The following is a 57671-nucleotide window of genomic DNA, read 5'->3' on the forward strand; positions in this document are numbered from 1 at the left end:
CCGAGTCCGTCCCCTACTCTCTGAGCGGAACCTCGCTGGATGTTGTAATCAGCGCACGCGGATCCTATAGCGAACGACAGGTCACACTCGACGTATCCGCCACGGGGACAATCGCGGTAACGGATGATGTTCTCACCACCGCCTCGCTAGAGCTCAAAACACTCAACTACCCCGCACTCAGCTTCACCCTCACCGAACCCTGCTACCTGAGCCGCGACAACAGCGTTGCATACGGCACGCTCAGCGTTGCCGGACACGCTCAGCCCGCAGAAATCACCATCAACGCTTCCTTCACAGAGGGCACCGGTATTGTCTCGGGAAGTCTTGAAGTCACACCCGACCTCTTTACCGGCATCCCGGTACTCAAAGATATTCCCCCGAGTACCCTTTCCTTTACACTGGATGCCACGGAAGTCACCGCTAACCCGCTAGGGCAAGGCTACCCTGCTCGATGAGGCACTGTGTAGCGCTGTCGAATTAGCTAAACCTGCCGCGCCGAGTGATGTCGTGAACCTCGCCCACAAGCTCCTCCACAACATCCTCAAGGAAAAGCACTCCGGTGGTTGAGCCCGCGGAGTTAAATACCCTCGCGAGGTGCGCGCCGTTCTGCTGCATCTTTGCGAGGGCGTCTTCGAGGTCTGCCCCCGCAAAAAGCGAGACCATTCGACGGATTCGCTTGGACGGGATAGGTTCATCATGCTCGTCTTCGTTGAGGTCGATCACGTCTTTAAGGTGAACATACCCCTGAGGTTCACCGGCATTATCCACCAGCACATAACGTGAGAAGCCGTGCTTGGTCACGGCGGCCTCAACGTCGGCTGGGGTAGCGGTCACTTCAGAAAGAGTGACAAGGTTTTCGAGAGGAACTGCCACGTCTTTCACCGTCTTGGTGGTGAACTCAAAGGCCGCGACAAGTGCCCCCGTGCTGTCTTCTAATACCCCCTCCCGGGTGGAGTGATCCACTATTGTGGCAACTTCCTCAAGCGTGAACGTGCTCGTGGCCTCGCTCTTGGGCTCAACCCGAAACCAGCGCAGCACACCGTTTGCAACTGCGTTGAGAAACACAATCACAGGCTTCACCAGATTTGCAACGAATACGAGCGGCGGAGCCAGCAGCAGCACCGCCCTGTCGGGCAGTGAGAATGACATGTTTTTGGGAATCATCTCACCGAAAACCACGTGCAGATAGGATACCGAGGCCAGGGCAATAATAAAGGCAATTGCCGAGACCACCTCGGGGGACCACCCGGTGAACTCCAGAGGTACAGCCAGGAGATGATGAATCGCGGGTTCCGAAACGTTCAGGATGAGCAGCGAACACACCGTAATGCCCAGCTGACAGGTGGCGAGCATAAGGGTCGCGTGCTCCATGGCAAAGAGCGCCGTCTTTGCCCGTTTTTTGCCCTGATCGGCAAGCGGCTCGATCTGTGAGCGGCGAGCAGAGATCACGGCAAACTCGGCGGCAACAAAAAATGCGTTGGCCGCCAGCAGCACAAAAAGCCATGCGATTCCGGCCCAATCATTCATGATCGCTTACCTCCTTCCCAGAGTCCGGGGTAAATTTGAGACGATCGATGCGACGTCCATCCATACGCTCAACCCTCAGAACTCCCTCAGGCAGTACGACAGTGTCGCCCACGGCCGGAATACGCCCCAGCTCGCTCACCACAAATCCGGCAACCGTTTCAAAGGGCCCCTCATCAGGAACCCGCACACCGGTTTGATCAAAAAGCTCATCGGGCCGGAGAGATGCGGGGAAGGTGAGGTAGCTTCCGTTCTGGACGATGCTCGCGCGGGCACGGTCGTGCTCGTCATCAACTTCGCCGATGAGCTCCTCCACCAGGTCCTCAAGTGTTGCAACCCCCGCCGTTCCACCGTACTCGTCAACAACAACCGCCATCTGATAGCCTCGCCCGCGCAGTTCTTCGAGCAGAACGTCGAGCTTCATGGTTTCGGGAACACGCAGCACGCTCCCCTGAAGCGCTCCCGTGGGAACCTCCGAGCGTTTTTCCCGTGGTAACGCAATAACCTGTTTCACGTGGACGATACCCACCACATCGTCATAATCGGCATCGATCACCGGAAAACGAGAGAATCCCGTTTTACGCGCGGCCTGCAGCACGCTCTCGGCGGGATCATCCCGCCGCACAACAATCAGACGCGGACGGGGGGTCATCACATCGGCTGCGGTGTGCTCACTGAATCTCAGGGTGCGGCTCAGCAACGTTGCGGTATCGTCCTCAAGCAGTCCGGCCATCGCGGAGCGTCGCACCAAAGATGAGAGCTCTTCGGCCGAGCGCGCGGCAGAGAGCTCCTCTTTCGGCTCAATCCCCAGCATCCGCAAAACGACATTGGCACTGTTATTCAGAAGCATAATGACGGGTTTAAAAACCACCGTAAAGGCGATCTGAAAAGAGACCACCTTTTTTGCCGCGCTTAAAGGCCTGGCCAGAGCAAAATTCTTGGGAATAAGCTCGCCCACAATCATCGAGAGAAGGGTGGCAAACAGGATTCCCACGGTCGCAGAAACCGGACGCAGGAAAGCCTCGGGAAGCCCCAGGGTGGTAAGGGGCTGCGCAAGGAGTCGACTGATGGCAGGTTCCATGGTGTATCCGGTGAGCAACGTGGTCAGGGTAATGCCCAATTGCGCACTCGACAGATGAGTTGAGGTGATCTTGAGGGCGGAAATGGTTTTTTCCAGCCCTTCCTCTCCTCGCCCCTGACGGGCTTCAAGTTCAGCTCGGTCAAGATTTACCAGCGCAAACTCGGAAGCAACAAAAAATCCGGTTCCGACGGTGAGCACCAAACCTATACCGAGCAGAAGTAAGTCAATTAGCACCGGTCACACCACTCTCTCGTGAAATTAGAGGAGGAGGCTGTGTAACCGGTCTATGAGAAGGAGGGTCGTCCATAAGTAGAACTAGTATACCGGGATGTTTCCTGAATGGAAGCCCTCGAAACCGTACCCAAAGATAATTCAATAAAACTCCATCAACTCCCGTAAGAAACAGACCAGCTCGCTCATCCCCTCTGCGGGGTTCATAGTTTCCCCCGTACATTCTGCGTCAGCACAGACGCCGTACGCGCCTCCCGAACGCTGGGCGGTACAAGAAACACAACCAACAAAACAAAAGGAGACTCTGTGCAGTCACACGGCAAACGCTGGGCGGTTCGTACCGCCACCGCGATGTTGACAGCGGGCGCAATGCTCACTCTCGGCATGACCGGTTTGGCCTCGGCGGCTGAACCATCAACCATTGACCCGACTAAATTCGGCTCTATAAATATCCACAAGTACGGGTTTGACGAGTACAATCAGCTACCACCCAACCTGAGCAACGGTACCGAACTTGCGCCCGGCGACCTCAACGGCCTGCTCCCAATGAGCGGCGTAACCTTCCAGGTGCAGCAGGTTCAGGGTGTTGACCTGACCACAAACGCGGGCTGGAATTCCCTTCCGGGACGTACCCCCACAAACCCGGGCGGCGCTCTGGGAGCACCAATCTCGCAAACAACCAACGCAACCGGTGACGCTGTTTTTAGTAACCTGCCGCTGGGCCTGTATCTGGTGACCGAAACAATGTATCCCGCAGGATACGTTCCTGCTGACCCCTTCCTGGTCACAATACCGATGACCCATCCCACCAACCTCAACGAGTGGATGTACAACGTTCACGTCTACCCCAAAAACTTCAATGCGGACGGGCCCGACAAAATCGTTGAAGATGGGGGCGCGACCAAGGTTGGTGACACCATCTCCTGGACTATCTCGGGTAAAATTCCCCCGAGTCAGACACTAGACGGTTATCGCATCGTTGATCCGCTTGACGAGCGCCTCGAATACGTGAGCACCGAGGTATCTTTCAAAAACAGTGCGACCCCCCTCATCGAGGGAGTGGACTACGAGCTGGTCACCGATAACAGCCAGGGGTTTGATGTCTTTGGTCCGGGTACCAACGTTGTTGTCACCTTTCTTCCCGCCGGACTCGCCAAGCTTGCCGCAAACAACCAAGATGAAATCCTAGTCACGATAAGCACCATTGTTCTTGAGGTCGGCGACATCGAGAACACCGCGATCATCTACCCCAACCTGCCCAGCTTTGATATCAAGCCGGGCACCCCCGGCTGGCCCGGAGACGAGGTTGACCCGGACAACCCTCCAGGGCCCGGTGGACCCGGTATCACCCCCAACCCTCCGGTGACCAAGTTCAACGGAATCACCATCAACAAGGTTGATGCATCCGACAACGGCCGACTGATTGCGGGAGCTGAGTTCCAGGTCTTCACCTCTGAGGCTGATGCGCGGGCTCTCACCAATCCAATCAGTATCAACGGTACCGATACCTGGATAACCGACAACAACGGCGTAGCCTCCATCTCGGGTCTTCGTGTCTCACGCTGGGCAAACGGAGGCCCTGTTGCCCCCGGAGAGACCGGGTACCGGCTCTACTGGCTTGCCGAGGTTAAGGCTCCCTCCGGTTACGAGCTGCTGGCAGCCCCCATCTCGTTTGAGGTTCTCTCAACTGCGGATACCCAGGTGCCGCTGATTGTCCAGAACTCACCCTCAAACGGTGGTTTCACACTGCCCTTTACCGGTTCGGTTATCAGCGCACTCCTGTTCTATGGTGCGGGGACCGTCATCCTTCTGGGTGTGGCGCTCATGGTGATCCGTTCACGTCGTAAGGCTGCGGCGGAGATCCTGTAGTCTCTGCACTTTCCCTATACAGCGCGGGGAACCGCCCAACGGTTCCCCGCGCTTCTCGTCTTTTAATCTCAGGAGGTGAGATGCTACCCCCACAGCCCACACTTTCACGACCCAAACACGGTCGCACCCATCGCCGCACCGTCGCCCCCTCCAGATTACAGAGCCGCAGTCCCCTGTGGCAGCGTATCTCTCTTCTTCTTGCAACTATTCTTGGCCTCTCTGTAACGCTCTACCCCACGGCCGCCACCTGGTTCACCGATACTGCGCAGGGAGGCACCCTCGACGCTTTTGCAAACCTCGCGGAGCATCTTCCGAATGATGAAAAACAGCGCATCCTTGACGCGGCTCACGACTACAACGAGTCTCTCCCCCAGGGAGAACTCCGTGATCCCTACAGTCTCCCAAACAATACTTCTTCCCCCTCCAGCGATGTAACAGACGACTACTTTAAACAGTTAAACCTGGAGGGCATCGATGTGATGGCCCGCGTTCGTATCCCCTCTATTAACGTGGACATACCCACCTACCACGGAACCAGCATGGAGACCCTCGACCGCGGTTCCGGGCATATTCTGGGTTCCTCGCTACCCGTTGGAGGAGAGGGCACCCACTCGGTCATTACCGCCCATGCGGGTCTCCCCCACGCCCGCATGTTCACAGATCTCCCCCGGGTTAAAAAGGGTGAGACCTTCAGCGTGACCGTTCTTGACGAGGTTCTCACCTATCGAGTTGACCAGATCACCGTTGTTGAACCCCACGACATTAGCAACCTGACCATTACGCCGGGCAAAGACTACCTCACCCTCATTACGTGCACACCGCTACACATTAATAGCCATCGCCTTCTTATTCGCGGCGAGCGCATCCCCACCCCCGTGGGTGATCCGCAGCTTGTTTCTGCTCAGTACCAGAGCGCTTTTCCCTGGTGGATTCTTATTTTTGTGGGACTCTCCGCCGGTGCCGCGGTTCTCCTCTTTACTCCCGCACGAAGCGCGAAGAAACCGGCAAAGCCAGCAGCACAGCAAAAACTCTCCGCAGGGAATCAGGCCTCGGTGGAAGAACTCCTGGGTCAGTTATGACACAGCTTTCCCCGAGTGGCTAGGGGAATCCATAGAATTTTTTCTAGAAGAGCCACCCCCACGCCGTTGCGGAAGCCGAGAGGCAATCTGCTGGGTCACGGTCAGCACCTCACCACAGCTCGGACATCCCAGGGTGTGCGCGCTAAATCGGGTACGGTCACGATGCCCCAGGCGATTGCGTTCGTACGCACCCATCCGGTCCATTGACCATCGACATTCTGATTGTGTCCTGGCTGTATATGCGCTCAGCCCCCAGACGTGTGCCTGGATCCAGGCTTCCCGGAGACCCTCGCGCGCCCGAAAAACCAATTGCGAAACAGCGTTAGCACTCATGCCCATTCTTATAGCAATCTCTGAAATCGTAAGCCCCTCAACCTCGCTGTAGAGTAAAATCTCCTGCCAGCGTTCAGTGAGTGATTGGTAAGACCATAACGCCCTCTCGTGCATGATTGAGTCGGATTGTGAGGGGGTTGCCGCCACCAACTCAACAACCCAGCGGTCATCCGCTTGCGTAAATTCTCGCCGAGAGCGCACCCACTCCGCTGCAAGATTACGAATCGTCACGAAGAGATACGATCGAAAGTCTCCCGTTGGCCCGCCGCCGGCTCTGATACGTTCAAAAACTCTCATGAAGGCTTCGGCAACCACGTCTTCTGCATCAGTTGCGGAGACAAAGGATCTTGCAGCCCTGGCGGCGAACTCAGAGTGCCGTATCCAGAGAAGAGAAAAAGAGCTATTGCCCCCCCCCCCCCCCCCGCTGGAATTGAGGTGGGACGAATCGGATTGAGCTGCACTAATAAGCTCATAATCGGATCGTTCATCACAACACATCGAATTATTGGCACACAAACTTGAATCTTGCCGCATAGATTCCCCTAACGCGTCGGCTATTCACCCGCACTTTACGGTTTGCCAGGTTTCTGCCGACGGTCTGTGCACACCAGCACAATAAAATCACCCAGAAAAACGGTGACGCGCTGGCCCCAATTTACGCAAATAACACAATCTGCAAAAGCTAATAGGCAGTTAATAATAACATTACTTTAAAATCTTTACCACTAGATTACCCAAGAGCCCTAAAGCAAGCATCTTTCCACCGAAACGAGATCATACATGCTAACTGCAAGCTTTCGCACAGCGACTACTTCTGAACCGTTTATCGACGCTACGGGATAAAAATTCAGCCCTACCAGCTCACTGGAACCGGTTTACCTTCCTCATAGCCAGACGCTGATTGCACACCCACAAGAGCCAGCTCGTGGAACTCCGCAAGCGTTTTGGCGCCGGCGTAGGTGAAGGAGCTGCGCACACCCGACGTGATCATATCGAGTAGATCCTCCACAGACGGGCGAGCCGGATCAATATAGATCGTGCTTCCGCTGATGCCCTCGGCAAAAAGTGTTTTGCGCGCCAGATCGAAGGGATCCAACCGACCAAAACGACCCTCCACGGCCTTGGTGGAGGCCATCCCCCAGCTTTCCTTGTAGTGGCGCCCGTTTGCATCCGTCATGATGCGTCCGGGAGCCTCAATCGTTCCCGCAAACCACGAGCCAATCATCACACTCGCCGCACCCGCCGCCAGGGCCAATGCCACGTCACGCGGGTAACGAACCCCGCCATCGGCCCACACATGAGCCCCCAGCTCGCGAGCACGGTCCGCGGTCTCAAGAACCGCCGAGAACTGCGGACGACCCACCGCCGTCATCATTCGTGTGGTGCACATGGCGCCTGGGCCAACACCCACCTTGAGGATGTCGGCTCCAGCGCTCACCAGGTCCTGCACCGCATCGGCGGTGACAATGTTTCCGGCAACAATGGGGACATCAAGATCGAGGCCACGCACGGTCTCGATCGCCCGCAGCATACCTCCCTGGTGGCCGTGGGCCGTATCAATCACCAGCACGTCAACACCAGCCTCCACCAGGGCCCGCGCCTTTGCCGTCACGTCACCGTTAATACCCACGGCCGCCGCAACAGCCAGACGTCCCTCGGCATCAAGGTGCGGCTCGTAGAGCGTGCCGCGTAGAGCAGATTTACGCGAGAGGGTACCCACAATACGTCCGTGATCAAGCACCGGAGCGAAGTGGGCATCAGCCGCAACAAGTGCATCAAACGCCTCACGATTGTCGCCGATTTCTTCGGCAGCCAGGGCGATCCACTCCGTGCGAAGCAAATCCTTCAACTGCGCGCCGGGACGAGCCGTGGCCAGTACCTCGGCGGGTACAATGCCCCGATACTCATCGTCCTGAATAACGATTCCGTGCTCAACACTCGGTGGAAGTAACTCGCGAGCCTCGGCCACGGTTGCCTTGGGCGACAGGATAATTGCCGTATCAAAGCGCGTGGGCTGCGCTTTCACCCAGCGAATAGCGTCGGCAAGCTCCTGCAGAGGCATATCCTGCGGGATGACACCAAGACCCCCGCGACGGGCAAGGGTCGCCGCAAGCCGAGGGCCCGTCACCGAGTTCATATTCGACGATACGAGCGGTAGGGTTGCCGCGGTTCCATCTGTTGCCTTGAGCGACACCGATAGTCGACTATCAATCTCGGATTTTCTGGGAATCAGGAAAACATCCGAATAGGTTAGATCGTGGGTTGCGCCCTCAGCATTAAATTCCATACCTTCTAAAATACCCTGGATAAATATGAGGTGTCTGTCCATTTTTTCCGACTAGGCTTGTAACATTGTTTTTGGCGCAACGATGCACGAAGCATCCAGCACAAATTTGATGAGAAAACACGAGAGAGTGGGCGATCGGCTTGAATGGCCAAACAACGGGAACAGACAACCCAGACAAATCATCAAACGACTTTGGCGCAAACGAATGGCTGGTGGAAGAGCTCTACAAACAGTTTGTAGAGAACAAAAACCAGGTAGATAAATCGTGGTGGCCGATCCTCGAAAATTATGCGTCCAAGGCTACCGTTTCGAGCGCGGATACCCCTCAGGCCACTCCCGCCCCGCAGCAGGCCGCTTTTGAGGCGACAGCACCCGTGGCCGGGACACTCACCGCAGGAACGTCCTCCCCTCCCACGGCCCCCATCGCTCGCACCACAAACACCGCACCCAAGCCACAACCCATTCCCGCCGACGCACCCGTAACCGGCTCCATCAATACCGTCGACGAAGACGAGCAGGATAGCGTCACCCCCTTGCGAGGCATGCCCAAGACGCTCGCGGCCAACATGGAGACCAGCCTCCAGGTGCCCACAGCCACTAGCGTGCGCACTATACCCGCCAAACTACTCATCGATAATCGCATTGTTATTAACAACCACATGCGGCGCTCCCGGGGCGGGAAGGTTTCCTTCACACACCTCATCGGCTGGGCCATCGTTCAGACCCTCAAAGAGTTTCCCAGCCAAAACGTCTATTACGACCAGGTCGATGGAAAGCCCTCGGTGGTGGCACCCGCTCACGTTAACCTCGGAATTGCCATTGACGTGCCTAAGGCAGACGGAACCCGTGCTCTTCTCGTGCCCAGTATCAAGCGAGCAGACACCCTCACGTTTGCGGAGTTTTTAACCGCCTATGAAGACGTCGTGAAGCGTGCACGCACCAATAAGCTCACGGCCAACGATTTTGCGGGCACCACCATCTCCCTCACCAACCCCGGAGGAATTGGAACGGTTCACTCCGTACCCCGCCTCATGAAGGGACAGGGGTGCATCATCGGCGCGGGTGCCCTCGAATACCCCGCCGAGTTTCAGGGAGCATCACAGAAAACGCTCAACTCTCTGGGTATCGGAAAAACGATAACCCTCACCAGCACCTACGACCACAGGGTTATTCAGGGGGCGGGTTCCGGCGAATTCCTCAAGCTCATTCATGAGCGCCTCATCGGGCACCACAGCTTTTACGATCAAATCTTTGCCGCGGTGCGCATTCCCTACCGTCCCATCCAGTGGGCCCACGACATCAGCGTGGACAACTACGATGCGGTCGATAAGGTCGCACGCGTGCAGGAACTCATCAACGCGTATCGCGTGCGCGGACACCTCATGGCGGATATCGACCCTCTGGAATACGTACAGCGCACCCACCCCGACCTTGAGATCGAGTCACACGGCCTCACCTTCTGGGATCTCGACCGCGAATTTCTCACGGGCAATCTGAGCGGCAAGCGCTCCATGCCTCTCCGCGACATCCTCGGCATTCTGCGCGACTCTTATTGCCGCAAAATCTCCGTGGAGTACATGCACATTCAGGATCCCGCACAGCGCCAGTGGATTCAAGAACGGGTCGAGGCCCCCTATGTTAAGCCGGCCAAGGAAGAGCAATTACGCATCCTGGGCAAGCTCAACGAGGCCGAAGCATTTGAAACCTTCCTGCAGACAAAATACGTTGGCCAAAAACGCTTCAGCCTGGAGGGCGGCGAATCCACTATCGCTCTTCTCGACGAGGTGCTTCAGGGGGCCGCAGAGGACAACCTCGACGGCGTAGCGATCGGCATGGCTCACCGTGGCCGTCTCAACGTGCTCACCAACATTGCGGGCAAAACCTACGGGCAAATCTTCCGCGAGTTCGAGGGAGCCCAACCCACCCGCAAGTCGGGCGGATCCGGTGATGTCAAGTATCACCTGGGGACGGAGGGCACTTTCAAAGACATTCGGGGCCGCGAGGTGCCCGTTTACCTCGCTGCCAATCCCTCACACCTCGAAGCCGTTAACGGTGTTCTTGAGGGAATAGTCCGCGCCAAACAAGACCGCAAACCCATCGGCACGTTCTCAACCCTTCCCGTGCTTGTACACGGTGACGCTGCAATGGCGGGGCAGGGCGTCGTCTTTGAAACCATGCAAATGTCGCAGCTTCGCGGATACCGCACGGGCGGAACCATCCACGTCATCGTAAATAATCAGGTGGGCTTTACCACGCTCCCCGAAGACTCACGCACGTCGATCTACTCCTCCGACGTGGCCAAATCTATCCAGGCCCCCGTCTTCCACGTTAACGGGGATGATCCCGAATCGGTTGTCCACGTGGCCCGGCTGGCATATATGTATCGCCAAGAGTTTAAGCGCGACGTTGTGGTTGACCTCGTGTGCTATCGTCGCCGTGGACACAACGAGGGGGACGACCCCTCGATGACTCAGCCCCTCATGTACAACCTCATTGAGGCAAAACGCTCCGTGCGCCGCCTCTACACAGAGTCGCTTGTTGGTCGCGGCGACATCACCGAGGAGGAGTACGAGGAGGCAAAGCGCGACTTCCAAAACAGGCTTGAACACGCCTTTGCTGACACCCACGCCGCACAGACCGCCGCGATCCCCGTGATCAACCCAGACGAACCGCTGGGCGTGGCAAGCGAGAGCACAGACGCAGAAGGACACCCCATCCACACCGCCATCACGGCATCAACCGTGCAGCTCATCGGTGACGCGTTCAACAACAAACCCGAGGGCTTTAGCGTTCACCCCAAACTGCAACAGCTCATTAACAAGCGGGTTGATATGAGCCGCAACGGTGGAATTGACTGGGGCTTTGCAGAGCTCATCGCCCTCGGCTCTCTCCTTATCGAGGGAAACCCCGTGCGATTTGCCGGTCAGGACTCCCGACGCGGCACCTTTGTGCAGCGTCACGCCGTCTTCCACGATCGCAATAACGGTCAGCTGTGGTTACCCCTCATGAACCTCTCTGAGGACCAGGCTCGCTTCTGGATCTACGACTCTCCCCTGAGCGAGTATGCCGCCCTCGCTTACGAATACGGATACTCGGTTGAGAACGAGGATGCCCTGGTTCTGTGGGAGGCACAGTTTGGCGACTTTGCCAACGGGGCTCAAACCGTGATCGACGAGTTTATCTCCTCGGCGGAGCAGAAGTGGGGCCAGCACTCATCCGTGGTGCTTCTGCTACCCCACGGATACGAGGGCCAGGGACCGGATCACTCCTCGGCTAGGATCGAGCGCTATCTGCAACTGTGTGCAGAAAACAACATGACTGTTGCCAGACCCTCCACCCCCGCCTCCTACTTCCACCTGCTGCGTAGGCAGGCCAAGGCACGTCCCCGCCGCCCGCTCGTGGTATTTACTCCCAAGGCGATGCTTCGCCTGCGCGGGGCCGCCAGCTCGGTTGCCGACTTTACCGAGGGTACGTTTGAGCCTGTCATCGACGACTCTCGTGTGACCGATAAGTCTGCGATCAAGCGGGTTATTCTTGTAGCGGGCAAGACCTACTACGACCTCATTGCCGAATTGGAGAAAAACCCCAACGACGCGATTGCCGTGGTTCGTTTAGAACAGTATTACCCCGCCCCCATCAACGAGCTTAACGCGGTTCTTGATACCTATCCCCAGGCAGACCTCATCTGGGTTCAGGACGAACCAGAGAACCAGGGTGCCTGGCCCTTTATGGGTCTTGAGGTGGGGTCGCAGCTCGTGGGACGTCCGCTCTCGGTCGTGTCACGTCCCGCCTCGGCATCACCAGCCACGGGGTCGGCAAAACGTCACGCGGCCGAGCAGGCCGACCTCATCACCCGGGCTCTTACCCTGTAGTGTGCCAGGGTTCCTCTCACACAAGGGGAACCCGAAACCCGTCTAGCACCCGCTACGGGGCGTGTGAGTGTCTCACCCAATACACGGGGAACCACGAGGATTAAAATGGTGTAAAAAAGTCCCAGCGGAACTGCCTTCTGGCGTCCGCTGGGACTTTGTAATACCTGTATTCGGCCGCGCATTTTTCAACCAAAGTAGTCTGGGCAAAACGCTCGGCGGATTAAAGGTAGAGCATCTTAACCGAGATGAAGCGCCTAAACGTGCTCTGCCTGAATGGAGCGCAGACGCAGCAGGACCTGATCCCGCAGTTCTTCGGGCGCTACTTCCTTGCAAGCACGCTGCACGGCATCCTTGAGGACGACGCCAACACGGTATTCGCTCTCGCACTCAGGGCATCCCTCAATGTGATTACGAATGTCGCGGGTGTCATCGGTGCACAATTCGTGGTGCAGGTATTCTTCTAAGGATTTTTTTGCTTTTTCGCAATCGCTGTCGCTCATAGGGTGACTCGCTTTCTTGTTTCTTTGACACCGGCACTTTTCTTTCTACCGGTGTCAACATCGTGCCCCTGCTCTGCGGCATAGTCGCTGAGCAAGTCGCGAAGGAGGCGACGGCCACGATGTAATCTACTCATTACGGTTCCAACGGGGGTCTTCATGATGTCTGCAATCTCCTGATAGGAGAACCCCTCCACGTCTGCCAGATAGACAACCATCCGAAAATCTTCGGATATGGAGTTGAGAGCGTTTTTGACCACGCTCTCGGGCATGCGATCGATCGCCTCAGCCTCAGCCGAACGCGATCCCATCGAAGTCGTTGACTCGGCATCCCCCAGCTGCCAGTCTTCTAGCTCGTCAATCGCCCGTAGAAAGGGTTCCCGCTGACGTTTGCGATACGTATTGATGTAGCTGTTTGTCATAATGCGATACAGCCACGCTTTAAGATTGGTTCCCTCTTGAAAAGACTTAAAGGCGGCGAAGGCCTTGGTGAAAGTCTCCTGCACCAGATCCTGTGCATCCTGAGTATTTTTGGTCATCCGCAAAGCGGCCCCGTACAACTGATCAAGAAACGGTAGGGCTTGCTCCTCGAAACTTTTATGCGAATTCTCTTGGTCACTCATATCGAGTAATCCTACCCGCCCCTCGGTAGAAATATCCTGAGTCTTCTCAAGAGTTATTAACGACACGTTTTTGTCTCCTCGGAAATTGTTATGCTCGCACAGGAACTGCCTGACCGACTCGGTCGTGTGTTTTAAAAACACTTTTTGTCCGGCTCGCGATAGTGTTAATAACCAATGTTGATTTCCAAGTATTCCCAACCAGATTTTAATCCTTTCGGTGACGAGATGGACAGCGACGACGAGCCTCAAAACTGGCCCGCCCCAACGCCGGGGAAACCGCTCGCCGCCACCGTGAATCTGCCAGGTTCCAAGTCGCTCACAAATCGCGAGCTTGTGCTCTCCGCGCTCGCTGCCACACCCTCAAGGCTGCGAGCGCCCCTCCACTCTCGGGACAGCAACCTGATGGTAGAAGCCCTGCGCTCCCTCGGCGCAACCGTTGAGGAGACTCCCGGAAACGGCTCCTTCGGTCCAGATTGGCTTATCACCCCGGGCGAACTTGTCGGCAGCACATCGGTTGACTGCGGACTCGCCGGAACCGTCATGCGTTTTGTCCCCCCGGTTGCTGCCCTCGCGCTCGGCCCCACCTCATTTGACGGAGACGAACACGCTCGCAACCGCCCCATGTCGGCAATCGTTGAGGGGCTTCGCTCCCTCGGCGTCGACATCACCGACGAGGGAAGGGGCAAGCTCCCCTTCACCATCCACGGTATGGGGTCGGTGCCGGGAGGGCGGGTGGAGATCGACGCGTCGCTCTCCAGCCAGTTTGTGTCCGGCTTGGCCCTCGCCGCCGCACGTTTTGACACGGGAGCACACATCGTCCACACCGGCGAGCGACTTCCCAGCGTTCCCCACATCACCATGACGCTCGAGGCCCTCACCGCACGCGGTGTGGTAGTGGAGCATCCCGCCGAGGGCGAGTGGGTTATCCATCCCGGCCCCATTCTGGGTGTCGAGCGAGACATCGAACCGGACCTATCAAACGCCGCTCCGTTCTTGGCGGCGGCCGTTGTGCTGGGCGGGAGCGTCAGCATCCCCGGGTGGCCAAGCGCCACAACACAGGTTGGCGATCAACTCCGCACAATCCTTCCCCATTTTGGCGCGGAGGTTGTGTTAGAAAACGGCGTACTCACGGTAACCGGACCCTCCAGCATTTCCGGGGTCACTCTTGATCTGAGCGAGGCGGGCGAGCTTGCGCCCGCCGTGGTGGGCCTCGCGGCGCTTGCCACGGGTCCCAGCACCATCACGGGTATCGGGCATATTCGACACCACGAGACAGACCGGATCGCGGCACTCTCGACAGAGATCAACAAGCTTGGTGGCAATGTCACCGAGCTTGAGGACGGCCTGCAGGTTGTCCCCGCCCCGCTGCACGGCGGGGTATGGCTGAGCTACAGCGACCACCGCATGGCTACCACAGGTGCTCTGATCGGGTTGGCTGTTGCCGGAGTAGAGGTGAATGACGTGGGCACCACGGCTAAGACGCTTCCGCAGTTTACCGACCTCTGGTTGGCGATGATCTCCTCACACTCGCAACAAAAGGGTCACGGTTCTAGGGGTTCGGGGGCACACCCCACCCACCTCACGATACCCGGGTTCCCGTCGGGCACGGGTTCCGCCCCCACAAGCACGTCTGCCCCGTGAGCCACCGGTCACACGTATGAGTTGGTGGGCCGATAACGACGACCTCGACGAACCCTACGGTGAGTTCGACGAGTCGGCCGTACGGGTACGACCAAACCCCAAGGGAAACCGTCCCCGCACCAAAATTCGTCCCGAACACGGCGATGCCCTAAACGCTACCGTTCTGGGAGTGGATCGCGGCAGGTTTAGCGTGCTGATCGGCTCCGAGGGTAAGACCCGCACCGCAATCGCAACGCGCGCCCGAGAGCTCGGCAAAAAAGCCATTGTCACGGGAGACCGGGTGCGGCTGGTGGGTGATACCAGCGGTGACGAGGGAACCCTAGCCCGCATCGTATCCGTCGATGACCGAACCACACTTCTGCGGCGCAGCGCCGACGACACCGATACCGTGGAGCGTGTTATCGTGGCCAACGCGGATCAGATGCTCATCGTTATCGCTGCGGCCAACCCGGAACCCCGCACCCGTCTGGTGGATCGCTATCTAGTCGCCGCCTACGATGCCAAAATACGTCCGCTGATCTGTGTCACGAAAACGGATCTGGCCGACCCTGCCGCATTTCTACGAAGCTTTGAGGGCTTGGGGATCACCACCTTCACAAGCGAGCCGAATCACACACCTCTCGCCGAAATTGCCGATCACCTGGTTGGTCACGAGACGGTTTTTGTGGGGCACTCCGGTGTGGGAAAATCCACGCTGATCAATGCACTGGTTCCCGGGGCAGAGAGAGCTATTGGGCGGGTCAATGAGGTAACGGGGCGGGGTCGCCACACGTCCTCCTCCACCGTTCGGTTACGACTCGACACACCGCGGGGTACAGGCTGGGTCATCGATACTCCCGGCGTGCGTTCCTTTGGGCTCGGACACGTCAATCCCGAAAGCATTGTTCGAGCGTTTACCGATCTGGCCGCGATTGCCCTGGAGTGTCCACGCGGCTGCACCCACCGCGAAGACGCTCCCGACTGTGCGGTTGCACAGGCGGTTACCGAGGGCCGGTTGGGCGAAACCGGCGCAACCAGACTCGACTCTCTCCACCGTTTACTCGAAACATTTTCCGCCAGGGCAGGAACGGAGCGTCCCGGGCGCTAGCGTGGCACGACCCTACTCACACGTGAGACACAGCAATCGTGGGGCGACATCCCTTATCATTGACGCATGACTGAGAACACGCGGCTTACTGCCGGAGACGCTGCCCCTGATTTCACCCTGAACGACCAGGATGGAAACCCCGTAACCCTCAGTTCTTTTCGAGGAGAAAAAGTAATTCTCTACTTCTATCCCGCGGCTAAAACCCCCGGTTGCACCACGCAGGCCTGTGACTTCCGCGATAATATGGCGTCGCTCGGGGCGGCAAACTACCGCATCCTTGGCATCTCTAAGGACTCGGTGGAGGTGCTGCGCTCCTTTGCCGATGAGGAGGGCCTGGCTTTCCCGCTGCTGAGCGACACCGATCTTACGGTTCACAACGGCTACGGATCGTACGGTGAAAAGAACCTCTACGGCAAGGTTGTCACCGGCGTATTACGATCCACCTTTGTGATTGATGAGCAGGGTGTTATTACAATGGCGCTCTACAACGTTAAAGCAACCGGACACGTCGCAAGCCTACGCAAAAAGCTTGGCCTCGCAGCTTAGCTGCGTCGCCAGTGTGCGGCACCGCCTCGGGTGTATCGCTCTTGGGGTCTGGCACCCTGCGGCTTAGCTAACGTCGTCTCCGGTCGCCGTGGACTGACGCTTTGCCGCACGAACAAGCAGGATCAGGGCAACTACCGCAGACAGGAGTAGTATCCAACCGATAAGGGGCTGGGCAAATTGTCCCTGAAAGCTTCCGATGGCAACCGCAATCTGTAAAATCTGAATTGTCACGGCAGATCCTCGGGCCCACGACGCGGAGCGCAGGAGACCCACCGCGGTGGCCGCCACCCACACGGTACCCAAGACAATCAGAACAAAGAGCGCGACGGCAGACGAGAACGAGTCCGGGTTGTCGGTCAGTAGTTCAAAGAAGAACCAGGCCGTCACCACCAGCATCAAGAACGTCTGAAGAAAGAGGATCACCACCGGTGCCCGCCAACGGGTTGGACGGGGTGAGTTTTCCGGGGGTGCGATACTCGATTCTTCTGCCATGCTTTTTACTACCTCAAAACTATTGATTTGCTGCTCAGTCTATGGGAGCATGTATTTTGTTGAGTTTCAACGCGCAGGGGCGTGCTCAACTTTCGTTTTACCAGGTTTCCCTCTGGGCTACGACTATTTTCCACTCCAACTTGGAATTGCAATTTTGTCGCGCCCACACTAAGTAACACCACAAGGAGCACACGTATGGATTGGCGTGAACAGGCCGCCTGCCTCACAGCAGACCCCGAATTGTTTTTCCCCGTCGGCAATACCGGACCGGCTGTTGATCAAATTGAGAAGGCCAAGTCGGTGTGTGCACGGTGCACGGTCACCGAAATTTGCCTGCAATACGCCATTGAAACCGGCCAAGACTCTGGAGTCTGGGGCGGACTGAGCGAAGACGAACGCCGGGCGCTGAAGCGCCGCGCGGCTCGCGCTCGTCGCGCCTCCTAAAAAGCACCTCGCGCCAAAGCGCGTCGTGCTTCCTCAAGCGTATAACTGAGGGGCCACCATTCTTTTCCCTGTGGCCCCTCCCCTCCCCTAGTAAGAACTTTCCAAATCTTTGCGCCATATCCGGCATCTTGTTCAAGGGTTGTCAAGACTTCACCCCTGATCATGCTGACTATATTCCTCGGATTTCGCATAAAGCACACAACTATTCTTTACTATCTGTATTCTTAATAGAGGTATTAGGGGCGACTGTAAGATCGAAGAGGAGTGATATTGCTAGCAATCATCTCGGCCTTCATCGTTCTTTCTATGCTCACCCCGCTCCTCACTAAGTGGTTATCAAACCGGGTTTTTCTCGCCATTGCTCTCCTCCCGGCCGTAGCGTTTTTTTATACTCTCAGCCAGTCAGAACGAGTAATAGCCGGTGGAGCATACACAGAGTCCGTCCCGTGGATACCGCAGCTGGGCATAGCGCTCTCTTTCCGAGTAGACGCGCTGAGCTGGCTCCTGGCCCTCATCGTGACCGGGGTGGGCACCCTGGTACTCATCTACTGCGCAAGCTACTTTGGGAGAAACGAACAGGGACTCGGCCGTTTTGCGAGCGTTCTCCTGCTCTTTGCCGGGATCATGTACGGCCTGGTCACCGCCGACGACGTTATCGTGATGTTCATTTTTTGGGAGGCCACAAGCGTTCTCTCCTATCTCCTCATTGGCCACTACTCCCACAAAAAAGAGAGTCGCGGTGCCGCGCTCCAGGCCCTTCTGGTCACGACCTTTGGCGGTTTGGCCATGCTCGTGGGGATCGCCATCCTCATGGTTCAGGCGCAGAGCAGTTCACTACGAATCATCGTTGACACCCCCATCGACGGCCCTCTGGTCGCCGTCGCCATCATCCTCGTCATGGTGGGGGCCGCAAGCAAGAGCGCACTTGTCCCATTCCACTTCTGGCTTCCGGGAGCGATGGCCGCACCCACACCCGTGAGTGCCTATCTGCACGCGGCGGCCATGGTGAAGGCCGGTATCTACCTAATTCTACGCATGGCGCCCGGATTCACCGAAATCCCGGGGTGGCGCGAAGCGCTCATTATCGTGGGCATTATTACCATGCTGGTGGGAGCCTGGCGCTCACTGCGCCAAAACGATCTCAAGCTTGTGCTCGCCTACGGAACCATCAGTCAGCTCGGGTTCCTAGCCCTGATCTCCGGTTATGCTACGCGTGACTCTGCGCTGGCCGCCGAAACTCTACTCATCGCGCACAGCCTCTACAAAGCCACCCTCTTTTTAGTCGTGGGAATCATCGAGCACCGCACCGGCACGCGTGATCTCCGCAAGCTCTCCGGCCTTCGCGTCTCACAGCCAGGACTCGCCCTCATCACCCTGGTCTCCGTTGGTTCAATGGCCGGGCTACCCCCCTTCATCGGTTTTGTGGGTAAAGAGGCTGCCTACACAGCACTCTTCGACTCGGGCGAGGCCGGTAATACCTGGGGATGGGTCGCCCTCACCGGCATTGTTATCGGCTCTATCCTCACCTTTGCCTACTCGGCGCGGTTCCTCTGGGGAGCGTTTGCCACCAAAAAAGCAATCGCACCCACCCCCATCGTGCACCCCGATCGCGGCAGCATCCTGATCGCCCCCGCTATCCTGGCCGTTCTCACGGTTGCGGCGGGATTTGCAGCACCGTGGCTCGATTCCATTCTGAGCACCTACGCAGACTCATTTGGTGAGGGGCACTACTACCTGGCACTCTGGCACGGTATCGAACCCGCCCTTATTCTCAGTCTGATCGTGTTTGTCCTCGGCGGCATAGTGGTATGGCAACGCCTCCGGGTCACCGCCTTCCAGGCCAGAATTCCAGACTGGATTAACTCAAGCTCCCTCTACTGGAAAATCATTCGTGGCATTGAGTCCCTCTCACTCTGGGCCACCGCCGGCGTGCAGCGCTTTGGGCTTCCCGGCTATATCGCAACCGTGCTCGCTCTCTTTGTTGTCTCGGTGGGATACGGAATACTCGCCAATAAATCGTGGCCCGACTCATTTGTGCTGTGGGATTACCAGGCGCAGCCGCTCATCGCGCTCATCATGATAGTTTCGGCCTTCTGTGTCATCTGGGCACGTCAGCGCATCACTGCGGTGCTTCTTGCCGGTGTGAGCGGATACGGCATGGTTGTTCTCTTTGCCGTAGCCGGAGCACCGGATATTGCCCTGACACAGGCGCTTGTCGAAACCATCACCCTCGTGGTTTTTGTACTCGTCCTGCGCCGCATACCCGCAGCGATGAAACAACTTCCTCGGCAGCCCCGCCCCTGGATCAAGGTGGCTATTGCCACCGCCGCGGGACTCACCATGGCAATTGCGGGTTTCCTGGCCCTCGGATCAAGACAGGCTCAGAGCATTGCCGATAGAATGCCCGAACTCTCCCTCGAAGCTCACGGCTACAACATCGTCAACGTGATGCTCGTTGACATCCGCGCCTGGGACACCATGGGAGAAATCTCAGTATTGGTTGTCGTAGCAACAGGAATCGCGAGTCTCATCTTTGTGACCAAGCGAACGGGTGGCGCGCCCACACTGTTTAACGATAGGAACACCCGTAGACAAAAGAACCGCCGCAAAATCGTGCTTGAACCAGCAATCACGCAGGCGGTCATGATCGACGGTAAACCCCCCACATCCTTTGACCCCGACATCCCCACTCGAGGCACCTTCCTCATGGCGGGACGCACTCTTACAGCCCGCAATCGCTCGATTGTCGTTGAGGTTCTTGTGCGGTTGCTTTTCCACCCCGCAATTGTTCTCTCGCTCTACCTGCTCTTTGTGGGGCACAACATGCCGGGAGGCGGATTTGCTGGCGGATTGGTCGCCGGACTTGCCCTGGTCTTCCGCTACCTGGCTGGCGGGCGCTACGAGCTCGGCGAGGCCCTTCCCATAGACGCGGGCAAGATCTTGGGCACCGGTATCGTCCTGGCCGTGGGCACCGCGGTGGGCTCACTCATCGCGGGTCAGGCGGCCCTGCAGTCCACCTGGTTCGAATATGATCTGGGGTGGCTGGGAGAAATCAGCATCGGCACCACCACAATCTTTGATATCGGAGTATACCTGGTGGTTGTTGGGCTCATTCTGGATGTGCTCCGCAGCCTAGGTGCAGAAATCGACCGACACATCAGCAAAGATGCTGAGGTAAACAGCAGCAAGATTCAGGCGGAGGAGGCCGCTACCCGATGAACGCCTCAATCACGCTTCTTATCCTCGCAAGCTCGCTCTTTGGTGTGGGAATCTATTTGATGATGCAGAGAAACCTCACCCGAATCCTGCTTGGATTTCTGCTGGTCGGCAACGGGGTGAACATCTTCATCTTCCTCATGAGTGGCCCTCCCGGCGCGGCCCCTCTGCTCTCCGGAGTGACCGACTTTTCAGACCTCGCGGACCCTGTTCCGCAGGTGTTTATTCTCACCGCCATCGTAATTAACTTTGGTATCACGGCGTTCCTCCTCGCGCTACTCTACCGATCCTGGTGGCTCGCACAACTCAGCGGAGACGGCGACAACGTTTCCAGCGACACCACGGAAAACGATGAGGACAGTGTTGAGGTCTTTGAGCAGGCACACGGCGAAGACGACGCTATCCAGGAGGCACTTGACGCTTCCGATGACGAAGACCAAGACGATAGATCCGATAGCGACACAGACATAAAAACCGACAGGTCGCAACAACCGTCGGCCCCGACAATAAAGAGAGGTGAGAACACAACATGACCTGGCTTATCCCACTCATGGTGGCGCTCCCTCTCCTCGGTTCGGCGGTAACCCTTATCCTCAGCAAGTTTCGTCGCCTACAGATTCTGATCAGCGTGGGTGTCACCGCAGCCACGGTGGTTGTGAGCGTGGCACTCCTCATCGCCGTTGATACGATGGGAACCCTCGCTGTTCAGGTGGGCGGCTGGGCGGCACCGTGGGGTATCTCGCTGGTTGTCGACAGGCTCGCGTCAATCATGCTGGTCATCTCCGCAATCATGCTCCTGGGCGTTCTGGTCTACTCGGTGGGTCAGGGTATCGCCGATGGCGACCAGGAGGCACCGGTTTCGATCTTTCACCCCACCTACCTCATCCTCGCTGCAGGGCTCTTTAACGTGTTTATTGCGGGCGACCTCTTTAACATTTACGTGGGCTTTGAAATGCTCCTGGCCGCAAGCTACGTACTCCTCACTCTCGGGAGTACCGGTGTGCGGGTGAAAGCGGGCACCACCTATATCGTTGTGAGCCTGGTCTCCTCCATCTTCTTCCTGCTCTCCATCGCCCTCATTTACGGAGCTACGGGAACCGTCAACCTGGCTCAACTCTCCATACGATTGGCAGAACTTCCCGCCGATATCCAGCTCATATTGAACCTCGCACTGCTCATCGGCTTTGGGGTTAAGGCGGCCGTATATCCGGTATCTTTCTGGCTACCCGACTCCTACCCAACCGCTCCCGCCCCGGTCACAGCAGTGTTTGCCGGGCTCCTCACCAAGGTGGGCGTGTACGCGATCATCCGCACCGAAACACTTCTTTTCCCCGGGGGCCAACTCAACAACGCACTGCTCTGGGTCGCTCTCTTCACCCTACTCATGGGCATTCTGGGTGCCGTGGCCCAGGCCGACATTAAACGACTGCTCTCCTTTACCCTGGTGAGCCACATCGGTTATATGATCTTTGGCATCGCGCTGGCCACGGTCAGCGGGTTGGCCGCTACGGTGTACTACATCACACACCACATCACGGTTCAGACAACGCTCTTTCTTGCCACCGGCCTCATCGAGCGCATTGGAGGCACCACCTCAATCAACCGTCTGGCCGGGCTCCTCAAAGCCGCTCCACTCGTCTCCATTCTGTTCTTTATACCGGCTCTCAACCTGGGCGGGATCCCACCGTTTTCAGGCTTTATCGGCAAGGTGGCCCTGTTTATCGCGGGTGCCGAGCATGGGGGCTGGCTCGTGTGGACGGTTATCGGGGTAGGCGCGCTCACCTCGCTCCTCACCCTGTATTCCCTCATGCGCATATGGAACACTTCGTTCTGGCGCACCCCGGAAGAACTCAAAGATCAGAGCAACCCGATGCTCGAGAAACTGCACGAAACACCCGAAGAGACAATCGGTAATGTCAAAAGCACCACCCCCAAGCTCATGGTGGGAACCACCACCGTCATGGTGGGCTTAACGCTCTGCCTCACCGTTTTTGCGGGACCCATCCTTGAGTTTGCCACACGTACCGCCGAAGACCTCCTGGACCAATCCACCTACGTCACGGCCGTCTTCGATGAGGGGGTGATCCCGTGAGCCCCACAAGCGACAAGCTCCTTGCCAAGAGGGTAGGGCGCGTGGGTGCCCTGGTAGCCCAGCTCGGGCTTGTGGCCATCTGGATACTACTCTGGGGCCAGCTAGACTGGATGACCCTCCTCACGGGCATTATTATTGCGATAGTGGTTGGGCAGATTTTTTATCTACCCCCCGTCGACTTTGGCGGACGCTTCAGCCTGTGGCACTTCACCCTTTTTATGTCCCGCATGCTCATCGATATTTTTATCGCGAGCATTCAGGTGGCCTGGTTAGCGATGAATTGGCGCTACACCCCCAAGAACGCCATCATCGAGCTTGATCTGCACACCCACAACGACCTCATAATGACCTGGACGGTAGAGTCAATCTCACTCGTTCCGGGGACCATCGTTGTTGAGGCCGACCGTGAGAAGCGACGGCTCTTCCTTCACATCCTCCACGTGACTACTCCGCAGGAGGTCGAAAAGATCCGGCGCCATATGCAGGACACCGAGGCCCGTCTCACCCTGGCGTTTGGCACGCACGAAGAGGTGCGCCAACTACGCGCGGAACGTCAAAACGGAGGTGGTCTATCGTGAATGTTGCGGCCGTCATCATGAGCATTTTTCTCGGCATCGGGGCGATTCTTGCGGTAATAAGGATCATCGTGGGTCCCACCGCCCTTGACAGGGTACTAGGCCTAGACGTTCTTCTGGCAATCGTGCTCTGCGCCCTGGCCGGAGACATGGTCATCAACGAGCACACCAACACGCTGCCCCTGCTGGTTGCCCTCGCGTTCTTTGGAGTAACGGGCTCCATCAGCATCACCCGCTTTATCTCAAGACGGGACGAGCCATGAACTGGGACATAATTCGCGACATTATCACCGGGACCCTCCTCGTCTTTGGCTCCCTCCTCTCGGTTGCGGCCGGGGTGGGAGTCCTGCGATTCCCCGACGTACTGTCTCGCCTCCACGCGGGAACCAAACCGCAGATCCTAGGCCTCACCTGCATGGTAGTTGCGGTGGCAATACAAAACACGTCTCTCTCCGTGGCAGCAAGCCTGCTCGTGGTGCTGGTGATTCAGTACCTCACGCAGCCGATATCCGCCCACCTTATTGGGCGCTCCAGCTATCGCTCCGACTTTGTGGATAAGAGCACCCTGATTGTGGACGAGCTAGCCGATGATATCGCTGCTCGCGACAACGATACCGACGACACAGACCGCACCACATCAAAATAGTCGTCGTGCGAACGTAAGCTGCTTCAAGCTTCACATCCCAACCACAAACAAGGCTATCCGCTGATAGAAAACCACCCAGTTGTTCAGGTCTTCCGTCCAGGTATCGTCAGAACTCCCCTCACCGGAGTGAGCGTCTGCGCCGCTGCCGAAGCCGATACGCCAGTGTAAGCACAAGCGAGAGGGCAAGCACGACTGCCCCTGCGGGGCCCCATAGACTCGCAGTGGCACCGGTGTAGGGAAGAGTCACCGCCACCACATCAAAAATAGTAAGCACACCGTCCTGCACTACAAGCGAGGGATTATCCGCCAGGTTTAACAACACCAGTTCTCCCGTATCGGTGATCTGGAACGGTGCGGGCCTCGCCAAAAGCTCATGCCCCGCGGGTGCCCTCGTCTCCTCTATCCAGTAGTTGCCCGGCATCAATCCAAGCGGCACCTCATAGCGACCCGTCTGGTCGGCAACCGGAACAACCGTGTGATTATTCACAGGATTTCCTGGCCTACCCTGATCGTCAGCAAGAATTCTAAAAGAGGCACCCGTCACCGGTACCACGCCACCCGACGCGTCGACACCGTTCTTTTGAATCAAAACACGAGCACCCGTCTCAGAGATGGTGCTACAGGTCACACAGTTCGGTAGGCCCTCACTCGCATCACCCGTAACGGTATTGATGAGGGTCTTCAGCCAAGCATCATCATTTACCGTCACCTGATATGTCAGTGTTGCCTGCTGACTCCGAGCCAGACTAAAGGGCTGGGTGGTGAGAATTGCATCGACCGGGTCAGAAACTGTCTGAACTGAGCCATTACCAATCCGCAGACCCGCGCTTCCGGGAACAAATGATGCCGATTGCAATACCTCACTCAGATCATCCGTGATTGTCACACCGTTCACCGCAACCGTGCCCGCGCTCGCCGTTACCGTGTATGTGAGGATATCACCGGGGGCAACTCGGCCGTCCACCGGTTCTTGCCCGTTGACCGTCACCGCTTTATTTATTGACCAGGCCGGTGCAAGAATTGTCGTGCGTGTTGTCGACGTGTTGTTATTCGTTTGTGGATCCGCATCTGCCCCAGCCACCGTCGCTGTATTTGTGATCACACCCGTTGCAGACACAGGTACCCGACCCGAAATCTGAAAGCTAAAGCTCTCCCCGGCTTTCAGTGCTGCGGGTACAGCGGAAACATCATCCGGGCCATCTAAGCGTACATACGTTGGGTCATCGGTGTCTGACAGCGTATAACCGTCAGCAACCAGGGTGCAGCTCACGTCATGCCCGATAAGCACACACCCCTCAGGGGCATCGATGAGCCGCACGTCCGTCACCTCGGCCGGGACAGCATCTCGCACGACCACCCCGTGCGAATCGGAACTCGTCGAAGAGTTAGCCACTGTCACGTTCCACAATAGTTCCGCCCCCGCGCGCACCTGGCTTGGGGCCCGCTTCACAACGGAGAGGTCAGCACCGGGAAGACCAAAACCAAACGCGGTAACCCCGTAATTTCTCATGGTCCGCACACCCGGATTCGTAATAGTCTGGGTGATCTCTCCCATGTGCGGAACACCAAAGTTGATCTCCGAGACAAGGCCGTCCACAGCAAAAACGACCTGACCGTTGTACTGCCCGGCGCTATCGCTACACAGATTAGGATCCTCCGGTCGGTCGGGTAGGGTACGCCAGCTCATCCGTAATCCATCAAATACAATGTCAGCTTTGGGCCCACCGGCCACGGTGATTGGGGGTCCGGTCTGAGCATCAAGAACCGTAACCTGTCCCGAGGCCGGAACCTTTCCGTTAATAGACTCAAAGATGAGGTCAGACCAACCAACCACACATCCCTGTCCTCCTGATTGAGAAAGAATGGGACCGCCACTCTGCCCAAAAACAATGACCGGGTTAATCTGAGGCTCGTCGAAGGTCAACGTTGTCTGGTGTATTACGCATTCCCGACGCTCACCCTCATTGATCGTGTCATCCATGCAGTGCAGCAGGGAATCCGACCGATCTGGAGCGGGTATCAGGGTATAACCTACAGGTTCAAGACCCGCTGCCAGAGCAAGACCGTACCCGTCGGAGGTTTTTCCCATCCAGGTTACAAGCTCTGGTCCCAGACCCTGACGGCCAATCGTACGTTCACCCTCCGGTCCTGATAGAGTAACCGAACCGGGCAATCTACCGGGCATCTCTGCCGACATCGACAGTCGATCATCCTCCACTATCCACCGGCTCGAAGGGAGAACAGAGACGTAGCCCTGTGGCCTGCCCATCGGATAAGTTGGATTTACCGCGGTCGCAACCGCTTCTATTTCGTTCTCTCCAACAACGTTATTTGCGGTCGCCGTTGCGGGTAACACGAATGCAAGCATCCCCACACACGCGATAGAGGCAACCGTTTGACGGGCACGGTTTCGCCATAATAAAGGCATTCGCATCGCTATAAAACTCCGGTTTAGAATCGAGAACATACACAACTGGGATGAATCGATCACGTTTTTCTTACGCGCCCCCGAAAAAAACTCGCAACACACACGTTGTTCACAGTCTCATCGCCCGGTGAGGACATTCACTATACTGTTTATGCGTATATACAGCGTCCCCCTCCCCCACCCTTGCCCCCACGCAACCAGGTATCTCTAACACTCAAGAACAAAGGCGTTGGATGTGAACACGGCACACAATAATAAAAGGGAACGTCCAGAAGAAACCCCACAGAACCCTCTTGATCAACCCCGCGGCGGCCCCCTCAGCGGCCTGATCATCGCCGACTTCACACGCGTTTTGGCCGGTCCCTATTGCACCATGTTACTCGGTGATATGGGCGCCACCGTGATCAAGGTGGAGAGTCCAGCAGGCGACGATACCCGCGGTTATGCCCCGCCCTACCTGAACGAAGACGCCACCTACTACCTGAGCAGCAACCGCAATAAGCACTCCGTGGTGCTCAATCTCAAGAACGAGCAGGATCGTGAAGTCGCCTTGCAATTGGCGGCAGTATCCGATGTCTTGATTGAGAACTTTAAGGTTGGCGGGATGGCCTCTTTTGGCCTCGACTACGATGCGGTAGCCGCGGTAAACCCCGAGATTATCTACACCTCAATTACGGGCTTTGGTACGGGTGAGGGCGCACAGTATCCGGGTTATGACCTCTCAGCTCAGGCGTTCTCGGGCATGATGTCAATTACGGGAGAAAAAGACGGTGGCCCCCTGCGGGCCGGGTTTGCACTCTTCGACGTTATTACGGGACTCCACGCAGGGATGGGAATTCTGGGGGCGCTCCACCATCGAACGCTCACGGGCGAGGGGCAGCTTCTTGAGCTCAATCTGCTCAGCTCGGCCCTGTCTGGCATGGTCTATCAGACGTCGGCCTACGTGGCGGGTGGTGAAGTTCCGACTCGCTTGGGCAACGAGCACCCCAGTCTCTACCCCTACGAGCCCTTTCCCACGACTGACGGCTCTCTTGTGGTGGCGGTGGGTAATGACACCCAATTTGCCCGGCTCTGCGTCCTTCTTGGGCTCCCCGAGCTCGCGTCGGACACTCGCTTCTCCACCATGGCCGCACGCAACCAGCACCGCGAGGAACTGCGTCGCACGCTCCTTCCCCGGTTCGGGCTCGACACCTCCGAGCACTGGTTTGATGAGCTCACCCGGGAGAAGATTCCCTGCGCCCCGGTTAACACCATCGCGCAGGGGGTAACCACCGCCGAACGTTTTGGGCTTGATCCCGTGGTGTTTGCCGGAGAGGGAGAACGGCGTATCCCCACCGTGCGGCACCCCGTCAGCTACTCGGCAACCCCGGCAAGCTACGATCTCGCTCCGCCCGTTCTTGGTTCAAGCACTCAACTCGTGCGTGACTGGCTCACAAAGCACAACCCACACTCAGAGGAGATATAAGAATGACCCTTAATAGTTCGTCCGTCGATAGAATTTTTGATGTGTCCGCGCTCGTTTCCGCCGAGGATTGGGCCTGGCACCAACGTGCCCTCGACTTTGGTCATCACCATCTCCACCCTCACATAGACAACGATTTCGATGCTAAACACTTTCGTCACGAGATCGTCTCCCAGCTGGGAAAGTCGGGGTTTTTAGGTATGCACATTGCAGGTTACGGATGCGCGGGTGCCAGCGCAACAGCCTACGGTCTGGTCTGTCACGCACTGGAACAGGTTGATAGCGGCTGGCGCACCCTGGTCTCCGTGCAGGGGTCACTTGCTATGGGGGCCATAGCCCACTGGGGTTCAGAGGCTCAAAAAGAGGAGTGGCTTCCCCGTATGGCCCGCGGAGAGGTCCTTGGCTGTTTTGCGCTCACCGAACCCGAGGGTGGCAGCGATCCCGCCGCAATGACCACCTTTGCCCGGCGCGACGGCAGCGACTGGGTTCTGAACGGCACCAAACGCTGGATCGGTCTGGCTACTCTCGCCGATGTTGCCATTCTCTGGGCACAAACAGACGACGGGGTGCGCGGCTTTATCATCCCCACAGACACCCCCGGATTCCACGCCGCCGAGATCACCAATAAACTCTCGATGCGGGCCTCGGTGCAGTGTGAAATCACCCTCACCGATCTTCGCCTGCCCGATTCTGCCCGGCTGGAAAACGCGCTCGGATTGCGTGGTCCCTTCACCTGCCTCACGGAGGCTCGCTACGGTATCGCCTGGGGAGTGATGGGCGCGGCCAAGTCCTGCCTCGACGTGGCTGTGGAGCGCGCAACCTCGCGCGAGGTTTTTGGGCGGCCCATCGGAGCCAACCAGCTCATTCAGGCAAAGCTCGCGAACATGCTCGTGGAGTACCAAAAGGGCATGTTACTCGCGCTACACCTGGGAACACTACACGATGTGAATGAGCTCACCCCCGCTCAGGTGAGCATCGGCAAGCTCAATAATGTGCGTGAGGCAATCTCAATCGCATCGCAGGCCCGATCCATTCTGGGTGGTGACGGGATCACCAGTGATTTCCCGGTGATGCGACACATGGCCAATCTTGAGTCTGTTCGCACCTACGAGGGAACCGATGAGATTCACACCCTCATACTGGGTCGTGAACTCACCGGTATTCCCGCCTTTTAACCACACCCACCGCGGGTAGAGTGTGAATCGGGATGGGGGATACCGATTCACACTCTACCCGCGGTGAGACCTGGGTTAGGGCTTTACTTTCTTGGGAAGATTGCGGCCCCACCTAGAAACAGGATGTGCAACACAGAAAACACATACCGCACAACAACCCCAGAACAATATAGATCCCTAACAGCATTCACACACTTAAGAGCGAAACTAAGTTTATTATATACAACCCCTAGTAGAAAAACAAATTAATAAATAATTATTTAAATAGAAAACTTTACATTCTATATTTACCGCTTCACCGCAACCCGCGCAATTCCTATGGTGAGAGCAAAGATCTAGCACCTAACGCCGGGAACAGCGAGCACAGGCACTAAAGCCATTAGCGGAACGCGACGACGGACATCACTCCGACAGCGTCCGTCAAAACGAACATTCCAAAGATAATCACAACGAGACACCAGCAAACCCCCACAGAACGTCAATCCCCAGCCCCTGGCCCTCAACAGAACACTGAGCCTATAACCATCTTAGGAAACCATAAGTAAATATACAAATTAATGTCGATACTAATTAGACAATAAAGTTTATAATTTATCGCAGTAGACACGCCTTCAATCACATCAAGGCCCAGCCCCTCAGCCCCCTGGCCCTTTGACGGAACCGAAGAGACAGAAGATCTCGTGCCGCACTCGTTGCATTCTTGGATATCGCAACGCCAAAACTCACACTCACGACAGCAGCAACCGGCAATCGAGACACGACATCCCGCTTACCCGAATCATTGAAGAACCACAACCGAACAGCCCGGATTCTAAGTGAAAGCGCAAGAACCTTACTCAACTATCGCGAGAAACCGCTCCACAGGATGCGCGAGATAAATTCAGCAGCCTCCATTGAATCAACACCCCAGGCCCGCCGCAAAACGCTTTCCACCATGCTCCTCACGAGAGACTCGGAAATCCGTGTAGAGCTAAGTACGTAGTCAACCACTCGCGCAGAGGCACCATCGTATTCTTTCCAGGTGAGGACGTACTCTTTCATGACGCTTGCGGGATCTGACAACCAGAACGCGTCACGCGTGAGCGCGATCAGATAGTTTCTATACGTTGAGTTACCCAATGCTTCAATCCTTATGCTCACCGACCCGCACTTCGGTTCCGTTGCAACCACCTTAGGTTTCTCATCCCAAAAACCACAACCGCATTCCCCCTGTGAATCCACTGGGAACCCAAAGAGAGCGGCACCATAAACGACTCAGATCCGAATCCAAACTTCCCCCAGACCTCTCTCCTTCTCGTTCGCAATTGCCCCCACTAGGGTGAATTTCAATACTGAGACAAAATAAGGCTTCAACTATGCTATCCTAAACAAATGAGTTTATGTTGTATGTTTTTACAATAAAATACTTTACAAATATAATTCATTTAATATTATTTTTAGAAAACGCACACTACGAGGGGTAATTCATGCGTTCAATCCAGCAGCGTTCCAAAAAGCAAAGAGGCTACAGGGGGAAGGTTTTAGGTGCGGTACTCACGCTGTCCCTGCTGCCTCTCACGGGCTCCTACTCTGCCTCGGCATCTTCTTCTCTACCCGAGCAAAGCCGTGTGATCTCCCAACACGGCCATGGCAACCCGCTACGTATCGCAATAAGCCCCAACGGGGCAATTGCATACGTTGTTAACGCCACGAGCCACTCTATCTCCGTCATTGATGTCGCCAGCGACACTCGGATTGGGCAGGTAGCAAATTATCGGGGTCGCTATCCAAGCGACGTAGCTTTTTCACCCGATGGCGCCATCGCTTACGTCACCAATTCTGCCAGTCATTCCGTCTCCGTCGTCTACGTTGCAACCCACACCGTTTTACACGAGGTCCATAATTACCAGGGGAAAAGTCCGAGAAGAGTGGATTTTTCTCCCTATGGCGACGTTGCCTACGTGACCAATCCGGAGAGCAATTCCGTCTCCGTTATTGACCCCGTCACCCATACGCAAATCTCAACAGTGCACCGATACAGAGGCTCTAACCCTCAAAGCGTGAGGTTCGCACCAGACGGCAGTATTGCCTACGTAACCAACGCCGGACGCGGTGATTTCAATCCCTCCATTTCCGTAATCGATGCCGGCTCAAACATACAGTACGGTTACACAAGGTACACTGGAGCGATGCCCGACGATGTAGCCTTTTCGCCCACCTCAACCATTGCCTACGTCACCGATTCACACCCCGACAAAGACATTTCTGTGCTCTACGGGCAGAACGAGATAAAAACCATCAATAGACCAGATCTAAGATTCAACACCTCAGAAACAGCGTTCTCATCCGATGGGAAGTATGCCTACGTCACCAACAGGAAATATGACTCCGTCTCGGTCATTGACACCGCCACCCATAACCCAATCGGCTTCGTGGCAAAGTACTCGGGAAAGAGCCCGGTCGGTATTGCGGTTACCCCGAATGGCGAAAAAGCCTACGTTGCGAACTCGGGCAGTAGCTCTATCTCGGTTGTGAAACTCCGCTAAGCACCGTCACCTCCATAAAGCTCGGAGGGACATCACATCCTGCACCGGGCCAGAGCACACTATTCCACGCTCTGGCCCGGTGCAATTCTCTACCCCTCCCCATAACCACACACATTCGTAATTCTTATGTAATCCATCAGGGTGACTTAATCCTCGGTAAGATAATGAGGAGGAGGTTACCATGCCTGGAATTAGGACGCGCGCGCGGGGCGAACTCGAAAACGAGATCATGCGTATCCTCTGGGAGAGTCCCACGCCGCTTAACGCCCGAGAGATTCAAGAACTGTTCACGGGTTCCACACCGGCCTACACCACCGTACTCACCACTCTGGATAGGCTCCACAAAAAGAACAGGGTTGTACGCTCCGAAAACTCACCTCGCAAGGTACGCTTTCACGCCGCCAGATCAGAGGACGAGCATGCCAGCAACTCCATGATTGAGACGCTTGAGGATGCGGGTGATCGAGAAGCGGTTCTCCTGCGGTTTGCGGGAAACCTCAGCAACGAAGACGTCGATTTTCTTCGCAAAGCAATCGGTTCACAATCAACACGCCCACAAACGAGATAGCTTACAACGTGCTCACGATCCTGGCCCTCCTCGCCCTAGCGCTGGTGCTCATGGTGATCGCTCCCGCCATTCTCACGAGGGGATGCTGGCAGGTTATGCACCCCCGCACGGCACTCGCCCTGTGGTACGGCTCCTTCCTCCTGGGGTGTTCCGCTCTCGCCGCCTCCATGATTTTTGCCGTGCTCTCCGGGATCAACGCCGGGCACGCACAGTCACCACCGGAGGCAATATTCCTCACGATCCTGGCCTGGATGACCCTGGCTATAACCGGAGGGTTTATCGCTTTTATCGCAATGAGTAGCGAGCCTATTCTCCGATCATACAAAAGATCAACCGCCCAGATCACACCGCTCATCCACTCTCAGGAGGAAAGGTCACGGTTTATTCTCGCGCGTTTTCACAGCGACGAGTATGTTGCCTGCACTTTTCCCGGGAGAGAACCGCTTATCGTCGTTTCTTCGGCACTTGAGGATGCCCTCACACCCCCACAGTTTCAGGCCGTCCTCGCTCACGAGTATGCGCACCTGCGGCAGCGACACGGCTGGATAACCCGGATTGCCGAGATCAACGCCCTGTGCGTGCCACGGCTAGCCGCCGGACGAAGCCTCCTGCGCGCCACCCTCCTGCTCGTGGAGCTCATCGCCGACGACACCGCCGCGCGACAGGCTGGCCCGGTGCACCTCGCCAACGCGCTTTCACGACTCGGTCATCTCAGCGGTGACGATGGCATGGAGTTCCGGGCGCAACGCATCGCGCAGCAGCGCTGGTCTCGCAGGCGGCGCGTGGTACCGGCCACGCTCAAGACGAGTTAGGTCTCCCTGTCCGGTTGTGATGCCACCGCTTACACGAAGCGCCCGCTCAGGGAATATCCTTCTTGCGCTGGTGCAGGCGATTGGGATAGTTCAGCAGCAGAGGATCCCTGTTCAGGGAACGGTTACGGGAATTATCGCAATGGGGTTCTCGTAGGTTGAGAGGCGGACACTCACGCTCACTTGCCAGTCTCCCTGCACCGGAAAGTTCACCTGCGCCCGGTAGCTCCCGGCTTCCTCACGCACGACGTTTGCGCTGAGCGGCCCGAGTTCTTGCTCGGGGAGTCGCATCTCAACCTGCACCTCCTCGGAGTCAACGGGGGTGCCGTTAAAGCTGAGCTCAAAGCTGAGGGTGTTCTCACCGATGGTGGTCGGAGCCAGCGTTCCGTGCACAAGGAGCCCCTGAGATTCGGCGTGAATAGCCGTGTCGCTCGCGGCCTGCTGGGTGTCCGTGATCGCCGTATCGTGACCGCCGTGCCCCGGGCTCATGTTGGTGAGAAACCCCGTCACTATGATCACCACAATCAGCAAAGCCGCCTCGTAACTGAGGATGCGCTGTAGGCTCGCCCATCGCAAGGGCTCGGTGGGTTTCTCTAAGATTGCGGGGAGGAGCCGGGTGCGATTCCACGCGGCGAGGGCAACAATCACTACCACGATGCTGAGCTTAAGCAGGAGGGTACGTCCATACCCGGTTTCAATCAGACCCTGCAGGTTCCCCACGATCATCACCCCCATGACGATCCCGCTCACGGCGAGCAGAAGCACGCTGTATAGGGCAAAGCGGGAGAATCGCAGAACCACACCGGCGGCACCCTCGGAAGTGATCTGCTTTTCGTCCGCCCTCCGAGCCACAACAAGAAAATAGGTCAAACCGATAACACCACCCGTCCAAAAGGCACCGGCCAGCAGGTGACCAACATCCGCCGTGATGATAAGCCATCCCGGTTGAACGGAAAGGGTGTGTCCCACCAGGAGTGGTGTCCCGACGGAAACGGCGGCCAGGGAGACTGCCCCAATCCGCCGTATAGTGGATGTTCCGCGGGCATCAAGAAAGAGGGCGAGGCCTCCCACCCCCGTGATGACCAGTGCCGAGGTGAGGGTGGTCCAGAGCACCCCGGGCACCCATATCTCTGGAATAATAATTTGCCAAGGTTCGGCACCGGTGATACGAAGAGCAGAGAAGGGAATCAAGAGCACAGATGAGAGGATCGCGATGCCAAGCGCAATTCTCACAATCCTGCGCACCCCCGGGAGACTCGGAGCATTTGGGTTATTCAGGTTACTCAGATCGTTTGAGCTACTCGGGCCATTCAAGTTGCCCGGGTTCTTGGGTCCACCCAGGCTGCCCGGGTTCTTAGATCCGCTCAGGCTGCCCGGGTTCTTAGATCCGCTCAGGCTGCCCGGGTTCTTGGCACCCCTCAGGTTGCCCGAGTCGTCGCTGCGCAAAATGATCCGCTTAAAAAACACCAGCCCCGCAAAAACCAGCAGCCCGAGGTATTGCAGCGCGGTGAGTGCCGACACCGCAAACTCGGAACCCGCTGACACCAGCGAGACCGTTTCGGCGCCACCACCGCCACCAACACCGCCGGGCGTTGCCGGGGCACCACTGCCCACATAAAAGGTGATAGCTCCGGATACGGGGTGCCCGTCGGCGGACACGATTCGGTAGCTCAGTACGTAGGTTCCATCGGGGAGGGAGTCCGGCAGGGGTGCGCTGACCACGCTGTCCACCGCTCGGGCATCAAGCGCAACGGGATCTTTACCATCTGCGATCAGACGGGTGGCACCATTAATAGCTTGAACAGTCTCGTTAAAACGCAGTTCAACCGTTGTGGGCGCCTGCTCAAACACCGCACCGTCTTCGGGCGTGGTACCTAGCAACTCGGCGTGTGCAAATGCGGGAGACGCTCCCGTGCCGGCCACCACCAGCGCGTACCCCAGCAGACAGCCGAGAAGAGCGGCCAGCAGCGCGCGCACGATCCCGCTTTGCCGTCCGCTCTTCTCGGTCAGGATCAAACTCATGCCTTTTTACGCCCCCGGAGGAGCGCAATCGCACCTGCTACCAACCCGAGCGATCCGACAATAAGCGAGGTGATTATCAGCGGCGTCTGGTCGGCGGGCTGTTCCGCTGCGTGAGTATCTGCCACATCCTCCGTGCCGCTAGCGCTATCGGCGGCAACAACCGAGATAAAGGGTGCGGGAAGCGGCAGTTCAAAGGGGTTTTGGTTCACGGCAGGGATCTCTATCCAGGCGGACTCGCCCTCTTCACAGGTCTGCACGGTTGGGAAATAGAGGGTTTCGCCCGCTTTTTCCTTCGGTACCTGCAACGAGAGCTCAATGGCGTCCCGGTACCCCTCGGGAAGCGGCGTGAGCGCGGTGTAGACGACCTCGGACACTCGCTCGTTCACCTCGTTACCGTGGCTATCCGTGATGGGTGTGGTCAGATTCTCCATCACCTTGTCTACAGTGTAGTTTGCCGCACGAGTGGGGGTGACTGCGTTGATTCCCTCGGGAATTTGAATCGATATTCCGGTGGTGGGTGATCCCTCACAGCCGTGCGGAATACCAAAGGTGAGAACGGTGTAGGAGCCGGCCACGGCGCTCTCCTCGCCGATCGTCACGTGGGCGCTTGCCGCAAGCGGGCTGCCCAGGGTGAGCGCGAGAGCACCGAGAGCTGCCGCGCCGATCATCAGGGGTCTTTTGGTCTGTACATTCATCTGTCGTATCTCCTTCTTGGTGGTTGAACGCCTATATTCATTTGTGTTTCTTACCTACCGGGAAGCGGATTACCGAGCTATTCACCACGAGGTCAGCTGGCTCTTAGCACGCTGACGGGCGGAGAACCGGCTCAACAGTCACGGGTAACTAGGGCACAAGCATCGTCCAGCACATTGCTGCCATCCCCAGACTCATCACCGCACCGGCCGTGTGGTCGACCGTGTGTGCGTTCCAGGCGCGACGCGATTGCCTCGCACACGCAATAACCTCAACGATTAGTATGGTTCCCGCCACAAGCAGGGCCGTCGTCACCGCAACACCGGAGAGCACCGCCCATTCGGGTAGCGCGGAACCGTGTCCGCTATGCCCTCCGTATCCGGAGGTCGGCTGCCCCTGACCGGTTCCCGGGGCCGCATCCCGGTCGTCCGGGAGCATCACTACGATCATCCACACCATCGCAAACATCATGAGGGTGTGCAGAAGTTGATGCCACGGACCACCCCCGAGTGCCGCGCCAGCGGTTACCCTAGTGAACACCTGTAGTACAAGGAGCATCAGAAACCATATCGTTGCCAGCACAAAAAACACCAGCTGGGAAATCAGCGGAGTCGAGATCCACCAGGGCCAAGCCATGGCAACCATGACCACCGACATCACGGTGTGCAGCGCGTGACCGACCGCCTGGACCGGTCGGGTGCGATCAATCACCGCTCGATAGGTAAAATAGAGAGCGATAGTCAAAAACACGAGGGTGAATGCCCACTGCAACACCGGGTGTGTGATCAACGCCGCCCCTCATCCTTCTCTACAAGTTGTAGTAATAAAGCCATAATACACGCATCAAAGCTACATGTTGTAGAGTTACTAAAGTATTTAAAATTCTAGCGAGGTATACCGTGACACAAGTGCGGCCGCGAGGAAAGAAAACACCCTGCGCCCAGCGCAATCACGCCCAAAAAACGCCTCTTCCCCCTCTCACTGAGTGCACGCGATGACCGCGACACCCGCCACAGATTCACCCTCCTCCCCCCGCCTCGACGCGCCGATACTCACGCGCAATCGTGGCCTCGTGGGCCTGTGCGCAACCCTCGCCACCCTCCTCGCGGTCACCGCACCCGTCATCACCACCGTAATTCTTGGCGCGGGCGCGTATGAGGAACTCAATCGGGGATTCCCCGGCCTCGACGTGGGAGTTATCACCTCTATACTCCTCGCCGGCGCCGATATTGGATGTCTGGTAACCGTGGGCGCACTCATCTACCTGCTGTTTTTACGTGATGTTCCCCCCAAACGGGCAAAACGCATCGAACAGGTTTTTGAGGTGCGTGTGCTCCGCGCCGCCTCCGGGCTGTGGGCCGCGTGTTCGGGGGGACTCGTCATCTTTCGGGCGCTCGACTCCAACGGTATGCCCCTGTTCCGCCTCGCCGAACCCGGAGCTTTTGCCTACTTCTTCGAGTCAAGCTACGCCCCCGGCGCGTGGACCGTCAGTTTTATCGCCGCGCTCATAGTATTTTTTGCCGCGTTTTTTGCGGATTGGTGGACCGGCCTGCTCATCCCCCTGTGGGCATCAATGTTTGGAATGCTCGCCCCGGTTGTGACCGGACAAATCCTGGTGGGGCCCGAACACGACTTCGGTAGCGATGCGGGTGTTTTCCAGACCCTCGCGGTAAACATTTTCTTTGGGGCCGTGGTGGTTCTGGCGATTCGGGTTGCCTCGGGCAGGCTAATTCCCCCCGAGACCCTCCGCCGCCTCTTCATCATAGGCGCGGTTGCCCTGCCCGTTATCATCACAACGGATCTGATCCTCGCCTGGTTTAAGCTCGCCGGGACCGGTCTCACCGACTCCCTCACCGGCTGGTTCATCCTGGGACGCTGGGTATGCCTCGCGCTGTTTGTGATCGTCATCGGAAGCGGATGGCTACTGTGGCGACGCGCACGGCTCCGCGAACACCACATTACGTGGGGCCTCGCCCTCGGCACACTATCCATCGCCGGGTGGATCGCAATCACCGCCGCAATGACCAGGCAGGCACCACCCCAGTATTTTGTTCCCACCAGCATTTCGCAGGTGTTCCTCGGTTTTGAGGTGGCCGATCCTCCCACCCTCGCGGTGCTCTTTGGACACTGGCGACCCAATCTGCTCTTTCTCGGCCTTGCGATAGCCGCCGTTTCGGTCTACCTCGTCGCGGTTCGGGTGCTTCACAAACGCGGCGATACGTGGCCGGTGGGTCGCACCATCGCGTGGCTACTCGGCTGGGGAGTGGTGGTCTTCATCACCAGTTCGGGATTTGGAAAGTATTCTGCTCCCAACTTCGCGGTGCACATGATCGTGCACATGAGCCTCAATATGCTTGCCCCGGGGATGCTCGTGCTGGGCGGTATTATCACCCTGCTGCTGCGAGCCACCCGCTCTCGGCCCAACGGCACCGCGGGCATCCACGACTGGATCACCTGGATACTGCAGTGGAAGGTTCTCCACTTTATCTACAACCCGCTCCTGGTGTTTATCCTCTTTGTGGGTTCCTACTATGGACTCTATTTTTCCGGCATCTTTGGCGACTTCATGCGGTTCCACTGGGCGCACCAGTTCATGAACCTGCACTTTCTCATTGTGGGTTATCTGTACTACAGCCTCATCATCGGTGTTGATCGTCCGCCGCGTCCCCTCCCCCACATCGGCAAGCTCGGTTACGTGCTGGCCGCCATGCCGTTCCACGCATTCTTTGGCATCATCCTCATGAGCAGCACCACCATCATCGCCGAGAACTTCTACCAGTACTTTGGCCTCACCTGGTCCGACCTCCCGGCGCTGCAATACCTGGGCGGCGGGATCGCCTGGGCGGGTGGAGAGATCCCCCTCCTGATCGTTGTGGTGATTCTTCTGGTGCAGTGGGGCAGGCAGGACGCCAAAGAGGCCCGCCGCAAGGATCGACACCTCGACACCGGACGCGACGACGAGTTTGAGGCATACAACAGCATGCTGCAGCGCCTCACTTCCCGACAGACAGCTGGACCCGTGCCGGGCAGCGGGCCCCCAGCATCACCTCAAGACGGCTCTGCAGCCCGCACCACCACGCCCCCTCACGACGGCACCCCGTCCGAGAAAGAACCCCAGCCATGACCCTCCAGATCGACCGCCCCTCGCTCACCAACAACGGTTTTGAGCTCGACGTCTCGGGTATGACCTGCGCCGCCTGCGCGGGCCGGGTCGAGCGCGCCCTCAACAAGCTCGACGGCGTCAACGCCACCGTCAACTACGCCACCGAACGAGCCGTGATCACCGGGATCGCCGACACCGACGCTCCCCTCGCAATTCAACAGATCGAGAAGGCCGGATACCACGCCCACCTGCGCGACGGAGCGGATGACACCTGGTCACGGCGGGCCACCGAGATCCGCATCACGTCGCTGCGTCGCCGTCTCGCGGTTGCCGCACTCCTCACCATTCCCCTCATGGACATCACCATTGTTCTTGCCCTCATCCCCGACTGGCGCTTCCCGGGGTGGGAGGCGCTCTGCGTGCTGCTCGCCGTGCCCATCGTCACCTGGGCGGCCTGGCCGTTCCACCGCGCCACCGTGAGAAACCTCAGGCACGGCACCGTGAGCATGGACACCCTGGTCTCCCTCGGCATCACCGCCTCGTTTGGGTGGGCCGTCGCCACCCTCATCTTTGGCCTGGGGGAGGGCGGCGGATACTGGCTCGGATTTGGCATCACCCCCGCCGGGGCAAACTCACTCTACCTCGATGTTGCCGCGGGAATGACCACGCTCCAGCTGGCCGGCCGCTACTTCGAAACCCGCTCCCGTCGCAAGGCGGGCGATGTGCTCGGCGCGCTGAGCGCCCTCGCCGCAACCCACGTGCGCATCCTCCGCGAGGGAGCAGAGACCGTGGAACCGGCGGCCAACCTCCGCGTTAACGACGTGTTTGTGATCCTCCCCGGCGAAACGATCCCCGCCGACGGAACCGTCACCCGGGGCACCGCCGCCATCGACACCAGCATGATGACGGGCGAACCCGTTCCCGTCTCCGTCACCCCGGGCGACACCGTGATTGGAGGCACCATCAGCAGCGATGGCCGCCTCGAAATCACGGCAAACTCGGTGGGAGCGCACACCCAGCTTGCTCAGATGGCCGCCCTCACCGAACGGGCGCAGGCGCGCAAGGCGCACGTACAGGCACTGGTGGACCGTATTGTCACCTGGTTTGTTCCCGCCGTTATTGTCCTGGCCATCCTGGTGGGTATCGGCTGGTCACTCACCGGAACCCCCGCCCAGCAGGCGTTTGGAATCGCCATTAGTGTTCTCATCATCGCCTGTCCCTGCGCCCTGGGACTCGCCACCCCCACCGCCCTCATGGTGGGCATCGGGCGCGGAGCCACCCTCGGCATCCTCATCAAGGGACACGACGCCCTCGAAGCCAGCGGCTCCATCACCACCGTGGTTCTCGATAAAACCGGAACCCTCACCACCGGCGACATGTCCGTCGAAAACATCACCCCCCTGGGAGTGAGCAGCGACGAACTGCTGCACCTGGCCGCGTCCATCGAGCAGGGATCAGAACACACCATCGCCCGCGCCATCGAACGCGCGGCGGCGCCCCGCGTTCCGGCCCTGCTCCCCCTCGACAGCTTCACAGCCCTTCCCGGCCTCGGAGCCTCCGCCCGTATCACAGGCTCCGATTTTCTCATCGGCAACGTCACTCTGCTCACCCAACACGACGTCCCCCTCACTCCCCCGGCGCAGGAGGCAATCGATCGCGCCGAGGATGCCGGACACACCGTCGTCCTCCTCGCCCGCGACAACGCCCTCCTCGGTGTGATCTCCCTCACCGACACCCTCAAACCTCGCGCCGACCGGGCTGTTGCCGCGCTCCGGGCTCAGGGCCTCGAGACGGTGCTGCTCACCGGAGACACCCCCGCGGCGGGCACGAGGGCCGCCGCGGAACTGGGCATCGATCGCGTCTACGCGGGTGTGCTCCCCACCCACAAAGCCGACACCATCCGCCGCCTTCAGGAAGAGGGTAAGAAGGTCGCGATGGTTGGCGACGGTATTAACGATGCGGTTGCCCTGGCCACCGCTGACCTCGGACTCGCCGTGGTCAACGGCACCGATATCGCCCTCAAGGCCGCCGATATCATCCTCGTTCGCGAAGATCTCCTGGTCATTCCCGACGCCATCGCCCTCTCCCGCCGTACCCTCCGCACCATTCGCACCAACCTCATCTGGGCCTTTGGGTACAACGTAGCTGCCATCCCCGTTGCCGCCGCGGGGCTACTCAACCCGCTCATCGCGGCGGCCGCGATGTCGCTCTCCTCGGTCTTTGTGGTGTACAACAGCCTCCGCATCCAGCGCCTGCGCCGGAGCCGATAGGCTCGCAGCAGCAACCCCCGGAACGATCAGGTATTACAACAACCACTCGAGCTCAAAGTTTAATCGACAGACACCTTCGGTGCGGGGCACTCTCCAGGCGCGGGAAGAATTCCGCTCAGGAGATAGTCAGCAGCACGCTGGGTAGGACAGGTAAAGCTACCGGTGAGCCCGTGGAACGGGCCGGGCATGGTGAGCAAAGTTCCACCCGTCGCGCGAGCGACGGCTTGCGCCCCGGCCAGGGGCGTTCGAGCGTCTTTTGTGCTGTTAATGATCAGCGGTTTCGGGGAGTCCTTGAAGCTGAGGGTTCCGACGGGAGCACGCGTTGGCCACAGCACACAGGGTGCCCGGCTGGTGAGCACGTCGGCCTGCTCTTCCAGACTGAGACCCCAGGCTGCAAGACCCGCGGGAGAGGTGGGCCAAGTGAAGTCCGTGCAGAGGTAGGCGAGGTCTTGCGAGTACGAGGGAAAAGCAGGGTAAGACTTCTGCAACTCCGTCAAAGCAGCAGCGAATCCTTCTGCGATTTTCGGGTCGCGATCGGTTCCGTAGCTCGCTTTGGCCGTTTCAAGATCGAGAGAATCGTTCAGAGACCGCACAGGTCCGGAAACGGTTGGGTCCACGACACCGTCGAGGATCATAGTGCGAACCCGGTCGGGGTGTTCAGCGAGGTAGGCTTGCCCGAGAAGCGTGCCATAGGAGATGGCGAGCATGTTCACCTGGTCCACTTTGAGCGCTTCGCGCACAGCCTCCAGATCCCGAACTCCGGCTCGGATTCCGGCGGTGAAGACAGGATCTTCTCGATTTGTTTGACACTCAGCCAGCTGACGCTTGAGCTGTGGTTCGTAAGCTGACCAGTCCTCGTCAATGCTCGATGCTTCGAATGCCGGGGGGTCATCAATCTCGCAGGTGGTCGGTGAGCTTGCTCCGAAGCCGCGCCGATCGTAGCCAACGATATCGAAGTTGTCGCGGATGGATTGCGGGGCTCGGGCCGCGAAACTGGCCTGAAAGAGCGCCCCGGAGATCGTGGGGCCTCCGGGGTCAACGATGAGTATTCCGCGAGAGGTCTTTTCCGCCGGAGTAAGCGCTACCGCTAGGCGAACCTGCGTTGCGTTTTCGTTCGACTCCTGACCAACTTCGACTCCCATGCATTGGCGTTTCACTTGCCCGGGCAGCGGACAGTCTTTCCATTTTCCTGCAGGGTATGTGGCTTCCGGGAAGACCGTCGCAGCGGCGGAACCAGCGTTGAGGGGCGCGCAGGATACAAGAGGGATTGCCAGGAGCGCTACTAGCGCAGAGGCACCCACCCATCGAGAAATAGTGGGAGAGAAACGAATCATGCCATTCAGCTTTCCACGTCCTGAAAATCGATGCGTCGACCGTTGGTACTATTTACGTCGTTCTGAGGTGCCAAACTCGCGAGCTCGTATCCGGTCTTCATCGAAGCGGTAGTGCCAAGTGGTCGTAGCAACACTCTCTCCACGAAGGAGTCGCTCGAACCCTTCTCGCAGGGTCAGGAACCCAAACGTTTCACGGCTCTCCTCATGTTTCCGTGGCCCAGCCCCCTCCCGGGAGGCGAGCCGAGGGCCCTACACGTCCCATCGATCCGATCACTCCATGACGGGTAAGAGAACGCTGGAAATTCCCACTTCGAAATTGGCCGTATTGCACACTCTTAACCGACATCGTCGCGAAACTCGTTCTCGGTAGCGGGGGGCGTGGCAACCGTCGTTTCAGACTAGTCAAGACTAGTCAGTTCGGATAATGCTTCACACATGCAGCAGAAATTTAAGGCTTACGCGAAGGTCTTTTGAGGCTTCTCTTTGGCTAGTCTATGCTCACATTGTGCATCAGATACAGCCCAAATTTGCGGTTAGTAGATAAAATCACTAAGTTTATTTTAACAGCACAATTTGGGTTCTTGTTTTTGGGGCATTCAGCGTCGATTTGATAATACAGCACAATTTGGGTTCTTGTTTTTGGGGCATTCAGCGTCGATTTGATCATTACGAATTGTGGTGTTTCTCTTGCACTTTTTCCATATTTAGTGCGTTTCAAAAATCAGAGTTGATTTGAAAGGTCTAGAGACAATATGACTCTTATACAAAAAATAATTGGCGCAACAACAGCCATAGGGCTTGTGCTTGGAGGATCACAAGTAGCCGTTGCTCTCGAACCAGAGGGCACCTTGCCCGAAGAGAGCGAGATATCGATCGAGAGCACGGATGATGGTTTTGTGTTTGCTGACAGCACTGGAGCGGAACTAGGGTTGACTCGCGAATTTGCTTCAGAGGGCGAAGTGATTAGCCTCCAAGAAGATTCAGAAGGAGAGCCGGTAATCACTACTGAACTCTTTGGTCTTCCCCTTGAGGGAACAAGTCCGGAGTATTATCAGGAAACGGTAACCGCAGCGCAAACGGAATCTGAGCCGGAATTTATTCCGAGCGATTCGCCCGCTGAAAGTTTTAAATTAACTCCCGCCGAGACCGCTTTTGATGAGAATCTTCTCGAACCAGTTCTAGCTTATGCGGCTAAACCTAACTCTGTTGAATTTCTCCTCGCCGGAGGGGAAGCCTCCGCAGAGCAGCAAAACATAAAGCTGGAAGTCGTTCGAGATGGCAAACTTCTTGCCAATACAGACGGACCTGTTTTTACTGATCAAAACGTTCAGTCTAATACCACGTATCAATACGAAATTTTTAAAACTGAAAAAACAGATTCCCCGACGCCCTCCTCGGATGAAGCCGTGCCCGGAAGCCTCCTAACGCTGACCGTAACAACCCCACCAGCAAAAATGACTGACGCGGTGAAGTCACGAGCAGCACGTGCCAGCGTACAGTATTCGACCGCTTATATGCACACCACGTTTATTGAAGAGAGATATGCACCTGTAGGATCTCCGGAGAAACTTGGGTGTGGCGCTTGGCCACATGAGGATTTGAAGTTTGGCGGAGATAATCGTTATTTTAAGACCCCCACCTACCTAGCACCTAACCAGGCGGAGGACTATCGAACGATGATGTTTGTTAATATTAACTGGGAAAACCCCTACCCATATAACGTCATTTGGACGAGAAATGTTGGTGTGACCAAAAAATATATAAATGGCGGTCTTCTTGAGTCACGCAAAGCCTCGATGGATGGAATGAATGTAAGAGTCATAGGAGCTAACACGAGCACGGCTTCGGTTGTTGTAGAACATTCCTCAGGGAATCCGTTCTGTGGACTTGGTGCAATTACCTATCGTGATGAGGTTCGCTTCTGGAGGAGTGCTCAAACCGTACAGGTGACTGGCTGGCGGTTTCCAGTTCCGAGCCATGAACTATCAGTGCGTTTTGACAATCAATACTTAGATACGGGATCTTTTTGGCTTCCAATGAACTGGAGAGTCAATCACGGGTTTGGCTGCTTACTGGGAGGCTGCGATAGAGATTTGTACACCTCTCAAACGATAAACCCCCTCGGCTAGAAGAAGACGCAAATGGCAGCCAATAAAGAAAACAAAAAGCAAAGACCTTCACTCTGGGCACCTCGGCTACACTTCTTGATTGGCTGCCTTTTGGCGTTCGATCTATTTATGATGGGATTGCTTATAGTGCACCCTCATATTTTCAGTCTTTTCTTTATTGCGGGCATGACTCTACAGGGGTCCTTATTCATTTCACTTTTAGTCCTCCTCGTGGGAATTTGGCCATTTCGGTGGATTATTAGCCAAAACCCGGTGGTTCAGCCCCTGTTGTTTGGCTTTATCGGTGGAGGACTTTTTCTGACAATTACCGTGGGGGTCGGTTTTATCCTTGACGGACGAAACGGGATGCTTCCAGGTCTGATTGTCATGTTTTTTCCGAGTCTTGTTTTCTTCGCGGGAGGGATATTTGCGGTACTTTCCCAAAAATACAAAAAAGTATTCTTTATTGGGATACTCTTTGTGTCTATATTCATTGCAGCATGTATCGCCGTTTGCATTTTCTCGATTCTTGCGGGAGCGTAGACCCAGACCATAGGCTCCGTGACAATTAGAAGCAGACGCAAATGGTAGCCAACAAAGAAAGCAAAAGACAAAGACCTTCACTCTGGGCACCTCGGCTACGCTTCTTGGTTGGCTGCCTCTTGGCGTTCGACCTGTTTATGCTGGGACTGCTTATAGCGCACCCTCATGATGCCAGTATTTTCTTCATTGCGGGCACGACTCTACAGGGATCCCTACTCATTTCCCTTTTAGCTCTCCTAGTGGGAATTTGGCCGCTTCGATGGATTATTAGCCACGAAACCGTGCTTCAGCCCCCATTGTTTGGACTTGTAGGCGGAGGGCTCTTTCTAACAACTATCGCGGGACTCGGATTTATCCTCGACGGACAAGCCGGAATAGTTCCAGGCCTAATGATCACGTTCCTTCCGAGCCTTGCTTTTTCCGCGGGAGGAGTATTTGTGGTACTTTCCCAAAAATATAAGAAAATATTATTTATTGGAATAGTATTTGTATCTATATTTACGGCATTGTGCGTGATTGCTTTCTTTTTCTTGATTCTTACGGGAACGTAAACACTGAGGCACCAACCCATCTGAGCCTTTGGATATCCAGTGTGGCCGCCTACGTCGGAGTCGATAGAGTCATCCTGAAACGCGGGGACCGTAGCGGCGACAGGAGTCAGAGTGAAACGATCGATCGGATAACCCTCGGGGTACTTTGCCTCGGTATTCTCGCGCTACCCTTCATCGTGGGATACACGGCAATCGGCCGCAGTATCGGACAGGAATGGGTCAGTCTTAACGGACCGGAACCGGTATGGCCAGCAGTTGTCGGACCCAGTTCCCTGTGTGTCATCGTGATCAGCGGAGTGGTCTTGCTGACCCTTATCCTCGTGGCGATCATGCGAAACCTCGTTCAGAGGCGAACACAGAAAAACGAGGTGGCCGCACACCGCTCGAACCGTGAAACAACCGCTTATATCGTTCTGAAATATCTACTCAAAGGAAACCTGTACAGCCGATCTGAGCCCAATGACATCCATAATTACAGTTTTTTAGGGCGGGAACGGCCAGCTCCCATCGAAGTGAACCACTCGGAACATCAGGTATTTGTCACCCTTGAATCAAAGAAAGTGAGAATAAAAATGAAGAAGTGCGCCCCGGGAGGCTCCAAGATCGTGCACGATAGAGCTGATAGTTGTTCCGGAAGGAGGAACCCTCATTGCGCAATCGAACCATAATACGTATTGAAGACGATCAACTAACAGTGCTACCGCAGGGATTGGATCGCCTGTGGTGCTGTCGAAAACAGGTCAACGTGTCGCTGGCAAAGGTCACGGATGTTCGGACCACGCACAACCCGGCCCGTATCCCTATTGGACGACGTGGTCCGGGCCTCGACTTTATGGGAAAACTATGTGGCACCTTCCACCTCAACGGGGAAAAACACTTTTGGAACTACTCGGGCTCCGGGGTGGCGCTCAGCATAAAGCTCACCCCTGATCAAAACTTTCAGAGGCTGGTGCTATCCACTGACAGTCCAGAGGATATTAAACACAACATCTTGACTGCAATGTCGTCGCTTTAGCCTAGTGCGATTAGACCCCACGGCGGGGTCGACCCACCGGCTCCGCCACAGCACAACCCACACCGCGATAGCATTATCGAATGAAGGTGCAACCGCGTCGACTCTCCTGGGTGTGGGTGGTCATCATATCCACGCTCTCCATCGCGCTATTTGTGGTGAGTTCGACACTCGGAACCACTATTTACAGTATCCCGATCGTATTCAGCCTCGGACTCTCAGCACTGCAGGCGTGCGGCCTCATGTTTGTTTACCGCTTCCCCCGCGGGGGTAACAGCGCCGGAGCCGTTGCTGCAATTACGCTGATGATTGTTGGCAACGCAGCCGCCGACAAAGCTCCCTGGCCGATCGCCGTCACAACACTCATCGCAATGATCGCCATGCTCGGGATATCCGCCACGGGTGGAGACTGGCTCCCCGCGGTAGTAGCAGGAGCGGTTGTCGCTAGTGGGGCGGCGATCATGGCCACGACCGTCGCTGCGGACCTGCCGCCCGGGCCAATCATCGCAAACATTACGGTTTACCTCTCCCTCGCCGCTGCCGCCGTCATCGGTGGAACGCTGCTGCACTCCGCGCTCCAAACCCGCAGGGAGCTACAGACAGCCCTCGAAGCGTCAGAAATCGCCCTCGCACGGCGCGAAGTGGTCGAAGAACGCACCCGCATCGCACGCGAAATGCACGATGTTGTTGCGCACGGCATGTCGGTCATCCAGGTACAGGCGGCGAGCGCACGCTACCGGCACACCAGCATTCCCCCGGAGGTCGCGGAGGAGTTTGACGAACTCGCCGCCACCGCACGCACGGCCCTCAACGAGATGCGCGCGCTACTCGGTGTACTTCGTGCTGACGAGCAGGCACCTCAGGCACCGCAGCCCGGTCTCACCGAACTGCCCGATCTTGTGACGGGCGCGGGTGCAGCGTTGCGGGATGCCACACTCCTTGATCACCTACCCCAAAAAGTTCGGCAGCGCTTAGCCCCGGTCGTAGCGCTCACGGTATATCGCGTGGTACAGGAATCGCTGAGCAACGTAATACGCCACGCGCCCGGGTCAGCGGTCGAGGTGAAGCTCAGCTACGAGATAAAACACAACACACACGGCGAAGGGGAACTACACGTGAGTGTGCACAACACCCCTCCCCCCACCATCCGCAGCCACGGTATCGATCCCAGCGGGCACGGAATCCGGGGCATGAAAGAGCGGGTCTCGGCCCTCGGCGGCACGCTCGACACTGCACCCACTGCAGATGGCGGTTTCACCGTACTTGCGACAATCCCCCTCACAGTGGAGGCCACCATACTATGACCATTTCAATTCTTATCGCAGATGATCAGGCCATGGTGAGGGCTGGATTTGCCGCAATCCTTGAGGCCCAACCCGATTGTGGAGTGGTAGGGCAGGCAGAGAACGGTGCAATTGCGGTAGAACTATCACAAAAGCTTCGACCCGACATCGTGTTGATGGACGTCCGTATGCCCGAGATGAACGGGCTGGAGGCCACCAAAAAGCTGATGGAGCTGTCAGCACGCTACCAGTACCGACCCCGTGTGATTATCCTGACCACCTTCGACATCGACGAGTATGTTTACGACGCTCTCGCTGCGGGGGCAAGCGGTTTTCTCCTCAAAGACGCTCCGCCCGCAGATCTGGTGCAGGCGGTGCGCGTGGTTGCCGCGGGTGACGCGCTGCTCGCCCCGAGTGTCACCAAGAGGTTGATCAATCGCTTTGCAGAACACCGCCCCCCGAGTGACCGTCACCTGCTTCGCCTCGCCGAACTCACCGAGCGTGAGCGTGAGATCCTCGTGGATGTGGGAAAGGGACTCTCGAACGCGGAGATCGCCGACGAGCTTTTCATCGCCGAACAGACCGTAAAAACACACATCACCCGGATTTTCTCGAAGCTGCATCTCCGTGATCGAGTGCAGGCGGTGATCTTGGCCTACGATGCCGGACTGGTGAAACCGAAACAATAGGGTTTGGTTCTGTTGCCCCGCGCACAGGTAGCACCCCGGTAGGGGTCAGGTTGGCTCTCCAGTGTGACGCACTCGGATGACTCAGCGCGGGAAAGTTCTTCTATGCTCAATGGAAGGACTCCCGCATGACCCGCACCGCACCCGTCTCTTCTTCTGTTTCCAGAGACACACAGCCGCTCGGGAACCAAGCACGCCGCACGGTCGATGACACATCACCGGCTAGTGGGCGGGATCGGGCCGTCGATCTTGCTCGTGCGGCCTGCCTGCTTGCCGTGGTGGGTGTGCACGCTCTTATGGTTGGAGTGAGTATTCCCGATGGCACTGCGGTACTGGAGAATGCGCTGGAGTCGTGGTCGGGATTCACAGTGTTCTCGTGGTTCGCCCAAATGATGCCCCTCTTTTTCGTCCTTGGTGGTTTTGCCTCCGCCACCCACTATCGTCGTTTGCGGGCACGTGGCACCAGCCCGACCGACTATGTGGCGACACGACTCCGCAGGCTGTTGCCCGTCCCCCTGGCTGCAGCGGGAGTCACCGTAACGATACTCTGTGGTCTTGCCCTCTCGGGCGCGGACAGTCAGGTCGTTGCGACAGCGGGGTGGCGCATCAGCCAGCCGCTCTGGTTTCTCGGTGTGTATATTCTCTGCTCCGCGTTGGTTCCCCTCATGCTCACGCTACACGAGCGGGCTCCGCGCCGAACCCTTGCCGTGCTGGCCTGCGGTGTTGTCTTTGTTGACCTGTTACGGTCGGTGACGGGGATCGACACAATCGGTTTTGTCAACCTCGTGTTTGTCTGGATTGCCGTTCAACAGCTCGGGTTCTGGCTGGCCGATGGCCGCACACCCGGTATCCGCACCGCAGTTTTTGCGGTGTGCGGAATGGTGGTCCTGATGGTTCTGGGAATCTCACCCGCTAACCTTTTTGATGCTCTCAACCCACCAACCGGAGCGCTCGCGCTTCTCGGGGTTGTACAGTTCACCGCCTTTGGGGCCCTGCGCGCCACACTCGCAAGCCGGGCAGAAATCCCGAGTGTGCTCCGCATCTCAGATGCCATCAACAACCGATCGCTGAGCGTCTATTCGTGGCATATGCCCGTTATCGTGTTGCTCGCTGGTCTGCTTCTTGTGGCGGAGCACACGCTACCGATCCCGCTCACAGCACAGTGGTGGATCACCCGTCCTGCGTGGCTTCTTGCCGTCGGGATCGCGGTCTCGGTGGTCGTCGCTGCCACCGGCCGACTTGAAAATCGGCCGCGAACCCATGAAAACATACGCCCGGCCGCACCAACAGCCCCCGCCATACCTTCAACTTGGCTCATCGGGTTCAGCGTGGTGTGCAGTGCCGGTGGAGTGTTATTGATCCTCGCGGCGACCGGATCCCTCTGGGCGTGGATAAGCGGTGCGGCAATGCTCGCTTGCGGGTTACAGGCCACACAGAAGATGCAGATCACACGGCGCAACCCTGCGCCACTATACGGGATTTAACCGACCGGCTACAGATACATGACCTTTACTCTGCAGTGCCCTGTCGTTCAGCGGCGGGGCGTTGCTCATGCGAACTCAGATCTAACCGATAAAACACTGGAAAAATACTGGAAAAGACCTCAAGAAACACCCTAAAAAAGCCCCGTTTTGCTCAATAAACCACAGAGAAAAACGCGGGACCGTTCCCGAGCTATAACAAACCACAGAATGTATTGCCCAATAGTACAAATATTATTTATTCCATTGCATTTCATAAAACAAGTGGATATTTTTTGTTGTAGGGGCAACTAATTATCATTTATCACAGATAAGGCAAAGAAGTATTTCTTATGAGAAAACGTCATGCAAAAACCCTGCCCATGATTGTGGGAATAGCACTATTAGGATTCGTACTAGCCGCATGCGCGCCCGCGGCAGATACCACATCCACGCCAGAATCGGCATCCGTCTCATCGCTGGGACCGGTGACGCCAAACAGCACTCCGCTCGAAGAAGAAACCGCCGAATTCGAGGCGCTCTACCAGGACGCAATTGCCGAGGGCGGCCAACTCACGGTGTGGGCCGGTGGGGATCGCCCCAACCAGCAGGACGCCCTGGCCAAGCTCTTTTCGGATCGCTTCCCCGAGATCGACATCCACATGGCAGTTGACCTCTCGAAGCTCCACGGCGAAAAGATCAGCGAGCAGCTCGCTTCGGAAACACTCGTTCCCGACGTTGCGCAGCTGCAAACCTCTCACGATTTCGACCGTTGGAAAGAAGAGGGCGAACTTCTTGCGTTCAGGCCGGTGGGAGTTGCCCAGCAATTTCCCGGCTATGCGGACGAGGACGGGGCCTTCCTCAGCCTCCGGGTTAACTCTTTTGTTCCCCAATACGCCAAGGTGGGTGTTGAGACCGCTCCCAGCAGCTACCTCGACTTCCTCGAACCCGAGTACGCGGATCACAAGCTTGTGCTCCCCTACCCGCACGACGATGATGCCGTACTCTACGTGTACACAAAGATTGTTGAAAAATATGGCGAAGAATTTCTGCAGCGACTAGCGGATCAGAACCCCACCTTCCTCCGCGGAACCGCGGCAAACGACATGCTCGTTGGCAAAGAAGGATACCTTGCCACCCTCACCGGGCACATCAGACCCCTCGATCCGCAGTTCTCAGACTCCTACATCCCCGAGGAAGACCCGTTCCTCGCCTGGGTGCAGCGAACCGCCATCTTCAAGCAGGCCCAAAACCCCGCTGCCGCAAAGCTCTACCTCGCCTTCATCGCCAGCAAGGAGTACCAATCGGTGCTTCCCTCCTGGTCAACAAGAATGGATGTGCCCACCCCCGAGGGTCTGCGTCCACTGAGCGATTACCCTAACGCTGACCCCCTCGACTTTATCGAGTGGATGAGCGACAGGGAGGGCGTTGCCCAGGCGGAAGCCCTCATGGAGAGCTACTTTGGCCCTGTTGTTGGCGAGTCACCCCTCACGGATCCCTACCTGCTCGACGTGCTTGGCCTCGAGGCCCGACCGGGAACCGCCTAGGTTATAGCGGCACAACCAAGCCGCTCTCGCACATTGCCCCCCTGAGAGCGGCTTGGGGGTGCCGCAGATATGCCCGGCAGGACATCAATAAACTGTCGAGGCACAACACACCACTCGAAGGGCCGCCCATAACCCACCACAATAAGGCGTTTTGCGAATCCCGACCATCCCACATTGAAAATACAGCCTGAGACGGTGTCTTAACCCACCCGAACCAATCGCTCAAGAAGCTCCACGGCAAGCGGCAGGCTCCTCTCGTCAATATCGAACTCCGGGTGGTGGTGTGGGGCGGAGTTTGCCCCGCCCACGAGCACAAAGGCGGCGGTACCACCGCGGCTCTGAACGTCGCGGGCAAAGAGCGAAAAGTCATCACTCGCATTGAGAACCCTGGTGCGCACAAAATCCTCAACGCCAAGAGCCCGTGCCGCGGCCTCCACCTCATCGATTGCCGACTCGTCGGGGGTGATTGAGGTGGCCATTCCGGCCTGCTCGATCACCAGGTCGCACTCCTGCATCTCCGCGGCGGCGGCGAGTATTACCCGCACGCGACGCAGCAGCTCGTCCAGGGTTTCACCCCGACCGGCTCGCAATTCAACGCCCAGCTCGGCACTGCTCGGGACCACGTTGAGCGCACTACCCGCCGCGAGGGTTCCCACGTTCACCCGGGTGAGGTCCCCGGCAAAACGCGGAAGCGCGTGCAGATTAAGCGCCGCGGTTGCCCCGGCCAGCAGCGCGTTGCGGCCCTGCTCGGGGGCTGAGCCGGCGTGAGCATCCCGACCGGTGAAACGGGCCATGAGCTTTGCCGTGGCCAACAAACCAACGGCGCTTCCGGCAACCTGCCCACTCGGCATGGAGTTGCCCAGGTGAAGCCCAAAGAATCGCTCCACACCCGTAAGCGGCGCGGCGGCGAGCATAGCCGCGGCACCGCGCACACCCTCCTCCGCCGGTTGAAACACCAGCGTGACGGTGCCCGTAAAATCGCGATCGGCAAGGCGGGCGGCGAGCGCAAGACCAACCGCCACGTTGCCGTCGTGCGCGCAGGCGTGCATCCGTCCGGGGTAGCGGCTGCGGAATCCCTCGCACGCGGGAGGGTGTGAGTCGCCCGTGGCCTCCTCCAGGGGAAGCGCATCCATATCGAAGCGAAACGCGGTGTGTGGTCCGGGGCGTTTACCCTCGAGTATTGCGATGAGGGCCGTGCCCTCGGCCCTGACCCGCGCCACCAGCTCGGGGTTTCGACCGGCCGCAATCGCCTCCGCCGCGGCCCGATCGAGCGCCGCCGCGTCCGGGGCACCTGCGACCGATTCGAGGTCTATCACCTCGGGGCCGCTGCGCACGGCCCAGCCGTGTGTGGCCAGGTGTTCGCGCACGAGCACACTCGTGCCGATCTCGAGAAACGCGATCTCCGGATGCGCGTGCAACTCCCTGCGAAGGGCAATCACATCAACAATGCTGGTCACTTAGAGTTCCCACCCCTCTACCGCCCGAACCAGTGCCCGGGCAAACTCGGGCGGACTCTCCAGCGCGCTGTAGTGCCCCACCCCGTTAATAACAGTCATGCCGCCGCCGGTTGCCTCCTGCAGGTCGGCACGATCCTGCGCGTTGCAGAGCAGGTCTTCCTCGCCCACGATCACGTGTCCGGGAACGTCGGCCCGGCGCACCGCCTCGCGGGTGTCTGTGCGGGTTGCCATCGCGCGCATCCCCCAGGCGAGGCCCTCGGGGTTCGATTGGGTGATAAGTTCGGCGGCCCGGGAAACCACGTCCGGACGCGTGTCACTGGTGGTTGTTCCGATGCAATTGGGTAGGTACTCGCGCAGCAGAAAGTCGATGCCCTCGGTCTCGATGCGGCGCGCGTTTGTCTCGCGACGCTCACGCTCTTCGGGGCCGTCGGGTGTGAGGCGGGTGTCACAAAACACAACGCCCCGGAGAAGCTCGGGCCGCCACCGGGCCACCTGACCCATCACATATCCGCCCAGCGAAAGGCCCACGAGCACCGCGGGGCCGTGCTCCTCGAGCCAGCCTATAACCTGCTCCACAAACGGGGTCAGCCGCGGTTCCCCGGCGGGCGCTTGTGTGCCGCCAAAGCCCTGGTAGCTGAACGCCTCGCTCTGCCAGTGATCGGGTAGTTCGGCTCTCACGCCGTCCCACATGGCGGCGTTGAGCGGGTAGGCGTGCAGAAATAGCACTCGTGTTGTGGTCGCCGGTGTCTCGGTTGCCGGTGTCGTGATCATCGCTGCACCAGCGCCCAGAAGAAGTATCCCAGCGGAATAAGCAGTATGTACATCCCGATGTGCACGTCACGCCAGCGACCGGCGGCAACCTTGATCAGCACAAAACCGACCAGACCGCTTGCGATACCCGTCCCAAAGTTGCCCCAGAAAACGGTGCAGGCCACCACGAGCATCGCGGGGATACCCACCGTGACATCCGAGAAGTTTACCTCTTTGAGCTGCGCCACCAGCGAGAGGCCGATGAACATGAGAACCGGTGCGGTGGCCGCGCCCGGCACCATTCCCGCGATTGGCGTAAACAGCAGAAGCAGGGCAAAACCGAGACCGGCAAACACGCTCGACAGGCCGGTGCGGGCACCCGATTCGGCACCCGCGGCACCGGTCTCGACGTAGGCGTTCATCGAGGGAACACCCATCCAGGCCCCTCCGATAACGGCGCTCGAATCGGCGATAAAGGGGCGACGGGCGTTGACGATATTGCCGTCTTTATCGGTGAGTCCCGTGAGCTTGGCCACGGCCAGGAAGGCTCCGGTCATCGAGAAGAACTCGGCAAAAAAGAGCGTCAGCACAAAGGGGAGGTACTGCGGTTGAAGCGAGCCCCACAGATCGATCTGGAAGGACACCTCGGTCGAGAGCGCGGGCAGGCTAAACCAGTTCTCGGGTAATTGGGTGACCCCAAGCGGAATCCCGGCAAGGGTGATTACGGCAATCGTGATGATAAACGCACCCTTAATCTTGCGGAAGGTAAGCGCCGTGATCAGCACCAGACCTGCCAGGGCCAGCAGACCTCCGGCTGAGTCAAGCGCGCCCACCGTGAGAGATTGACCGTTGGGCGCGGCCTGCACCAGGCCCGAGTTGCGGAACCCCAGCAGGGCGATAAACATACCGATACCGGCGGTGATCGCGATCTTGATGTCGTTGGGGATGATTCGGGTGAGCAGTTCGCGGATACCAAACAGGGTGAGCAGCAAAAAGATTATGCCCGACCAGAAGACCATGCCGAGGGCCGTTGGCCACGGAACCCCGCCGTCCCCCGTAAGGGTGATGGCGACGAGAGCGGCGCCACCCAGTCCCGGGGCAACCACAAACGGCATATTGCCGTAGATGCCCATCGCGATGGTGGCCACGGCAATCACGAGTATCACCGCGGTGGTGGCGGGTCCGGCGGGGAGACCCGCCTGCACCAGGAATCCGGGGATCACGGCAACGGCGTAGACCCCCGCAAGAAGCATCGTGACGCCGCCAATCAGCTCGGTGCGAACGTCACTGCCTCGCGCTCGGAGCTGAAAGACACGTTCGAGAAGACCGGCGGTGCCCTTCTCTTGCGTAGTACTGGACATGATTTCCTTTCTATAAGATGTTGTTGAATTATTCGGGAACCGACACGGTTGCGGGCACCAATCGACGTTCAAGCACATCGATGAGCCCAAAGTCAGAGATCTTAAGCGCGGGTGACACCGGGAGGGTGAGCGTGGACACGCTCATAAAGGGGATGCGGTGCCGCCAGCCCCACCGCTCGAGGGCGGCACGAATCTCACCGGCGGCGTGAGCCACCTCGGCGAGCGGCGCCGCGGTCATGAGCCCTCCGATCGGTAGGACCACCTCGGCACTTATATCGTGTGTTTTGGATGTCTCACCCTCACACACCACGATCCCGCCACCCAGCTCAATGACGCGCTCGGCGGCCCGGGCCGTCTGTGCGGCGGAGGTACCAATGACCGTGAGGTTATGGCTATCGTGCGCATAGCTCGTGGCCACGGCACCGTCCGCGAGCTCCATACCCAGCACCGGGGCGTGCGCGGTCCGCCCCGAGCCCTCGTAGCGTTCATACACCGTGACCCTGGCGCAGCGCCCCTCCCACTCAACGATGCCGTTATGAACAGGAAGCACTATCGTGTCGGAGAGGGTGGAGGTGTCAACGGAGTTGACCCGAATCGCACGAAAAACGTGTTCACCGTCGGGCAGATCGCTGAGCCAGCGCTGATCCGCTACCGCGTGCTGTCTTAAAACAAGCGAGTTGGTAAATGCTGACCCCGAGGGCGGCTGCTCCCTCACCCGCTGACCCCCAACGATCACGTCGACAACCTCAAAGCTTTTAAGGTCGGTAAGCAGCACCAGGTCTGCCCGTTTTCCCGGGGCTATCACGCCGCGATCGTGCAGGCGCAGTCTCCGCGCGGGGTTGAGCGTGAGCGCACGCAGAATCGCGAGGGAGGGAAGCCCCGCACCGCGGGCCACACGCGCGAGGTGATCCAGATGTCCGTGTTTCTGGATCGCATCTGCACTGATGTCGTCGGTGACGATGCACAAATCGGGTAGCTGCGGCAGCTCCAGAAGATACTCCACCACCTCGGGGGTGAAGGATTTCTCCTGCAGCATCATGGTCATCCCGAACCTCAGCTTCTCACCGATGGCGGCCGCAGAGTTTTTACAGTGGTCGGAGTCGATACCCGCGAGCAGGTAGCGCTGCAATTCGGAGCCGGCCAGCTCTGGGCAGTGCCCGTCAATGATCACGTCGTGCCGCTGTGCGACCTCGAGGATGCCGCGCATTCGCTCGCCACCCGCGATCACCGCCCGGTAATCCATTACCTCACCAAGCGCGATAACGCCCTCAAGTGCAAGTAACTCGTCAATATCGGCGGCTGAAAGGCTAGCCCCGGCGGTTTCCAGACCGTCCAGCGAAGGCACACAGGAGGGTACCGCCCAGAACATACTCTGCTGAGTTTTTGCACCCTCCTCAATCATCCACCGCAGCCCATCGGCCCCCGCCACATTCACAATCTCGTGTGGATCGGCAAGCACGGTTGTGGTTCCGCGCGGCAGGGTTGCAGCGGCAAAGGTCGTGGGGGTGAGCATCGAACTCTCGATATGCATGTGTGAGTCAATAAATCCGGGAACGACAAGCAGGCCGGTTGCATCAATGGTTTCACGGGCAGACACCGCGGAGTCCGGCCCGGGAAGCGCCGCAACCCTCTCACCGTCGATCACCACATCGCTCTCCCATATCTCGCCGGTTGCAACGGAAACGACTCGACCACCAATGAGTTTAAGATCGTGCATCTGTGCTGTCCCCTCTTCGCAACATGACAGTTCGACTGCATTGAGTAATGAGTTCTTGGCAATCGTTTGCCAAGAAGAGCGTTCCTAAATCTTTACAGACGCAACTCACTTTGGCAAGCGTTTGCCAAAACAATCCGTCAAAAGACGCCAAACAGATGCCGAATTGATTACCTCACACAAAAAGAGGCGCCCCGCCACACGAGGCCGTCTCGCTCAGCCACACAACTAGCCGCTAGCCGGAGCCGGGTGCCTCACCGGACGCTACGCCGTCCGCCCCGCACCGGCACCAGCCGACACCGCAAACACGTTTGGCCGCGCAAAGCCACGCCCCGCAAAGGCCTCCAGCACCACCTCAGTAATACGCTCCCGCTCGGACGAAGGAACCAACGCAATAGCTGAGCCGCCGAACCCTCCCCCCGTCATCCTCGAACCGACCGCCCCCGCGCGGGCACTCACCTCAACGGCAAGGTCGAGTTCGGGGATGGAGATTTCGAAGTCATCGCGCATTGAGAGATGCGAGGCGTTGAGAAACTCGCCAATTGCCGACGGGCCGCTACTGCGAAACAGCGAAACACTGTCAAGCACCCGCTGGTTTTCGGTAACCACGTGCCGTACCCGCCGGAACGTGGTGTCATCAAGCAGCTGTTCGGCGCGGGGAAGGTCGGCAACGCT

General features: G+C 57.9%; 47 protein-coding genes (2 of these 47 running past the window's edge). 28 read left to right on the forward strand and 19 right to left on the reverse strand.

The genetic code is table 11. The annotated features are described in order from the left end of the window. Window positions 1–455, forward strand: partial view of a hypothetical protein gene (locus tag FrondiHNR_RS10810; protein WP_279352775.1) — the 3' portion only. 187 nt of this gene lie to the left of the window's left edge; the window shows 455 of its 642 coding nt (coding positions 188–642); its start codon lies off the left edge, out of view; it ends in the stop codon at window positions 453–455. A gap of 22 nt (window positions 456–477) precedes the next feature. Here the strand turns inward: FrondiHNR_RS10810 and FrondiHNR_RS10815 are convergent, their stop codons facing one another. Continuing rightward, window positions 478–1527, reverse strand: a complete 1050-nt coding sequence (locus FrondiHNR_RS10815; RefSeq protein WP_279352776.1) for a hemolysin family protein — start codon at window positions 1525–1527, stop codon at window positions 478–480. Further along, complete coding sequence (locus tag FrondiHNR_RS10820; RefSeq protein ID WP_279354540.1) at window positions 1520–2833, reverse strand: hemolysin family protein; 1314 nt, start codon at window positions 2831–2833, stop codon at window positions 1520–1522. The genes FrondiHNR_RS10815 and FrondiHNR_RS10820 overlap by 8 nt, the downstream gene beginning before the upstream one ends. A gap of 309 nt (window positions 2834–3142) precedes the next feature. Between FrondiHNR_RS10820 and FrondiHNR_RS10825 the strand changes: the two genes are divergently transcribed. Both FrondiHNR_RS10825 and FrondiHNR_RS10830 read left to right on the forward strand, forming a co-directional pair. After that, the gene (locus FrondiHNR_RS10825) at window positions 3143–4705 is read left to right on the forward strand and encodes a SpaH/EbpB family LPXTG-anchored major pilin (protein ID WP_279352777.1); all 1563 of its coding nucleotides are present in this window, start codon (window positions 3143–3145) and stop codon (window positions 4703–4705) included. A gap of 80 nt (window positions 4706–4785) precedes the next feature. Further along, entirely contained in the window at window positions 4786–5784 is a 999-nt protein-coding gene (locus tag FrondiHNR_RS10830) for a class C sortase (protein ID WP_279352778.1), read from the forward strand. Here FrondiHNR_RS10830 and FrondiHNR_RS10835 read toward each other — a convergent pair. Together FrondiHNR_RS10835 and FrondiHNR_RS10840 are read right to left on the reverse strand one after the other, a co-directional pair. Then, window positions 5779–6651, reverse strand: coding sequence for a sigma-70 family RNA polymerase sigma factor (locus tag FrondiHNR_RS10835; protein WP_347567101.1), 873 nt, complete (start codon window positions 6649–6651; stop codon window positions 5779–5781). The two genes, FrondiHNR_RS10830 and FrondiHNR_RS10835, sit on opposite strands and share 6 nt — an antisense overlap. Window positions 6652–6970: 319 nt before the next feature. Then, a complete protein-coding gene (locus FrondiHNR_RS10840) occupies window positions 6971–8404 on the reverse strand; it encodes a GuaB1 family IMP dehydrogenase-related protein (RefSeq protein ID WP_279352779.1) in 1434 nt (477 codons plus the stop codon). Window positions 8405–8544: 140 nt separating this feature from the next. Here FrondiHNR_RS10840 and FrondiHNR_RS10845 point away from each other — a divergent pair, with 140 nt between their 5' ends. Continuing rightward, complete coding sequence (locus FrondiHNR_RS10845) at window positions 8545–12276, forward strand: multifunctional oxoglutarate decarboxylase/oxoglutarate dehydrogenase thiamine pyrophosphate-binding subunit/dihydrolipoyllysine-residue succinyltransferase subunit (RefSeq protein WP_279352780.1); 3732 nt, start codon at window positions 8545–8547, stop codon at window positions 12274–12276. A gap of 254 nt (window positions 12277–12530) precedes the next feature. Here the strand turns inward: FrondiHNR_RS10845 and FrondiHNR_RS10850 are convergent, their stop codons facing one another. Both FrondiHNR_RS10850 and FrondiHNR_RS10855 read right to left on the reverse strand, forming a co-directional pair. Then, window positions 12531–12776 carry a zf-HC2 domain-containing protein gene (locus tag FrondiHNR_RS10850; RefSeq protein WP_279352781.1) on the reverse strand — a complete coding sequence of 82 codons (246 nt, stop codon included), beginning with the start codon at window positions 12774–12776 and terminating at the stop codon, window positions 12531–12533. Next, complete coding sequence (locus tag FrondiHNR_RS10855) at window positions 12773–13396, reverse strand: sigma-70 family RNA polymerase sigma factor (protein WP_279354542.1); 624 nt, start codon at window positions 13394–13396, stop codon at window positions 12773–12775. Before FrondiHNR_RS10855 ends, FrondiHNR_RS10850 begins: the two co-directional genes overlap by 4 nt. A gap of 174 nt (window positions 13397–13570) precedes the next feature. Here FrondiHNR_RS10855 and aroA point away from each other — a divergent pair, with 174 nt between their 5' ends. From aroA to bcp, 3 genes are all read left to right on the forward strand, one after another. Then, window positions 13571–15037, forward strand: coding sequence for a 3-phosphoshikimate 1-carboxyvinyltransferase (aroA, locus tag FrondiHNR_RS10860; protein ID WP_279352782.1), 1467 nt, complete (start codon window positions 13571–13573; stop codon window positions 15035–15037). A gap of 16 nt (window positions 15038–15053) precedes the next feature. Further along, complete coding sequence (gene rsgA / locus FrondiHNR_RS10865) at window positions 15054–16124, forward strand: ribosome small subunit-dependent GTPase A (protein WP_279352783.1); 1071 nt, start codon at window positions 15054–15056, stop codon at window positions 16122–16124. 66 nt (window positions 16125–16190) lie between these two features. After that, complete coding sequence (gene bcp / locus FrondiHNR_RS10870) at window positions 16191–16670, forward strand: thioredoxin-dependent thiol peroxidase (protein WP_279352784.1); 480 nt, start codon at window positions 16191–16193, stop codon at window positions 16668–16670. A 63-nt stretch (window positions 16671–16733) separates the two neighbouring features. Here the strand turns inward: bcp and FrondiHNR_RS10875 are convergent, their stop codons facing one another. Beyond that, window positions 16734–17162, reverse strand: coding sequence for a hypothetical protein (locus FrondiHNR_RS10875; protein ID WP_279352785.1), 429 nt, complete (start codon window positions 17160–17162; stop codon window positions 16734–16736). Window positions 17163–17357: 195 nt separating this feature from the next. Here FrondiHNR_RS10875 and FrondiHNR_RS10880 point away from each other — a divergent pair, with 195 nt between their 5' ends. After that, window positions 17358–17606: a WhiB family transcriptional regulator gene (locus FrondiHNR_RS10880; protein WP_167149540.1), complete on the forward strand. Its 249-nt coding sequence runs from the start codon at window positions 17358–17360 to the stop codon at window positions 17604–17606. Here FrondiHNR_RS10880 and FrondiHNR_RS10885 read toward each other — a convergent pair. Further along, window positions 17603–17770, reverse strand: a complete 168-nt coding sequence (locus FrondiHNR_RS10885; RefSeq protein WP_279352787.1) for a hypothetical protein — start codon at window positions 17768–17770, stop codon at window positions 17603–17605. The two genes, FrondiHNR_RS10880 and FrondiHNR_RS10885, sit on opposite strands and share 4 nt — an antisense overlap. A 106-nt stretch (window positions 17771–17876) precedes the next feature. On the opposite strand from FrondiHNR_RS10885, the gene FrondiHNR_RS10890 reads away from it, so the two are divergent. The 6 genes from FrondiHNR_RS10890 to mnhG are packed head-to-tail and all read left to right on the forward strand — an operon-like array spanning window position 17877 to window position 24135. Then, the gene (locus FrondiHNR_RS10890) at window positions 17877–20825 is read left to right on the forward strand and encodes a Na+/H+ antiporter subunit A (protein WP_279352788.1); all 2949 of its coding nucleotides are present in this window, start codon (window positions 17877–17879) and stop codon (window positions 20823–20825) included. After that, on the forward strand, window positions 20822–21355 hold the full coding sequence (locus FrondiHNR_RS10895; RefSeq protein ID WP_279352789.1) for an NADH-quinone oxidoreductase subunit K: 534 nt from the start codon (window positions 20822–20824) through the stop codon (window positions 21353–21355). The genes FrondiHNR_RS10890 and FrondiHNR_RS10895 overlap by 4 nt, the downstream gene beginning before the upstream one ends. Continuing rightward, complete coding sequence (locus tag FrondiHNR_RS10900; RefSeq protein WP_279352790.1) at window positions 21352–22914, forward strand: Na+/H+ antiporter subunit D; 1563 nt, start codon at window positions 21352–21354, stop codon at window positions 22912–22914. The genes FrondiHNR_RS10895 and FrondiHNR_RS10900 overlap by 4 nt, the downstream gene beginning before the upstream one ends. Beyond that, window positions 22911–23492 carry a Na+/H+ antiporter subunit E gene (locus FrondiHNR_RS10905; RefSeq protein WP_279352791.1) on the forward strand — a complete coding sequence of 194 codons (582 nt, stop codon included), beginning with the start codon at window positions 22911–22913 and terminating at the stop codon, window positions 23490–23492. The genes FrondiHNR_RS10900 and FrondiHNR_RS10905 overlap by 4 nt, the downstream gene beginning before the upstream one ends. Next, window positions 23489–23752 carry a monovalent cation/H+ antiporter complex subunit F gene (locus FrondiHNR_RS10910; protein WP_279352792.1) on the forward strand — a complete coding sequence of 88 codons (264 nt, stop codon included), beginning with the start codon at window positions 23489–23491 and terminating at the stop codon, window positions 23750–23752. Before FrondiHNR_RS10905 ends, FrondiHNR_RS10910 begins: the two co-directional genes overlap by 4 nt. After that, a complete protein-coding gene (mnhG, locus tag FrondiHNR_RS10915; protein WP_279352793.1) occupies window positions 23749–24135 on the forward strand; it encodes a monovalent cation/H(+) antiporter subunit G in 387 nt (128 codons plus the stop codon). Before FrondiHNR_RS10910 ends, mnhG begins: the two co-directional genes overlap by 4 nt. A 118-nt stretch (window positions 24136–24253) precedes the next feature. Here mnhG and FrondiHNR_RS10920 read toward each other — a convergent pair whose 3' ends face one another. Then, on the reverse strand, window positions 24254–26563 hold the full coding sequence (locus tag FrondiHNR_RS10920) for a SpaA isopeptide-forming pilin-related protein (RefSeq protein WP_279352794.1): 2310 nt from the start codon (window positions 26561–26563) through the stop codon (window positions 24254–24256). A 235-nt stretch (window positions 26564–26798) separates the two neighbouring features. Between FrondiHNR_RS10920 and FrondiHNR_RS10925 the strand changes: the two genes are divergently transcribed. Both FrondiHNR_RS10925 and FrondiHNR_RS10930 read left to right on the forward strand, forming a co-directional pair. After that, entirely contained in the window at window positions 26799–28028 is a 1230-nt protein-coding gene (locus FrondiHNR_RS10925; protein WP_279352795.1) for a CoA transferase, read from the forward strand. A 2-nt stretch (window positions 28029–28030) separates the two neighbouring features. Then, entirely contained in the window at window positions 28031–29200 is a 1170-nt protein-coding gene (locus FrondiHNR_RS10930; protein ID WP_279352796.1) for an acyl-CoA dehydrogenase family protein, read from the forward strand. Between the two features lie 840 nt (window positions 29201–30040). Here the strand turns inward: FrondiHNR_RS10930 and FrondiHNR_RS10935 are convergent. Beyond that, complete coding sequence (locus FrondiHNR_RS10935; RefSeq protein WP_279352797.1) at window positions 30041–30319, reverse strand: hypothetical protein; 279 nt, start codon at window positions 30317–30319, stop codon at window positions 30041–30043. A 347-nt stretch (window positions 30320–30666) separates the two neighbouring features. Here FrondiHNR_RS10935 and FrondiHNR_RS10940 point away from each other — a divergent pair, with 347 nt between their 5' ends. The 3 genes from FrondiHNR_RS10940 to FrondiHNR_RS10950 all read left to right on the forward strand — a co-directional run bounded on the left by FrondiHNR_RS10940 (window position 30667) and on the right by FrondiHNR_RS10950 (window position 33105). Then, window positions 30667–31725: a YncE family protein gene (locus tag FrondiHNR_RS10940; RefSeq protein WP_279352798.1), complete on the forward strand. Its 1059-nt coding sequence runs from the start codon at window positions 30667–30669 to the stop codon at window positions 31723–31725. 181 nt (window positions 31726–31906) lie between these two features. Continuing rightward, window positions 31907–32293 (forward strand): BlaI/MecI/CopY family transcriptional regulator, encoded by a 387-nt coding sequence (locus tag FrondiHNR_RS10945; protein ID WP_279352799.1) that lies wholly within the window; start codon window positions 31907–31909, stop codon window positions 32291–32293. 8 nt (window positions 32294–32301) lie between these two features. Further along, window positions 32302–33105 (forward strand): M56 family metallopeptidase, encoded by an 804-nt coding sequence (locus FrondiHNR_RS10950; protein WP_279352801.1) that lies wholly within the window; start codon window positions 32302–32304, stop codon window positions 33103–33105. A 111-nt stretch (window positions 33106–33216) separates the two neighbouring features. Here FrondiHNR_RS10950 and FrondiHNR_RS10955 read toward each other — a convergent pair whose 3' ends face one another. From FrondiHNR_RS10955 to FrondiHNR_RS10965, 3 genes are all read right to left on the reverse strand, one after another. Then, window positions 33217–35124, reverse strand: coding sequence for a copper resistance protein CopC (locus FrondiHNR_RS10955; RefSeq protein WP_279352802.1), 1908 nt, complete (start codon window positions 35122–35124; stop codon window positions 33217–33219). Beyond that, entirely contained in the window at window positions 35121–35819 is a 699-nt protein-coding gene (locus tag FrondiHNR_RS10960) for a YcnI family protein (RefSeq protein WP_279352804.1), read from the reverse strand. Before FrondiHNR_RS10960 ends, FrondiHNR_RS10955 begins: the two co-directional genes overlap by 4 nt. Window positions 35820–35967: 148 nt before the next feature. Continuing rightward, window positions 35968–36606 (reverse strand): DUF5134 domain-containing protein, encoded by a 639-nt coding sequence (locus tag FrondiHNR_RS10965; protein WP_279352805.1) that lies wholly within the window; start codon window positions 36604–36606, stop codon window positions 35968–35970. A 205-nt stretch (window positions 36607–36811) separates the two neighbouring features. Between FrondiHNR_RS10965 and FrondiHNR_RS10970 the strand changes: the two genes are divergently transcribed. After that, window positions 36812–38941 (forward strand): cytochrome c oxidase assembly protein, encoded by a 2130-nt coding sequence (locus FrondiHNR_RS10970; protein ID WP_279352806.1) that lies wholly within the window; start codon window positions 36812–36814, stop codon window positions 38939–38941. Then, entirely contained in the window at window positions 38938–41190 is a 2253-nt protein-coding gene (locus tag FrondiHNR_RS10975) for a heavy metal translocating P-type ATPase (RefSeq protein ID WP_279352807.1), read from the forward strand. The genes FrondiHNR_RS10970 and FrondiHNR_RS10975 overlap by 4 nt, the downstream gene beginning before the upstream one ends. Window positions 41191–41249: 59 nt before the next feature. Here FrondiHNR_RS10975 and FrondiHNR_RS10980 read toward each other — a convergent pair whose 3' ends face one another. Beyond that, on the reverse strand, window positions 41250–42524 hold the full coding sequence (locus tag FrondiHNR_RS10980; protein WP_279352808.1) for an alpha/beta fold hydrolase: 1275 nt from the start codon (window positions 42522–42524) through the stop codon (window positions 41250–41252). A gap of 752 nt (window positions 42525–43276) precedes the next feature. Between FrondiHNR_RS10980 and FrondiHNR_RS10985 the strand changes: the two genes are divergently transcribed. The 7 genes from FrondiHNR_RS10985 (at window position 43277) to FrondiHNR_RS11015 (ending at window position 51714) form a co-directional block, all read left to right on the forward strand. Further along, the gene (locus tag FrondiHNR_RS10985; protein ID WP_279352809.1) at window positions 43277–44653 is read left to right on the forward strand and encodes a hypothetical protein; all 1377 of its coding nucleotides are present in this window, start codon (window positions 43277–43279) and stop codon (window positions 44651–44653) included. Window positions 44654–44665: 12 nt separating this feature from the next. After that, the gene (locus FrondiHNR_RS10990) at window positions 44666–45175 is read left to right on the forward strand and encodes a hypothetical protein (protein WP_279352810.1); all 510 of its coding nucleotides are present in this window, start codon (window positions 44666–44668) and stop codon (window positions 45173–45175) included. Between the two features lie 1296 nt (window positions 45176–46471). Then, window positions 46472–46741, forward strand: coding sequence for a hypothetical protein (locus FrondiHNR_RS10995; RefSeq protein WP_279352812.1), 270 nt, complete (start codon window positions 46472–46474; stop codon window positions 46739–46741). Between the two features lie 80 nt (window positions 46742–46821). Further along, window positions 46822–48042 carry a histidine kinase gene (locus tag FrondiHNR_RS11000; protein ID WP_279352813.1) on the forward strand — a complete coding sequence of 407 codons (1221 nt, stop codon included), beginning with the start codon at window positions 46822–46824 and terminating at the stop codon, window positions 48040–48042. Further along, a complete protein-coding gene (locus tag FrondiHNR_RS11005) occupies window positions 48039–48710 on the forward strand; it encodes a response regulator transcription factor (protein ID WP_279352815.1) in 672 nt (223 codons plus the stop codon). Before FrondiHNR_RS11000 ends, FrondiHNR_RS11005 begins: the two co-directional genes overlap by 4 nt. A 125-nt stretch (window positions 48711–48835) precedes the next feature. Continuing rightward, window positions 48836–50191, forward strand: a complete 1356-nt coding sequence (locus tag FrondiHNR_RS11010; RefSeq protein ID WP_279352816.1) for an acyltransferase — start codon at window positions 48836–48838, stop codon at window positions 50189–50191. Between the two features lie 329 nt (window positions 50192–50520). Then, the gene (locus FrondiHNR_RS11015) at window positions 50521–51714 is read left to right on the forward strand and encodes an ABC transporter substrate-binding protein (protein WP_279352817.1); all 1194 of its coding nucleotides are present in this window, start codon (window positions 50521–50523) and stop codon (window positions 51712–51714) included. A 200-nt stretch (window positions 51715–51914) separates the two neighbouring features. Here FrondiHNR_RS11015 and FrondiHNR_RS11020 read toward each other — a convergent pair whose 3' ends face one another. From FrondiHNR_RS11020 to galK, 5 genes are all read right to left on the reverse strand, one after another. After that, window positions 51915–53171, reverse strand: coding sequence for an amidohydrolase (locus FrondiHNR_RS11020; protein WP_279352818.1), 1257 nt, complete (start codon window positions 53169–53171; stop codon window positions 51915–51917). After that, a complete protein-coding gene (locus FrondiHNR_RS11025; protein ID WP_279352819.1) occupies window positions 53172–53942 on the reverse strand; it encodes an alpha/beta hydrolase in 771 nt (256 codons plus the stop codon). Next, complete coding sequence (locus FrondiHNR_RS11030) at window positions 53939–55282, reverse strand: NCS2 family permease (RefSeq protein WP_279352820.1); 1344 nt, start codon at window positions 55280–55282, stop codon at window positions 53939–53941. The genes FrondiHNR_RS11025 and FrondiHNR_RS11030 overlap by 4 nt, the downstream gene beginning before the upstream one ends. A 28-nt stretch (window positions 55283–55310) precedes the next feature. Continuing rightward, on the reverse strand, window positions 55311–56999 hold the full coding sequence (locus FrondiHNR_RS11035) for an adenine deaminase C-terminal domain-containing protein (RefSeq protein ID WP_279352822.1): 1689 nt from the start codon (window positions 56997–56999) through the stop codon (window positions 55311–55313). A 261-nt stretch (window positions 57000–57260) separates the two neighbouring features. Beyond that, window positions 57261–57671, reverse strand: partial view of a galactokinase gene (galK, locus tag FrondiHNR_RS11040; RefSeq protein WP_279354543.1) — the final stretch only. The gene runs 717 nt beyond the window's last position; 411 of the gene's 1128 nt are visible here — the last part of the coding sequence; the start codon falls outside the window, past its right edge; it ends in the stop codon at window positions 57261–57263.

Source organism: Lysinibacter sp. HNR (genome assembly GCF_029760935.1).
Classification (GTDB): domain Bacteria; phylum Actinomycetota; class Actinomycetes; order Actinomycetales; family Microbacteriaceae; genus HNR.

Coding starts and splice junctions, on each gene's coding strand:
- rsgA (WP_279352783.1), top strand. CDS start 15,054: ATGAGTTGGTGGGCCGATAACGACGACCTCGACGAACCCTACGGTGAG.
- FrondiHNR_RS10880 (WP_167149540.1), top strand. CDS start 17,358: ATGGATTGGCGTGAACAGGCCGCCTGCCTCACAGCAGACCCCGAATTG.
- FrondiHNR_RS10900 (WP_279352790.1), top strand. CDS start 21,352: ATGACCTGGCTTATCCCACTCATGGTGGCGCTCCCTCTCCTCGGTTCG.
- FrondiHNR_RS11025 (WP_279352819.1), bottom strand. CDS start 53,942: ATGATCACGACACCGGCAACCGAGACACCGGCGACCACAACACGAGTG.
- FrondiHNR_RS10885 (WP_279352787.1), bottom strand. CDS start 17,770: ATGATCAGGGGTGAAGTCTTGACAACCCTTGAACAAGATGCCGGATAT.
- FrondiHNR_RS10920 (WP_279352794.1), bottom strand. CDS start 26,563: ATGCCTTTATTATGGCGAAACCGTGCCCGTCAAACGGTTGCCTCTATC.
- FrondiHNR_RS10980 (WP_279352808.1), bottom strand. CDS start 42,524: ATGATTCGTTTCTCTCCCACTATTTCTCGATGGGTGGGTGCCTCTGCG.
- FrondiHNR_RS10975 (WP_279352807.1), top strand. CDS start 38,938: ATGACCCTCCAGATCGACCGCCCCTCGCTCACCAACAACGGTTTTGAG.
- FrondiHNR_RS10970 (WP_279352806.1), top strand. CDS start 36,812: ATGACCGCGACACCCGCCACAGATTCACCCTCCTCCCCCCGCCTCGAC.
- FrondiHNR_RS10895 (WP_279352789.1), top strand. CDS start 20,822: ATGAACGCCTCAATCACGCTTCTTATCCTCGCAAGCTCGCTCTTTGGT.
- aroA (WP_279352782.1), top strand. CDS start 13,571: ATGTTGATTTCCAAGTATTCCCAACCAGATTTTAATCCTTTCGGTGAC.
- FrondiHNR_RS10985 (WP_279352809.1), top strand. CDS start 43,277: ATGACTCTTATACAAAAAATAATTGGCGCAACAACAGCCATAGGGCTT.
- FrondiHNR_RS11000 (WP_279352813.1), top strand. CDS start 46,822: ATGAAGGTGCAACCGCGTCGACTCTCCTGGGTGTGGGTGGTCATCATA.
- FrondiHNR_RS11005 (WP_279352815.1), top strand. CDS start 48,039: ATGACCATTTCAATTCTTATCGCAGATGATCAGGCCATGGTGAGGGCT.
- FrondiHNR_RS10840 (WP_279352779.1), bottom strand. CDS start 8,404: ATGGAATTTAATGCTGAGGGCGCAACCCACGATCTAACCTATTCGGAT.
- FrondiHNR_RS10835 (WP_347567101.1), bottom strand. CDS start 6,651: ATGCGGCAAGATTCAAGTTTGTGTGCCAATAATTCGATGTGTTGTGAT.
- mnhG (WP_279352793.1), top strand. CDS start 23,749: ATGAACTGGGACATAATTCGCGACATTATCACCGGGACCCTCCTCGTC.
- FrondiHNR_RS10955 (WP_279352802.1), bottom strand. CDS start 35,124: ATGAGTTTGATCCTGACCGAGAAGAGCGGACGGCAAAGCGGGATCGTG.
- bcp (WP_279352784.1), top strand. CDS start 16,191: ATGACTGAGAACACGCGGCTTACTGCCGGAGACGCTGCCCCTGATTTC.
- FrondiHNR_RS10815 (WP_279352776.1), bottom strand. CDS start 1,527: ATGAATGATTGGGCCGGAATCGCATGGCTTTTTGTGCTGCTGGCGGCC.
- FrondiHNR_RS10945 (WP_279352799.1), top strand. CDS start 31,907: ATGCCTGGAATTAGGACGCGCGCGCGGGGCGAACTCGAAAACGAGATC.
- FrondiHNR_RS11010 (WP_279352816.1), top strand. CDS start 48,836: ATGACCCGCACCGCACCCGTCTCTTCTTCTGTTTCCAGAGACACACAG.
- FrondiHNR_RS10930 (WP_279352796.1), top strand. CDS start 28,031: ATGACCCTTAATAGTTCGTCCGTCGATAGAATTTTTGATGTGTCCGCG.
- FrondiHNR_RS10990 (WP_279352810.1), top strand. CDS start 44,666: ATGGCAGCCAATAAAGAAAACAAAAAGCAAAGACCTTCACTCTGGGCA.
- FrondiHNR_RS11015 (WP_279352817.1), top strand. CDS start 50,521: ATGAGAAAACGTCATGCAAAAACCCTGCCCATGATTGTGGGAATAGCA.
- FrondiHNR_RS10875 (WP_279352785.1), bottom strand. CDS start 17,162: ATGGCAGAAGAATCGAGTATCGCACCCCCGGAAAACTCACCCCGTCCA.
- FrondiHNR_RS11030 (WP_279352820.1), bottom strand. CDS start 55,282: ATGTCCAGTACTACGCAAGAGAAGGGCACCGCCGGTCTTCTCGAACGT.
- FrondiHNR_RS10960 (WP_279352804.1), bottom strand. CDS start 35,819: ATGAATGTACAGACCAAAAGACCCCTGATGATCGGCGCGGCAGCTCTC.
- FrondiHNR_RS10940 (WP_279352798.1), top strand. CDS start 30,667: ATGCGTTCAATCCAGCAGCGTTCCAAAAAGCAAAGAGGCTACAGGGGG.
- FrondiHNR_RS10830 (WP_279352778.1), top strand. CDS start 4,786: ATGCTACCCCCACAGCCCACACTTTCACGACCCAAACACGGTCGCACC.
- FrondiHNR_RS10855 (WP_279354542.1), bottom strand. CDS start 13,396: ATGAGTGACCAAGAGAATTCGCATAAAAGTTTCGAGGAGCAAGCCCTA.
- FrondiHNR_RS10850 (WP_279352781.1), bottom strand. CDS start 12,776: ATGAGCGACAGCGATTGCGAAAAAGCAAAAAAATCCTTAGAAGAATAC.
- FrondiHNR_RS11035 (WP_279352822.1), bottom strand. CDS start 56,999: ATGCACGATCTTAAACTCATTGGTGGTCGAGTCGTTTCCGTTGCAACC.